Annotated in this window: 48 protein-coding genes and 4 tRNA genes (1 of these 52 running past the window's edge); 22 read left to right on the forward strand and 30 right to left on the reverse strand. The window is 62.3% G+C overall.

Annotation, left to right across the window (positions count from 1 at the left end; translation table 11 throughout):
* Positions 1–30: 30 nt before the first annotated feature.
* The 5 genes from ACQRBR_RS10400 to ACQRBR_RS10420 all read right to left on the reverse strand — a co-directional run bounded on the left by ACQRBR_RS10400 (position 31) and on the right by ACQRBR_RS10420 (position 5,762).
* Positions 31–495 carry a type III secretion system chaperone gene (locus ACQRBR_RS10400; protein WP_427812937.1) on the reverse strand — a complete coding sequence of 155 codons (465 nt, stop codon included), beginning with the start codon at positions 493–495 and terminating at the stop codon, positions 31–33.
* Between the two features lie 23 nt (positions 496–518).
* The gene (locus ACQRBR_RS10405; protein ID WP_427812938.1) at positions 519–2,279 is read right to left on the reverse strand and encodes a hypothetical protein; all 1,761 of its coding nucleotides are present in this window, start codon (positions 2,277–2,279) and stop codon (positions 519–521) included.
* A 323-nt stretch (positions 2,280–2,602) separates the two neighbouring features.
* Positions 2,603–3,793: an MFS transporter gene (locus tag ACQRBR_RS10410; protein WP_427812939.1), complete on the reverse strand. Its 1,191-nt coding sequence runs from the start codon at positions 3,791–3,793 to the stop codon at positions 2,603–2,605.
* A 335-nt stretch (positions 3,794–4,128) separates the two neighbouring features.
* Positions 4,129–4,968: a hypothetical protein gene (locus ACQRBR_RS10415; RefSeq protein WP_427812940.1), complete on the reverse strand. Its 840-nt coding sequence runs from the start codon at positions 4,966–4,968 to the stop codon at positions 4,129–4,131.
* The gene (locus ACQRBR_RS10420; protein WP_168936105.1) at positions 4,965–5,762 is read right to left on the reverse strand and encodes a sirohydrochlorin cobaltochelatase; all 798 of its coding nucleotides are present in this window, start codon (positions 5,760–5,762) and stop codon (positions 4,965–4,967) included. The genes ACQRBR_RS10415 and ACQRBR_RS10420 overlap by 4 nt, the downstream gene beginning before the upstream one ends.
* Before the next feature lie 106 nt (positions 5,763–5,868).
* Between ACQRBR_RS10420 and ACQRBR_RS10425 the strand changes: the two genes are divergently transcribed.
* The gene (locus tag ACQRBR_RS10425) at positions 5,869–6,729 is read left to right on the forward strand and encodes an SDR family oxidoreductase (RefSeq protein WP_289616286.1); all 861 of its coding nucleotides are present in this window, start codon (positions 5,869–5,871) and stop codon (positions 6,727–6,729) included.
* 545 nt (positions 6,730–7,274) lie between these two features.
* On the opposite strand, the gene ACQRBR_RS10430 is transcribed toward ACQRBR_RS10425, so the two are convergent.
* Together ACQRBR_RS10430 and ACQRBR_RS10435 are read right to left on the reverse strand one after the other, a co-directional pair.
* The gene (locus ACQRBR_RS10430; RefSeq protein ID WP_427812941.1) at positions 7,275–7,868 is read right to left on the reverse strand and encodes a hypothetical protein; all 594 of its coding nucleotides are present in this window, start codon (positions 7,866–7,868) and stop codon (positions 7,275–7,277) included.
* On the reverse strand, positions 7,868–8,686 hold the full coding sequence (locus tag ACQRBR_RS10435) for an HD domain-containing protein (RefSeq protein ID WP_427812942.1): 819 nt from the start codon (positions 8,684–8,686) through the stop codon (positions 7,868–7,870). Before ACQRBR_RS10435 ends, ACQRBR_RS10430 begins: the two co-directional genes overlap by 1 nt.
* A 261-nt stretch (positions 8,687–8,947) precedes the next feature.
* Here ACQRBR_RS10435 and ACQRBR_RS10440 point away from each other — a divergent pair, with 261 nt between their 5' ends.
* Positions 8,948–10,345 carry a hypothetical protein gene (locus ACQRBR_RS10440; RefSeq protein ID WP_427812943.1) on the forward strand — a complete coding sequence of 466 codons (1,398 nt, stop codon included), beginning with the start codon at positions 8,948–8,950 and terminating at the stop codon, positions 10,343–10,345.
* A gap of 24 nt (positions 10,346–10,369) precedes the next feature.
* On the opposite strand, the gene ACQRBR_RS10445 is transcribed toward ACQRBR_RS10440, so the two are convergent.
* The 3 genes from ACQRBR_RS10445 to purM all read right to left on the reverse strand — a co-directional run bounded on the left by ACQRBR_RS10445 (position 10,370) and on the right by purM (position 12,581).
* Positions 10,370–10,840, reverse strand: a complete 471-nt coding sequence (locus tag ACQRBR_RS10445; RefSeq protein ID WP_427812944.1) for a YccF domain-containing protein — start codon at positions 10,838–10,840, stop codon at positions 10,370–10,372.
* A 248-nt stretch (positions 10,841–11,088) separates the two neighbouring features.
* Positions 11,089–11,448, reverse strand: coding sequence for a hypothetical protein (locus ACQRBR_RS10450; RefSeq protein ID WP_427812945.1), 360 nt, complete (start codon positions 11,446–11,448; stop codon positions 11,089–11,091).
* Between the two features lie 71 nt (positions 11,449–11,519).
* A complete protein-coding gene (gene purM / locus ACQRBR_RS10455) occupies positions 11,520–12,581 on the reverse strand; it encodes a phosphoribosylformylglycinamidine cyclo-ligase (protein WP_006008254.1) in 1,062 nt (353 codons plus the stop codon).
* A 284-nt stretch (positions 12,582–12,865) separates the two neighbouring features.
* On the opposite strand from purM, the gene amrS reads away from it, so the two are divergent.
* Entirely contained in the window at positions 12,866–13,876 is a 1,011-nt protein-coding gene (amrS, locus tag ACQRBR_RS10460; RefSeq protein WP_427812946.1) for an AmmeMemoRadiSam system radical SAM enzyme, read from the forward strand.
* Entirely contained in the window at positions 13,873–14,376 is a 504-nt protein-coding gene (locus ACQRBR_RS10465) for a cob(I)yrinic acid a,c-diamide adenosyltransferase (protein WP_300644436.1), read from the forward strand. Before amrS ends, ACQRBR_RS10465 begins: the two co-directional genes overlap by 4 nt.
* 145 nt (positions 14,377–14,521) lie before the next feature.
* On the opposite strand, the gene ACQRBR_RS10470 is transcribed toward ACQRBR_RS10465, so the two are convergent.
* Together ACQRBR_RS10470 and murA are read right to left on the reverse strand one after the other, a co-directional pair.
* Positions 14,522–15,277: a BON domain-containing protein gene (locus ACQRBR_RS10470; protein ID WP_321127737.1), complete on the reverse strand. Its 756-nt coding sequence runs from the start codon at positions 15,275–15,277 to the stop codon at positions 14,522–14,524.
* Positions 15,278–15,299: 22 nt separating this feature from the next.
* On the reverse strand, positions 15,300–16,550 hold the full coding sequence (gene murA / locus ACQRBR_RS10475; protein ID WP_303879250.1) for a UDP-N-acetylglucosamine 1-carboxyvinyltransferase: 1,251 nt from the start codon (positions 16,548–16,550) through the stop codon (positions 15,300–15,302).
* Between the two features lie 219 nt (positions 16,551–16,769).
* Between murA and ACQRBR_RS10480 the strand changes: the two genes are divergently transcribed.
* Both ACQRBR_RS10480 and ACQRBR_RS10485 read left to right on the forward strand, forming a co-directional pair.
* Positions 16,770–16,845 (forward strand) — tRNA-His (locus ACQRBR_RS10480).
* Positions 16,846–17,254: 409 nt separating this feature from the next.
* Positions 17,255–17,331: transfer RNA gene (locus ACQRBR_RS10485), tRNA-Pro, on the forward strand.
* Between the two features lie 303 nt (positions 17,332–17,634).
* Here ACQRBR_RS10485 and uvrC read toward each other — a convergent pair.
* Positions 17,635–19,500 (reverse strand): excinuclease ABC subunit UvrC, encoded by a 1,866-nt coding sequence (uvrC, locus tag ACQRBR_RS10490; protein ID WP_427812947.1) that lies wholly within the window; start codon positions 19,498–19,500, stop codon positions 17,635–17,637.
* 94 nt (positions 19,501–19,594) lie between these two features.
* On the reverse strand, positions 19,595–20,716 hold the full coding sequence (locus tag ACQRBR_RS10495) for a radical SAM protein (RefSeq protein ID WP_278882137.1): 1,122 nt from the start codon (positions 20,714–20,716) through the stop codon (positions 19,595–19,597).
* 500 nt (positions 20,717–21,216) lie between these two features.
* On the opposite strand from ACQRBR_RS10495, the gene ACQRBR_RS10500 reads away from it, so the two are divergent.
* Together ACQRBR_RS10500 and ACQRBR_RS10505 are read left to right on the forward strand one after the other, a co-directional pair.
* Positions 21,217–21,954 carry a sulfite exporter TauE/SafE family protein gene (locus tag ACQRBR_RS10500; RefSeq protein ID WP_427812948.1) on the forward strand — a complete coding sequence of 246 codons (738 nt, stop codon included), beginning with the start codon at positions 21,217–21,219 and terminating at the stop codon, positions 21,952–21,954.
* A 143-nt stretch (positions 21,955–22,097) separates the two neighbouring features.
* A tRNA-Glu gene (locus ACQRBR_RS10505) sits at positions 22,098–22,174 on the forward strand.
* A 241-nt stretch (positions 22,175–22,415) separates the two neighbouring features.
* Here ACQRBR_RS10505 and ACQRBR_RS10510 read toward each other — a convergent pair.
* Positions 22,416–23,963, reverse strand: a complete 1,548-nt coding sequence (locus ACQRBR_RS10510) for an outer membrane homotrimeric porin (protein ID WP_427812949.1) — start codon at positions 23,961–23,963, stop codon at positions 22,416–22,418.
* Positions 23,964–24,072: 109 nt separating this feature from the next.
* Between ACQRBR_RS10510 and nikA the strand changes: the two genes are divergently transcribed.
* From nikA to ACQRBR_RS10540, 6 genes are all read left to right on the forward strand, one after another.
* Positions 24,073–25,659 (forward strand): nickel ABC transporter substrate-binding protein, encoded by a 1,587-nt coding sequence (nikA, locus tag ACQRBR_RS10515; protein ID WP_427812950.1) that lies wholly within the window; start codon positions 24,073–24,075, stop codon positions 25,657–25,659.
* Between the two features lie 66 nt (positions 25,660–25,725).
* Complete coding sequence (gene opp1B / locus ACQRBR_RS10520; RefSeq protein ID WP_427812951.1) at positions 25,726–26,661, forward strand: nickel/cobalt ABC transporter permease; 936 nt, start codon at positions 25,726–25,728, stop codon at positions 26,659–26,661.
* Complete coding sequence (opp1C, locus tag ACQRBR_RS10525; protein WP_303878845.1) at positions 26,658–27,503, forward strand: nickel/cobalt ABC transporter permease; 846 nt, start codon at positions 26,658–26,660, stop codon at positions 27,501–27,503. Before opp1B ends, opp1C begins: the two co-directional genes overlap by 4 nt.
* A complete protein-coding gene (locus tag ACQRBR_RS10530; RefSeq protein WP_427812952.1) occupies positions 27,500–28,312 on the forward strand; it encodes an ATP-binding cassette domain-containing protein in 813 nt (270 codons plus the stop codon). The genes opp1C and ACQRBR_RS10530 overlap by 4 nt, the downstream gene beginning before the upstream one ends.
* Positions 28,312–29,136: an ABC transporter ATP-binding protein gene (locus ACQRBR_RS10535; protein ID WP_427812953.1), complete on the forward strand. Its 825-nt coding sequence runs from the start codon at positions 28,312–28,314 to the stop codon at positions 29,134–29,136. Before ACQRBR_RS10530 ends, ACQRBR_RS10535 begins: the two co-directional genes overlap by 1 nt.
* Before the next feature lie 203 nt (positions 29,137–29,339).
* On the forward strand, positions 29,340–30,119 hold the full coding sequence (locus tag ACQRBR_RS10540) for a class I SAM-dependent methyltransferase (RefSeq protein WP_427812954.1): 780 nt from the start codon (positions 29,340–29,342) through the stop codon (positions 30,117–30,119).
* A 161-nt stretch (positions 30,120–30,280) separates the two neighbouring features.
* On the opposite strand, the gene ACQRBR_RS10545 is transcribed toward ACQRBR_RS10540, so the two are convergent.
* A complete protein-coding gene (locus ACQRBR_RS10545; protein ID WP_300705689.1) occupies positions 30,281–30,790 on the reverse strand; it encodes a MucR family transcriptional regulator in 510 nt (169 codons plus the stop codon).
* Between the two features lie 431 nt (positions 30,791–31,221).
* Between ACQRBR_RS10545 and ACQRBR_RS10550 the strand changes: the two genes are divergently transcribed.
* From ACQRBR_RS10550 to ACQRBR_RS10565, 4 genes are all read left to right on the forward strand, one after another.
* Positions 31,222–32,409 carry a mandelate racemase/muconate lactonizing enzyme family protein gene (locus ACQRBR_RS10550; protein WP_303878820.1) on the forward strand — a complete coding sequence of 396 codons (1,188 nt, stop codon included), beginning with the start codon at positions 31,222–31,224 and terminating at the stop codon, positions 32,407–32,409.
* Between the two features lie 57 nt (positions 32,410–32,466).
* Positions 32,467–33,765 (forward strand): MFS transporter, encoded by a 1,299-nt coding sequence (locus tag ACQRBR_RS10555; RefSeq protein ID WP_303878813.1) that lies wholly within the window; start codon positions 32,467–32,469, stop codon positions 33,763–33,765.
* Between the two features lie 118 nt (positions 33,766–33,883).
* The gene (locus tag ACQRBR_RS10560) at positions 33,884–35,131 is read left to right on the forward strand and encodes an MFS transporter (RefSeq protein WP_427812955.1); all 1,248 of its coding nucleotides are present in this window, start codon (positions 33,884–33,886) and stop codon (positions 35,129–35,131) included.
* Positions 35,132–35,186: 55 nt separating this feature from the next.
* Positions 35,187–35,846, forward strand: a complete 660-nt coding sequence (locus ACQRBR_RS10565) for a GntR family transcriptional regulator (RefSeq protein WP_303878809.1) — start codon at positions 35,187–35,189, stop codon at positions 35,844–35,846.
* Positions 35,847–36,153: 307 nt separating this feature from the next.
* Here the strand turns inward: ACQRBR_RS10565 and ACQRBR_RS10570 are convergent.
* From ACQRBR_RS10570 to ACQRBR_RS10580, 3 genes are all read right to left on the reverse strand, one after another.
* Positions 36,154–36,248 (reverse strand) — tRNA-Ser (locus tag ACQRBR_RS10570).
* 96 nt (positions 36,249–36,344) lie between these two features.
* On the reverse strand, positions 36,345–37,058 hold the full coding sequence (gene nadD / locus ACQRBR_RS10575; RefSeq protein ID WP_427812956.1) for a nicotinate (nicotinamide) nucleotide adenylyltransferase: 714 nt from the start codon (positions 37,056–37,058) through the stop codon (positions 36,345–36,347).
* Positions 37,059–37,060: 2 nt separating this feature from the next.
* Positions 37,061–38,320 carry a glutamate-5-semialdehyde dehydrogenase gene (locus ACQRBR_RS10580; protein ID WP_321128306.1) on the reverse strand — a complete coding sequence of 420 codons (1,260 nt, stop codon included), beginning with the start codon at positions 38,318–38,320 and terminating at the stop codon, positions 37,061–37,063.
* Between the two features lie 322 nt (positions 38,321–38,642).
* On the opposite strand from ACQRBR_RS10580, the gene ACQRBR_RS10585 reads away from it, so the two are divergent.
* Genes ACQRBR_RS10585 through ACQRBR_RS10595 form a run of 3 tightly spaced genes read left to right on the forward strand, consistent with a single transcriptional unit; the run spans position 38,643 to position 41,874 of the window.
* Entirely contained in the window at positions 38,643–39,350 is a 708-nt protein-coding gene (locus ACQRBR_RS10585; protein WP_427812957.1) for a tetratricopeptide repeat protein, read from the forward strand.
* Between the two features lie 49 nt (positions 39,351–39,399).
* Positions 39,400–41,253, forward strand: a complete 1,854-nt coding sequence (gene iorA, locus ACQRBR_RS10590; protein ID WP_204625424.1) for an indolepyruvate ferredoxin oxidoreductase subunit alpha — start codon at positions 39,400–39,402, stop codon at positions 41,251–41,253.
* A 12-nt stretch (positions 41,254–41,265) separates the two neighbouring features.
* Positions 41,266–41,874, forward strand: coding sequence for an indolepyruvate oxidoreductase subunit beta (locus ACQRBR_RS10595; protein ID WP_168935977.1), 609 nt, complete (start codon positions 41,266–41,268; stop codon positions 41,872–41,874).
* Between the two features lie 582 nt (positions 41,875–42,456).
* On the opposite strand, the gene ACQRBR_RS10600 is transcribed toward ACQRBR_RS10595, so the two are convergent.
* From ACQRBR_RS10600 to ACQRBR_RS10615, 4 genes are all read right to left on the reverse strand, one after another.
* Positions 42,457–43,128 (reverse strand): amino acid ABC transporter permease, encoded by a 672-nt coding sequence (locus ACQRBR_RS10600; RefSeq protein ID WP_303878752.1) that lies wholly within the window; start codon positions 43,126–43,128, stop codon positions 42,457–42,459.
* 1 nt (position 43,129) lies between these two features.
* Positions 43,130–43,879 carry an amino acid ABC transporter ATP-binding protein gene (locus ACQRBR_RS10605; protein ID WP_006008345.1) on the reverse strand — a complete coding sequence of 250 codons (750 nt, stop codon included), beginning with the start codon at positions 43,877–43,879 and terminating at the stop codon, positions 43,130–43,132.
* Positions 43,876–44,547, reverse strand: coding sequence for an amino acid ABC transporter permease (locus tag ACQRBR_RS10610; protein ID WP_412389819.1), 672 nt, complete (start codon positions 44,545–44,547; stop codon positions 43,876–43,878). The genes ACQRBR_RS10605 and ACQRBR_RS10610 overlap by 4 nt, the downstream gene beginning before the upstream one ends.
* Positions 44,548–44,777: 230 nt before the next feature.
* Positions 44,778–45,521, reverse strand: a complete 744-nt coding sequence (locus ACQRBR_RS10615; RefSeq protein WP_303878745.1) for an ABC transporter substrate-binding protein — start codon at positions 45,519–45,521, stop codon at positions 44,778–44,780.
* Between the two features lie 168 nt (positions 45,522–45,689).
* Here ACQRBR_RS10615 and wbaP point away from each other — a divergent pair, with 168 nt between their 5' ends.
* Complete coding sequence (wbaP, locus tag ACQRBR_RS10620; RefSeq protein WP_321030885.1) at positions 45,690–47,087, forward strand: undecaprenyl-phosphate galactose phosphotransferase WbaP; 1,398 nt, start codon at positions 45,690–45,692, stop codon at positions 47,085–47,087.
* Positions 47,088–47,278: 191 nt separating this feature from the next.
* On the opposite strand, the gene ACQRBR_RS10625 is transcribed toward wbaP, so the two are convergent.
* The 7 genes from ACQRBR_RS10625 to ACQRBR_RS10655 form a co-directional block, all read right to left on the reverse strand.
* Positions 47,279–48,373 (reverse strand): glycosyltransferase, encoded by a 1,095-nt coding sequence (locus ACQRBR_RS10625; RefSeq protein ID WP_427812958.1) that lies wholly within the window; start codon positions 48,371–48,373, stop codon positions 47,279–47,281.
* Position 48,374: 1 nt separating this feature from the next.
* Complete coding sequence (fabZ, locus tag ACQRBR_RS10630; RefSeq protein WP_006008351.1) at positions 48,375–48,839, reverse strand: 3-hydroxyacyl-ACP dehydratase FabZ; 465 nt, start codon at positions 48,837–48,839, stop codon at positions 48,375–48,377.
* A 135-nt stretch (positions 48,840–48,974) separates the two neighbouring features.
* Positions 48,975–49,511 (reverse strand): OmpH family outer membrane protein, encoded by a 537-nt coding sequence (locus tag ACQRBR_RS10635; protein WP_303878720.1) that lies wholly within the window; start codon positions 49,509–49,511, stop codon positions 48,975–48,977.
* Between the two features lie 106 nt (positions 49,512–49,617).
* Positions 49,618–51,498: an N-acetylmuramoyl-L-alanine amidase gene (locus ACQRBR_RS10640; protein WP_427812959.1), complete on the reverse strand. Its 1,881-nt coding sequence runs from the start codon at positions 51,496–51,498 to the stop codon at positions 49,618–49,620.
* A gap of 223 nt (positions 51,499–51,721) precedes the next feature.
* Positions 51,722–54,490 (reverse strand): outer membrane protein assembly factor BamA, encoded by a 2,769-nt coding sequence (bamA, locus tag ACQRBR_RS10645; RefSeq protein ID WP_303878715.1) that lies wholly within the window; start codon positions 54,488–54,490, stop codon positions 51,722–51,724.
* Positions 54,471–55,154, reverse strand: coding sequence for an ABC transporter ATP-binding protein (locus tag ACQRBR_RS10650; RefSeq protein WP_040369823.1), 684 nt, complete (start codon positions 55,152–55,154; stop codon positions 54,471–54,473). The genes bamA and ACQRBR_RS10650 overlap by 20 nt, the downstream gene beginning before the upstream one ends.
* Before the next feature lie 2 nt (positions 55,155–55,156).
* On the reverse strand, positions 55,157–56,321 hold the 3' portion of the coding sequence (locus ACQRBR_RS10655) for a lipoprotein-releasing ABC transporter permease subunit (RefSeq protein ID WP_040369957.1). The gene runs 62 nt beyond the window's last position; only the last 1,165 of its 1,227 coding nucleotides appear in the window; its start codon lies off the right edge, out of view; it ends in the stop codon at positions 55,157–55,159.

Raw genomic sequence — 56,321 nt, forward strand, 5'->3', positions numbered from 1 at the left:
CTATAGGTTATGAGAGTGAGGGAAGTTCGTCTAGATGCGCAGCATGCCGCCCATCAGGGCCGGATCCACGGCGGGCGCTTCCGGGGCGTCGGCAGCGGCATCGTCACAGGCCAGGCAGCGTTCCTGCCAGTGCTCGGCCACGTTGACGAAATTGCTCACCCAGGTGCCCACATTGGTATCGGTGAGCGCGGTCAGGGGCAGCGTGCCCTGCAGGGTCACGCCCGTATCTTCGCGGGCGGCCAGGGTGAAGCCCTGGGTCTGGTGGAAGAAGGTGTTGGCGTCCAGCAGCGCGGCGTAGAGTTCGTCACGTTTGTGCGCGGGCAGGGGGGCCACCACGGTGAAGATCATGACCTGATCCGTAGAAAGGCAGCGCAGGCTGACCTCGAAGTCATCGATACCCAACAGGCAGGAGGAATCGCCGTCGCGGGTCTCGATGCCGGGCAGGTCCAGTTCACGGGCCAGGGCGGCCAGCAGGGAAGAAAAAGCGGGGTTCATGGCAGGGGCTCCTTGTTAGGGGATCAGGCGTCCTGGGGCTGACGGGCCTGCATGCGGCAGGCCGTGAGCACGCCCTGGCCGTCCGGGGTGATGGTGTAGGTGAAGTCCGCATCCAGCGGCGACTGGGGCGGCGTGTGGTAACGCATGGTCACATCGCCGTTGGCTTCGCGGCGGATGTCGAGGTCCATGGGCGAGTGCTCGTCCTGCAGCACGCCGGTCCGGTTGCTGAGGGTGCGCACCAGGAAGACGCCGGACTGGCCCATGCTGAGGATGACCTGCCGTGCCTGCACGTCATTGTCGTCGCAGAGCAGCCGGGCCCGGATGGCCAGATTGTGCGACATGGTGGACGGCCGGCCATGCTCGAAGTCGTTCTTGTCCTCGTCGGTCATGTAGGCGATGTCCTGGATATGGACGGTGCCCTCTGCCTCCGCCGGGATGCCCACACCGCCGAAGCTGATGGTGGGCCGGTAACCGGGAAGGGCGTTTTGTGTGCCGCGGCGGTTCAGGTCTATGGCCATCTCCTTTTCCACATGGGCCATGTCGTCCAGGAGCGCCAGAGGCGTCAGCCTGGGCGGGAAGGCGAAGTCATTGAGGTCGAAGCGGGCTCCACCTTCGACGGCTTCCAGGGCCTTTTCCAGGCTCACACCGGCACTGAGCAGGAGCATGCCGGTGAAGGGGGCCGCGGGATCATCCGTGCGGGCCTGGAACATGCCCAGGAGCTTTTCATACATGGCGCTGTTGAAATCACGCTGGCTCTTGGCAGCCAGATCCTGCGGCATGGGCTCCTGGAAGCAGCCCTGCCACAGGGTCTCGCGGCTGAGGGGGCCCTGGGGCTGCTGGGCGCGCATCTCGTCCATGTGCCGCATGGCCACCATGATGAGGGCGATACCGCCGCCCAGGTTCAGCTGGGAAGCCAGGGAGGCCACCTCGCCCACAGACTGACGGGGGGCCAAGTTCATGACATCACGGAGCGTGGCGTCCCTCAGGCCCGGCTTGCCGCAGGCAAAGGCAAAGCATTGCAGGGAGGTCTGGTTGGCCGTGGAAAGATCGCGGAAGAAGTCCGCGGGCGTGCCCTGACGCCCCGCCGCGCTTTCTTCCACCAGCACGCGGTCCATGAGCTGCCCCAGCTGGGCCTTGAGTTCGCCGTCCACACCAAGATGGGTGGCGCAGGCATCCAGGGCGGCGTCGCGGGTCAGCTGCGGATCGATGCCGCAGAGCATGTAGTCCGCGGGCCGGGACTGGAGGGTCTGCATGGTCACGGCATCGGCCATGTCCTGATAGGAAAGCAGCTTCTGGCTGTTGGCCGCCATATCGTTGATGATCCGCTCGAAGGCCTGGCGCAGGGCCGGGGAGGGCTGGAGGTTGTTCTTCGCGTAAAAGTCCTGCAGCGCATGGTCCAGATTGCGGGTATCGCCCGCGCCGTTGTTGCCCAGCAGAAAACGGCGGGCCATCTCGGTGTTGGCCGGGCCCAGGGCCTGCGACATGTCCGATGCCTGGGCAAGGATGTCGCGGGCAACGCGGGCCTTGAGCGGCTTGCCCTGCTGGCGCATGGCGCTGAGCTGCGGGGCCAGGGCATCGGCGATGCCGTCACCGTACTTGTTGCGGATGGCGCCGAGGAAAGCTTCGGCAGTGGCGCGGTGGGTGGCCTTGGCGGTGAAGAAGGCGCTGACCCTGCCGGAAGTCTGGATGCCGCCTTCCGCGGTGGCGACAAGGCGGTCATGGGTGCCGGCTATGTCGGCCAGCCGGGTCAGAGAGGCAACGTTGACGCGATCGATATGGGGCATGGGATCCCTCCCGGGAAATGGTCGATAGGTACGGTACGGGATGTACGGGCAAATGCTGTCCTGGATAAAGCAAGCTTCATGCCAGTTCCTTCCAGCCTACAGGGGAAAGCCGAAAGTGTCCATTTTTCTTCGTCCAAAGGCGATTGGGCCCGGCAGGAGCAGGAGATGACGCTTCCGGACTGACAACGATGTTGTCAGCATGGAGAACGGTACGCGTCGTCATGGGACAAAAAGTGTCACGGCAGCCCCAAAGGACTGCCGTGATGCGGGCGGAAGGGATGTTTCGTCGAGGCTTTCCGGGGTCCCGGGCGACAGCGCGGCGATCAGCCTTCGTAGACCTTGTGGCTGTCCAGCCACAGCCAGCCCAGCAGGCAGGCCAGGCCCACCAGGATGGCCATGAGGGCCTGGGCCGCCACGGGGCCGGGCCAGACGGGCAGGGCGCAGAGCAGCATGGACAGGCTGCCGAACAGCAGGCCGCCGCTGTTGATGAGGGCCGTCAGGCTGCCGGTATCGTTGCGCATCTGGTTGAGCATGAGCACCGTGGCCGGGGGACGCAGGGCGCTGCCGCAAAAGCTGACGGGCGCGCAGAGCAGGGCGAAGATGAAGGGCCCCTGATCCCCCACCAGCAGCAGGCCCAGCCCGGCCACCACGACGATGCCCAGATAGGCCGAGAAGAAGAGACGCCGGGGCGCGGTGCGGAAAAAACGCTCATGCGCCAGCGGGCCCAGCATGCTCATGCCCGCATTGAAGGCGAAGAACAGGCTGTAGGCCTGGGGCGAGAGCCCGAACAGACCCTGGAAGATGTAGGATGAAAGGGCCAGATAGGCCATGAAGGGCATGCTGGTGGCGGAAAAAAGCAGCAGCAGGCAGCGGAATCCCCGGTGGCGCAGGACGACCAGCAGACGGCCCAGGGTACGGAAGGCATTGCCCTGTACCGGATGGTGCATGGTCTCGCGCAGCAGCAGCGTCCCGACGCCGGCCAGCAGGCCGCAGAGCAGCAGGCAGGCGAAGATGCCGCGCCAGTCGGTGACGGCCAGCAGGGCCCCGCCGATGACCGGGGCCAGCATGGGCGCCAGGATGGTGATGGTCTGGATCCAGGTGATGACTCTTTCCATGGCCCGGCCGCGCAGCACGTCCTTGACGATGGCCAGGGCCATGGCGCTGATGCCGCCGCTGCCGATGGCCTGTACGGCGCGCCAGAACAGCAGGGGCCAGATGGACTGGGCCAGGGCCAGGAACAGGCTGGAGACCACATAGAGCAGGGCGCCCGTGTAAAGCACGGGCTTGCGGCCGTATTTGTCGCTGAGCGGGCCCCAGAAGAGCATGGAGGCCCCGAAGAGCAGCAAAAAGCAGGAGATGCTCAGGCTGGAGAGGGCGTCCGTGGTCTGCAGGGCCTGCGTCATGTGCGGCAGGGCGGGCAGGTACATGTCGGTGGAAAGGGGCGCGAAAGCGCTCAGGAAGGCCAGATAGGCAACCAGCCAGCGGTTGCCGGGAGCAAAAACTTTTTTGGGCATACGGGAACTCCATGCCCTCGCGTGAACGAAGGCGTGGTTCCGTGCTAACCAAGTTCCGCCCGATGTGCAATGAAATCCGTTTTCGTCCACGAACGGGACAAGGGCTTTTTTCGCACAGGGTTGGCAGACAGCTCCGGGGAGGGCCTGCCGTGCTGCGCACGTCACGGCAGGCGGCGGGCGCGCTGCGGCTCAACCGTATACGCGGCACAGCCCGCACCCCGGCATCGCGCGAGGCCGTGTGGTGGCAGGGCCCGCTTTTCGTCCGGCAACGGGCAACAAAAAAGGACGGACCCCGGCTTGCGGACCCGTCCTTGTAAAATGCGGTGAGAGCGTGCCTAGCGCAGGGCGGACACGATGTCCGCAGCCGAAGGCGAGGCCAGCACCTTGCCGTCGGCGATGACGGCCGGGATGCGCTTCACGCCGTAATAACGGGAGATCTGCACGGCCTGGTACATGTTCACGTTGCCGGCATTGTAGCAGTAGCGGGCCACGTCCAGTTCCTGGCTGGAAGGTACGGCCGGACGCAGCTTGCCCATATAGGCGTAGTGGATGGGCAGGTCGGTGGACTTGACGGTGGCATCGTACTCGTTGGTGAAGGGCACGCTGCGCCCCTGCTTCTTCTGGGCGGCCTTGATGCGGTTCCATTCGCTGAGGGCGTGGCTCATGTAGTCCATGGCCTGGCCCTTACGTTCATAGCTGATCCAGATGCCCATGCCCATGAGGTCGGTACCGTAGTTTTCCGAATTTTTGGCAAAAACGGCGATCTTGGCGTCAGCGGGAGAAAGCTTGGCCGAGGCATCGCGCACGGCCTGCCAGACGCGGGCGCTGTCGGGCGAGGCAAAGTCCAGCAGCACGATGATCTCGTGCGGGGCCGTCTTGTTGCCGAAGAACACGGGGTAGATCTCTTCGCGCCAGTGGGGGCGGTAGGCGGCCTCGTCCTCGATGCTCTGGCGGTCGGCGCCCATGGCCTGCACCATGGCCATGCCTTCAGCGGAAAGAGTACGGGTGTTGGGCAGGCTCTTGTTCATCCAGGGGTTGAAGGCATTGGCTTTGGCAGCGGGGGCCGCCTGTGCCGCAGGCGTCAGGTCGGCGCTGCCGTTGCCCCCCATCAGACCACAGGCAGAGATCAGGCCGCAGACCAGCAGGGCCAGCGGCAGGCGCAGGACATTCTTCACTTTTCCTCATCCTTTTTGACAGTTGGCAAGGCAGCCACGGCATCTTCCAGATGCCGCAGCCAGATATCGGCAAAAGCGCGGTATTCGGCCGTGCCCCGCACCACGGGCGCGCAGGTGTGCCCGGCGGCCTCGATGCGGGAACGCCAGGAATCCGGCGCGTCCCCGGCCATGTCTTCCAGAGTATGGCGCCCCACCACGGAGAGCAGGGGCATGAGCCAGACACGGCGGGACGTGAGGCGCGGCAGCAGGGCCTCCAGCTCCAGGGCACCGCTCATGGTGCCCACATGCACGCGGGCGTCCAGGGCCTGCACGGCCCCGGCAAGGGCCGCATACGCGGTCACGGCCTGCTTGCGGCTGCCGTGGCCCATGAGCACCACGTCCTCGTCGGCCCGGCGTTCTTCGGGCAGGTGGGCCAGCACGGCCTGCGCGGCGGCCCGGATGTCCTCGTCACAGGCCAGCAGGGGCGTCCCTATGCTCACATGCAGGCCGTCCAGACGCCCGGCCTCGTCCGCATCGGCGCGCACGTCGGTATGTTCGCTGCCGGGGATGATCTGCAGGGGCTGCACGGCCACATGGGTGAAATTTTCCAGGCACAGGCGGCGCAGGGCCTTGAGCACGGAATCGTTTTTTTGCCGGGCACGCGTCAGACGGGTGCGCAGCAGCTCCGAAGAAAGGGCCCAGCGCACGCAAATGCCGGGAAAACGTTCGCGCACCCAGGCGTCGAACTGGCGCAGCGAGCCACGCCCCTGGGGGCTGCTCGTACCGTAGGCGACCAACAGGATAGCGGTTTTCATCTCTGCTGGTGTACGACACTTGACGCACGCTGGCAAGACGGAGCGCCTCACGGTTGACCGTGGGCAGAGGGGAGGCTACAGTGCGCTATACTTTGGAGGATTGTTCGTGAAAGCATTGGTTCTGGAGGGCTGCACCGGACTGCTGGGGCAGGCCCTGCGCCATGTCCTGCTGGGGCGCGGCTGGTCGGTGGAATCGCTGGAACGCTCGGACGGTGACATCCTGGATGCGGACTTCCTGCAGGCCCGTCTGGACAGTTGCGCGCCGGACGTGGTGTTCAGCTCCCTTGGCTGGAACACGGTGGACGATGCCGAGGACCATCCCGACGAAGTCCTGCTCTACAACCGCACCCTGCCGCACACTCTGGCCTGCCTGCTCAAGACCCGGGGGGAAGGCCATCTGGTGCACTTCAGTTCCGGGCTGGTCTTTTCGGGCCAGCACGGCAGCCCCTGGCGCGAAGAAGACGCCACGGCTCCCCTCAATGTCTACGGCAAGACCCGTCTGGCCGGGGAACAGGCCGTCTTGCAGACCCTGCCCGAACGGGCCTGCGTGGTGCGCACGGGCTGGCTGTTCGGCCCCGGCAAACGCAATTTCGTGGACGACATCCTCAATGCCTGCCACAGGCGCGACAGCATCACCATCGTGGACGACCGTACGGGCTCGCCCACCTATTCGCTGGATCTGGCCCTGTGGAGCATCATGCTGGCCGAACGTCAGGCCACCGGCCTGTGGCATGCCGTCAACAGCGGTCAGGCCACATGGTGCGAGTTGGCCTGCGAAGCCGTGGGCCTGGCCGGCAACGAATGCCGTGTGGAGCCCATCCCCTCGTCGCAATGGCCGCAAAAAGCGCCGCGTCCGCCCTATACGGTACTGGACTGCGGCAAGCTTTCCGAGTATCTGGGGATGCATCCGCGCCCCTGGACGCAGGCCCTGCGGGAGCATTTTTTCTGCGATCCGTTCGATGCCTAGAGGTATCCGGCACGGGGACAGGTCGTTCATCGACACGTTCCCGGGCACGGAGGCGCGGAGAAGAGCTCCAGGCGAGAGGCGCTCCTGTGGGCCGTCGACGGCAGTGGGGCATAGATCTTGAGTGGCGCTTCACGGCATGCGGGAGCACGGCCTTCCTGTGATGGATCAGGGACGCAAAGCCCTCCATAGCGCGGAGGGATGACATATTTCCGGACTTGCATGGTTTGGACCTGAAAGGCCACCTTCGGGCGGCCTTTCTCACAGACAGGGGACTGCGGCGCTCTGTTTTTTGTTGGTGGTCAACGCTAGGCCTGCACTGAGCCCGTCAGCCGGAGATGGTCGAGCGATGAGCCTGCATGGCGGGCAGGAAGAGCGGCAGAGCTGTTCCGGCGATGGAGGCGACGGAAGTTGTATACGACTTTTTTCACCGCAGGTATCGGCGATGACGTCCGGCTTTCCGCCAAGGAGGAGAGGAACAGCAGCTTTTCGGTGGGGCGACTTGCTCCATCCAACAAATCTCAGGGGCGCTTTGGACGCGGCGTCGTTTACAGGCGGACAGGCGCCACCTGTATCAGGGCGGCGGCCCCGGCCAGCAGGGTGCGGCGTTGTGCCGCTGACAGCCCGGCATCATGCAGGCAGCCTTCCAGCCCGCCGCGCCGCAGCCAGATACGGGCGGGCGTCGCGGGCCCCCAGGGCAGGAAGCCGGGCAGGAAGCGTCGCAGCAGGGCCGCAGGCAGGCCCAGGTTGCGTTCGGCCAGGATGAAGTCCGCCAGCCAGAGCTGCCGTGCCGCCAGGGCACAGGCCCGCAGCAGGCTCACGGCATCGGGCCAGGGCAGGGAAAACAGCACATAGCCCAGGCGCAGCCCTTCCAGCGAGCCCACAGGCAGATCCGGCAGGACGGCAAAGGGCGCCTGCGCCGTCGTTCCGGGAAGGTCGGGCAGGACATTGCAGGGCAGGGCACGGCTCACGTCCGGCCAGGGCACCCGACGACACAGGGCGGCGTACAGGCCGGGAACCGGCGGGGCCGGGCGCAAGGTGTGCAGGCGGGTCACGTCGGCAGCGGGCAGAAGGTCGCGCAGCAGGGGCGCATTGCCGGTCGCCTCCGGGGAGAAGCGGGGAGAGCTAGGACAGGCAGGCATCAGACCTCCGTGGTCGGGACAGCATCCAGACAGCGCAGCAGATGATCACGGGCCGCGGCATAGGCCGGTGTGGCGGGCAGGTCCGTCAGCAGGCGGCGCGCGTGGCCCTCAGCCACGAAGCGGGCCCGGCTGGCCGGGAAGTGCATGTCGTAGAACCATGTCCCCAGCAGCACCCGGAAATCGTTGACACTCTTCAGGTCGGCATAGGCCGCCACCCGTCCGGCCAGGGCATCGTCCAGCACTTTGTCGCTGTGGAGGGCGGGATCATCGGGCAGGCTCAGGACAACGGTGGGGCAGTAGGGCCGCGGGCCGGAAAGGTGCTCGTCCATGACACGCAGGATGTCCAGCTTGTCGGCATCACGCACGGCATGGCAGATGCGGGCCATCCCGTCCGGCAGACCCGCGGGCAGGGCAAAGCGGTTGTGCAGGCCCACGGCGGCGAGCACCAGTTTGCGGACGGCGGGCGTTTCGTCCTTCAGGCGCTGTTCGCGCTTGAGGATGCGCACGCCCCACTGGCCGTGGTTGCAGGACTCCCGGTCGCGGAAGGTATGCCAGCGCAGGTACTGCTCGAAGCGGGCGACGTCATGGTACAGGGCCGCCAGCAGACAGGCGCGGTCCAGCGGCGGTGCGAAGCGGCCGCCCGTGACGATGGCACGGGCATGGGCCAGCACCTGCATGGTGTGGTGCAGTTTGAGATCCATGGGCGAAGGATCGCCGCCGTCGCGACGACATTCCTTTTCGCGCTCACGGGCCGCGTAGGCGGCGAACCAGGCTTCATGACAGCTGATGTCCGGCAGGACGGGGGATGCGGTGTTCATGTCTCTGGATGTACGCCCCGGCCGGAAGGGAGGCAAGAGGCTAAAAGATCATACTAGATAAACAGGCAATGCTGATTATCTGATGATATACTAATGATAATATGATATAATATGTGTTTTTATGTCTATTGTGTATAGTTAATTGATGTGAAAATTAATATATTATTATTTTTACCAATGTAAAATGATTTAGGGCTGTTATTGATAGGGATAATTCGCTTAAATAATTGGAGGTTGTATATGTTTTCTAGGTTAATCAACATGGAAACAAATAAGATAGACATAAAATATATTGAAAATGTATTTTATGTTGTTTTATTGTCTATTGCTTGTGTGTTATTATATAACATATTGTCATCATTTTGCGAAGTAAAATCATTTCGTCATGATGAACTAAGATATATAGATTCATATTTTTATAAGCTTGTTACAGAAGGAAGGTGGCTTAATTATTTATTCTTCTCCGCTTTAAAAATATCAAATATAAAAATAATGGCGATTATAAATGTTATATCTTTTTTTATATTTTCCTATATATGTTTTCTAAATATATTCGAAAAAAAATTCGCTGTGTTATGTGCAATGGTTTCTCTTTTTATCCCACCCATACATTTATTAAATGAGTGGGCCCAGACCAGCATGATATCATTTCTGTTATTAGCTATTGCTGCAATAGTATACAGAAAAATATCTATGCCTCTATTCTTTTTTATTTTTGCCATATTGTTTAATGGATGTCTAAGTCATTTTTATTTTTTATTGCCTCTATTATTTATTGGTGATGGGAAAGATATTTTTCGTGCAATTTGCTATTGGTGTATTTTCTTTATTGTGGGATTTGTTTTTGCAGAATTTATGGTTTTTATTTTGTCAAATAGATTTATAACAATTGCTGATTGGCGTAATCCTAATTATATAAAAGGTATTTCTGATTTTATATGTAATGTAGAAAAAGTAGTAGATTCATTTATTGTAATCGTAAAAAAAATTGGTGTATTTCTATGGGGAGCTTTTGGAATAGCGTGCATTCTATATTTATCTACTTGGATACAGGTAAAGAGTAAAGAGAAAATTTTTCAAGTGTTATTGATTTGTATGGTTGCAATAAGTATTTTTGCTTTAAGCTTGTCAGCTGGACTGAGAGTTGACCTACGTTCTGCAGCCTGTCTTTTTATGGCATTTTTATTTTTTGTGTCTATTTCATTTAGATATAATAAATTTCTACTTTTATTATTTATATTAGGATTTATTATTCAATTTTATGTGCATAATATGAATAATATAAATTATATTAAAACAATTCCTGATATATGGATTTCTGAGCTGAAAAAAATTTCTCCTGACCCTAGAACACTCTCAGGTGTAATACTTCTTTCATCGCAGGAAGAATTTAAAAAGCATGAGAGAAAATTATTAAGAGATAATCTGTTGAAGTATGATTCAACTGAACATTTAGGGGAGTTGATGCGATGGGCTCCTGCAGCTTATGAGTTCGGATTTCGACATATACATCATGCACAATGGAAAAAAGATTATTTAAAAGATATAAAAATGGATATTGAATATGATAATTTTTTATTTAATAAGGGACTTGTATATGAATATATAATTATTAATAACTATCTTGTCCTTAGAGTGATTGATAGTTCTCCAAAGTAATATGCAGCTGTAAAAAAATCTCTCCTATTTTTTATGAGAAAAATCCTTAGCCTGACGCCAGGCGGCGGCCTGCTCGGCGGCTTCGGCCACACGGGCGTCCACAATGGTCTTGCCGATGGGGCACAGGGCCAGAGCAGCCAGTTTGACGTGCTGCCAGGCGAAGGGGATGCCGATGATGGTCACGGCGCAGGCCAGGGCCGAGAGCAGATGCCCGCAGGCGATCCAGATACCGCAGAGCAGCAGCCAGACGATATTGCCCACGGTGCCCAGCGGGCCGGTGCCGATGTCGCCTTCACCGGTGAGGACGTCACGGGAGACCGGCATGCGGCCGAAGGGCATGAAGGCGAAACCGGCCATGACGAAGCAGGCCCGGCCCCAGGGGATGCCGATGATGCTGATGAAGCAGAACACGCCCGCGATGCACCAGAGCAGGCCGGTACCCAGACCGAAGGGGAAGAACCAGAGGACATTGCCGAGACAACCCAGAGCTTGCATGGGGGACTCCTGAAAAGACGTGGATGGAGCATCCATGCTACACGGGGGCGGGGTGGCTGTCCATGTGCCGGGGGAGGGATGGGCGAAGCGTGCGGGGGACATGTCGCATGGCAGGGGCACCTTCCGCTTTTTATCGAGGGAGAAGGCCCTCACGCAGGATGGCCGTCGGACAGGAGGACAGGCAGGATCAGGCAATGATCCCGGTCGTCTCCGTCATGGAAGGAGAGCGGGCCGGAAAAGGCGCAAGGCTACAGTTCCGGCAGGAAAAAATGGAAGGAGGCCAGCATGGCGGCCAGCAGACAGAGCTGGATCAGGACCACCAGCCAGCAGGTCTTGCGGAAGGCGGCCAGACGGCCACGGGCACGCACGCACAGGATGCGGGCCTCGTCCCGCACCTGACGGAGGGCCGTCCGTTCCTGTTCCGGAAGGGCGACGGACGCGGCGTCGAGAGCCGCTCCCAGCGCATCGAGCCGGGCCCGGAGCGCTGCCTGTTCCCGCTCCAGTTCCCGCAGTGGTGATGACGGACGGCGGGAGGCCGTGCGCGTGGCCTTTGCGGGGCCCTTGGCCTTGCGGGGCAGGAACCGCCCCAGCCATGCTTTGCCGTTCATGAAAGTCCTTTGCTAAGAAAAAAGGGGGAAGGCGCAGGCCTTCCCCCTTGAGGATCGGATGCAGGACGAGGCTAGGCCTTGTCGAAGTTGACGACCACCTGTTCGCCGTCGCCGTTGCGGCGGGCGATGGTACCGATGGACCAGGCGGACATGCCGAAGGCCTGGATGCGGTTGATGGTCTCTTCCACCTGCTCTTCGGGCAGCACCAGCACGTAACCGATACCGCCGTTGAAGATCTGCAGGATCTCGGGCCAGGAAAGTTCGCCCACTTCGTGCAGCCACTTGAAGACCGGGGGCATTTCCCAGCTGCCGAAGTCGATGTGGGCTTCCACCTGATTGGGCAGCACGCGCGGGATGTTGTCGTAGAAGCCGCCGCCGGTGATGTGGGCCATGCCGCGCACGTCCAGGTCGCGCAGCAGGGAGCGGACCACTTCCACATAGATCTGGGTGGGGGCCAGCAGCACGTCACGCACGGTGGCGCCGTCGGCACCCGGGAAGGGATCGTCCGGGCCCAGGCCGCTCTTGTCCAGGATCTTGCGGGCCAGCGAGAAACCGTTGGAGTGCAGGCCGGTGGAGGCCAGACCCACGATCTTGTCGCCCACACGGATGCCGGAACCGTCCACCAGCTTGGCGTTGTCCACGATGCCCACGCAGAAGCCGGCCAGGTCGTATTCGCCATCGCCGTACATGTCGGGCATTTCGGCGGTCTCGCCGCCCAGCAGGGCACAGGCGGACTGGCGGCAGCCTTCGGCCACGCCGCTGATGACCGTATGGGCGGTATCCACATCCAGCTTGCCGGTGGCGAAGTAGTCAAGGAAGAACAGGGGGGTGGCCCCCTGGACCAGGATGTCGTTGACGCTCATGGCCACGAGGTCGATGCCCACGGTATCGTGCTTGTTGAAGGCAAAGGCCAGTTTGAGCTTGGTGCCCACGCCGTCGGTGGACGAAACAAGCACGGGGTCGCTCATGTTGCCGATTTCAGGTCTGAACAGGCCCCCGAATCCCCCGATGTCGGAGATGACCCCCTTGGTATGCGTGCGCTGCACCAGATGCTTGATGCGCGCCACGAGATCATTGCCGGCCTGGATATCGACGCCGGCTTCGGTATATGCTTTTGCGCGATCTGTGGACATGAGTATCCTCCTTGGTGGGAGACACCCTAGCAAAAAATTTGCCGAATCCCAAGCAGCTTTTTGGAGGAAATCCCGGCAGGGGGAGATTTTCGGTCACCTTTTTTCTCGTGGCAGCGGAGATTTTCCCCTGATATACCGGAGTGGCGGGCTTCCTGTTTTCTCCGGGCGGCAGGGACGGGTCCGTACGTGGAGGATGACGGTCCGGTGCAGGTGGTGAGAGGACAGGCGGAGAGGAAGCGTGGTACCGGCCGTCAGACCGGCACAGGCTGCCAAGGAGGGCGCTTATGGAAAGCATGTTGTGGACACGGCTGACGGACGGCAGGCTGCGCTGCGGGCTCTGCGCCCATGCCTGCGTGCTCTCACCGGGGCAGCGGGGACGCTGCGGTGTGCGCTGCAACCACGAGGGGCATCCGCGCTCGCTGGTGGACGGGCTGGTGACGGGCGTGCAGGCCGACCCGGTGGAAAAAAAGCCCCTGTATCATTTCCTGCCCGGCAGCCGGACCTTTTCCGTGGGCAGTGCCGGATGCAATTTTTCCTGCCGCTTCTGCCAGAACCATCATATCTCCCGTGACCCGCTGGAGCAGGAGCGCATCCGCGGGCACGAAGCCACGCCCGAAGTGCTGGTGGAGGCGGCCCTGCGCACATCCTGCCGCAGCCTGGCCTTCACCTACAATGAACCCACGGTCTTCGTGGAACTGCTGGCGGCCACGGCCGCGCTGGGGCAGGAGCGGGGCCTGCCGTCCATCCTGGTGAGCAACGGGTTCATGAGCCCCGGCTGTCTGGAGCTGCTGGGGCCCCTGGTGCGGGCGGCCAATATCGACCTGAAGGCCTTCAGCGAGGATTTCTATCATCACTATTGCGGTGCCCGCCTGCGGCCCGTGCTGGACAATCTGGTGCGGATGCGCGCGCTGGGCTGGTGGCTGGAGGTGACGACCCTCATCCTGGAAGGTCTCAATGACGGGGAGGCGGAACTGCGGGCGCTGGCACGCTTCATCCGCGACGAGCTGGGCGCGGACACGCCCTGGCATGTGACGGCCTTTCATCCCGCCTACCGCATGACGGATCATCCGGCCACAAGGGCGGAGACCTTGCGGCGCTGCCGGGACATCGGTCTGGAAGAGGGACTGCGCTTTGTGTATACGGGCAATGTCTTTTGCGCGGGCGGCGGCGACACGCTCTGCCCGCAGTGTGGTGCCCCCTGCCTGGAACGGCAGGGATGGCAGGTTATCATGAGGACGGACACAGGCGTCTGTCCGCGATGCGGCAGCAAGCTGCCGGGAGTATGGGAATTATGATCATCGTCTATACGGGCAACGGCAAGGGCAAGACCAGCGCCTGCATCGGGCAGGCCATGCGGGCCCTGGGCCGGGATTTTGCCGTGGGTTTCGGCCAGTTCATGAAGCAGCCGGGCTGTGCCGGGGAACAGACCGTCCTCGCGCGCCTGCTGGGAGATGATTTTCTGGCCGGCGGCAAGGGCTTTTTGCGGCGCGAGGAAGATCGCCCCGCCCACAGGGAAGCGGCCCTGGCCACACTGGACTGGGCCCGGCAGCGTCTGGAACGTCTGGACCTGCTGGTGCTGGACGAAACGCTCTATGCTTTGAAAGCGGGCATCCTGGAACGGAGCGAAGTGGAAGGGCTCATGGACGCAGCGCGTCGTGCCCGGTGCCATCTGGTACTTTCCGGCCGGGATGCGCCGGACTGGCTGGTGGAAGCCGCTGATCTGGTCACGGAGATGGGCGAGATCAAGCATCCCTGGCGGGCGGGCATCAAAGCCGCGCCGGGCATCGAGTTCTAGGGCGGGACGTTTTGTCGTCATCGGCCGTCCCGTGCCGTGCACATTAAAAAAGGAAAGGGCCCGTTCCATCAGTGGAGCGGGCCCTTCGTATGAAGGAAGATCGTTTATGTCGGGGCGTGGCCCCGAAGATCCTGGGGAGTTTGGGTTATACGGCCCCGGCGGCCTCGTCGCCCACCGGCGGCGGAGGCGGTGCCGTGGGCGGGGTCAGCTTGTGCGAGGAGTTGGCCGGCGGCATGGTGGGCACGTTCTGGGCCGCGGGCTGGGCAACCGGTTCCGTGGACGGAGCTGCGGCGGGTGTGGCCGCGGGTTGTGTGCCCTGGCCCGCGCCGGGTACCACCTGGCCCTTGGGCACGGGCATGTCGGCCTGCTTCTGGGGCAGCATCAGATAGCTGATGACCTGCTTGACGCCTTCCACCTGGCGCGCGGCACGGATGGCCAGCTTGCGTTCGGCCTCATCCTTGACCACGCCCAGCAGGACCACGCGCCCGGCGTTGACTTCCGTATCGATGCGGGTGGAGCTCAGGCCCGAGGTGCCGATGAGTTCCGTGCGCAGCTTGGTAGCCAGGACAAAGTCGCCGGTGTCGCTCTTGGCCGGCGTGAACCAGTGGGAGGTGACGGAGCGCACGCCCTTGTGGCGGCGCGCAAGGCGGATGGCCTGGGAGCGCATCTTCTCGGGAGCTTCGCCCACCAGGAAGACGTGGCCGTAATAGCAGTAGACCTTGATGCCCCAGCCCTGGGAAAGATTGGCGTCCATGAGGTCGGACTTGATGCCCAGGGAGATCTCCTTGTCATCGCTGATGGTGCCGCTCAGGCGCTGGTCGTCGTACACGCCGTACAGCATGCCGCAGCCGCTGTTGAGCATGAGGCAGCAGAGAAGCAGCAGGGGGACGATGTAACGCATGTATCCTCCTTGCGCCGGAGCGCTATTCCTTTTCACGCCGGATACGGGCACCCACGGCGTTGAGCTTGTTTTCGATGCGTTCATAGCCGCGGTCCAGATGATAGATGCGCTGGACATGGGTCGTGCCGCGGGCAGCCAGACCGGCCAGCACCAGCGAGGCGCTGGCACGCAGGTCCGAGGCCATGACCGGAGCGCCGGTCAGACGGCTGACGCCGCGCACCATGGCCGTATGGCCGGAGATCTTGATGTCCGCACCCATGCGCACCAGCTCCAGCACATGCATGAAGCGGTTTTCGAAGATGCTCTCCTCCACCATGCTGGAGCCTTCGGCCAGGCACATCAGGGCCATGATCTGGGCCTGCATGTCGGTGGGGAAGCCGGGGTAGGGGCGGGTCTTCACGTCCGCGCCGCGCAGCACGCCCTGGTAGCGGGCCAGCACACCTTCGGGACGCTGCTCGATGGCCAGGCCCATGCTTTCCAGCTTGGCGATGACGGATTCCAGTTCGGTGAAGGGGCAGTTTTTGAGCAGCAGCTCGCCGCCGGTGATGCCCGCCGCCACCAAGAAGGTGCCGGCCTCGATGCGGTCGGCCATGATGGCATATTCCGTGCCGCGCAGGCTGCTGACGCCCTTGATGTGGATGGTGCTGCTGCCGTGGCCTTCGATCTGCGCGCCGCAGGAGATGAGGAAGTTGGCCAGATCCACCACTTCGGGCTCGCGGGCCGCGTTTTCCAGCGTGGTCTCGCCATCGGCCAGCACGGCGGCCATAAGCAGGTTTTCCGTGCCGCCCACGGTGGGCATGTCAAAGGTGATGTGGGCGCCGCGCAGCTTGTCGCAATGGCCCATGATGTAGCCTTCTTCCAGCTCGAAGGTGGCGCCCATGAGCTCCAGGCCCTTCAGGTGCTGGTCCACGGGACGGGCGCCGATGGCGCAGCCGCCGGGCAGGGCCACGCGGGCCTGGCCGATACGGGCCAGCAGCGGGCCCAGACAGAGCACCGAGGCGCGCATGGTGCGCACCAGATCATACGGAGCCTCGGGCAGCAGACTGCCGGGCTTCAGCTCCACGCGATGATCGTCATAGCTGCAGGAGCAGCCCAGCACGTTCAGGAGCTTGATGGTGGTATGGATGTCGCGCAGGTCGGGCACATTGGTGTAGACCATGGGCGCGTCCAGCAGGATGCCGGCAAAAAGAATGGGCAGGGCGGCATTCTTGGAGCCGCTGATATCTATGGTCCCTTTGAGCGGCGTACCGCCTTCGATAATAAGCTTGTCCATCAGGATCCTCGTGCGGCCTGCAGGCTCCGGCCTGCGGCGCATGCTGGGGGTTGCGGCAGCGGTCCCGTCCCCGTGCGGGACTGGTCCGTGCTCCGGCAAAACATGGTGTTTGGAGCCGGTATCGGATGCTAGTTTTTTTTCTAAAAAAAATCCAGAAAGAGAAATGTAAATTTTTGCTTGCATATTTTTCGGGATGTGCGTATACACGTCTTCGTTACGGCGGAAGTAGCTCAGTTGGTAGAGCACCTGGTTGTGGCCCAGGTGGCCGTGGGTTCAAGTCCCATCTTTCGCCCCATAAGGAAATCCCCCCGCTTTCGAGCGGGGTTTTTCTTTTTCTGCCGCCTGGTTGCGGTCTGACAAACCCTCAGCGGCACTGTGCCGGGAGCCCGGGCCGGGAGTCTGAGAGGACAAGTCCCGCTTCTTTTGGCTGCACGGAAAAAGACATGCCGCGTTCGCAGGGGAGGGCCTCCGGGAGATCCTTTCCCGGCAGGGAGGGAAGGGGCTGGTCCGTCCCGCGTGTTCCCTCTCGTCCTTATCTATAGGTGGAGCCCTGTCCGCGGTCGTCATCTGCCTGGCGAGTGAAAGAGGCCCGTGGCCCTGTCCCGCAGGAGGCGGCTTTTCCCTCAGGGCAGGCAACGCCCTTGGGCTCCAGGACGGGCCGCCCTTGCCAAAGCAGGGCCTTTTGCGTACAAAACATCCCATCACGGAGCGTGGCGCAGCATGGTAGCGCACCTGCTTTGGGAGCAGGGGGTCGCTGGTTCGAATCCAGTCGCTCCGACCATCAAAAAATCAAGAGGTCATACCACGATGTGGTGTGACCTCTTTTTGTTTGGGACCGATGCCGCCACCAGTTCCATCAGTGAGCATTGCAAACGGTGAAAGACATGAGAGCGCGGGCAGCGGTACCTCTCATATTTTCACTATGTTCGGGTAGTCCTTGTTTGGAGGAAAAGGCAGTCCTGCTCCTCCCTCATACCCTGTCTGCGTTTTTGTCGGGAGGGCCAGTTTTTTCCTTCCCGCCATCCTGCAAGCCGTGGCAGAGCGGGAAGACGGGGAGAGAGCGGGGAGGCGTGCTCCCGTTTCCTCAGCCCTCCAGACCTTTCAGTTTTTCGTGCAGTAGGGCGGCCCTGGAAGCCCCGATGCCCGGCAGGCGGCGCAGATCGTCCACACTGGCGGCCCGCATGGCCTCCAGACTGCCGAAGGTCTCCCAGAGCAGGCGTGCCGTGGCCGGGCCGATGCCGGGCAGGCGCATGAGCTCGCCGGAAAGGGCGGCCTGACCGCGCGCCTTGCGGTGACGGCCGATGGCGAAACGATGCGTGGCGTCACGCACGTTCTGCAAAAAGAGCAGCTCCGCGCAGCCTTCGCGCAGGGGCAGGGGATTGCTGCGGCCGGGCAGGAAGATGCGGTCGGCCACATTGCCCGCGCGCCGGTCGGCATGGCCCGCCTCGTCCCGGGCCTTAGCGATGGCCGCCAGCGGGAAGAAGTCCGGCTTGCCCGCATCGTTCAGGGCACGTTCCACCACGGCCAGCTGGCCGCGGCCCCCGTCGATGAGCATCAGATCGGGCCAGGGGGGGCCGCTTTCCAGACGCCGGGCCACCCAGGCATAGAGCGTGCCGTAATCGTCGCCGCCGTCGGGCATGGCATAGGCCCGGTACTGGTCAGGGCTGGGGCGGCCGTCCTCATAGACCACCATGCCCACGCGGGTCTGGCGGCCGCCGGTATGGGAGACGTCCACACATTCGATGCGCCGGGGCGCTCCCGGCAGGTGCAGGGCCCGCGCCAGCCGTTCCGGCAGGGGCGTCTCCTCCAGCTTTTCGCGCCGCCGGGCCTCTTCGCGGGCATTGGACTGGGCCACGTCCACCAGACGGTTGTCGGCCGGATTCTGCGGCGCCACCAGTCGTACCGGGCCGCCGCGCCGTTCGGAAAGGGCCTGTTCCAGCAGGATGCGCTCGTCGGGGGCCTCGTCCGTGCCGCCGTCTTCCCCGTCAGTCTCCTGCACGGCTGCGGGCAGCCAGGGCAGCAGGATGCGCGGCGGCGGGGTGAGCTGTTCATAATACTGGCCCACGAAGGAGAAGAGCAGCTCCGGCGCGTCGTCGAAGGTCAGGCCAGGCCAGTAGAAAGCCCGGCCGTCGGTCATGGCGCCGCCGCGTACGAAGACCAGCCCCAGGGCCAGGCCCCGTTCCGCCTGGAACAGACCCAGCACGTCCATGTCGCCGCCGCCGGGCAGGACCGTGGCCTGTCGTTCCACGGTCTTTTCCACGGCGCGGATCTGGTCGCGCAGCACGGCGGCCTGTTCGAATTCCAGCGCTTCCGCAGCGGCTTCCATGCGGCTGTGCAATTCCTTGAGCAGGGGATCGGCCTTGCCCTGCAAAAGGTCGCAGACGCGGCGCACGCCTTCGAAATAAGCCTCGGCCGTGACCAGGCCCATGCAGGGGGCCGGACATTGGCCCATATGATGGTAAAGGCAGGGGCGCACACGGTTCTTCATGGCCCGGTCGGAGCAGCGGCGCAGGGGGAAGGCCCGGTGCAGCAGCTTCCAGGTCTCGCGGGCGGCCAGCGAGGAGGTGAAGGGTCCAAAATAGCGGGCCCCGTCGCGCCGGGCCTTGCGCACCACCTCCAGCCGGGGGAAGGGGTGCTTGATGTTCACGCGGAAGAGCACGTACTGCTTGTCGTCACGCAGCACGATATTGTAATGCGGCCGGTATTTCTTGATGAGGCTGGCTTCCAGCAGCAGGGCTTCCTTTTCCGTGGTGGTGGTCAGAAATTCGATGCTCTGCGCGTGGGCCAGCATGGCTTTGGTCTTGGCGGGCAGGCCTTCGGGGCGAAAATAGGAGAGCACGCGGCGGCGCAGGATGCGCGCCTTGCCCACATAGATGACCTGGCCTTTGCCGTCCCGGTACAGATAGACACCGGGCGAGAGGGGGATGGAAGAGGAATCGGGTTTCTGCATGGCCCCATGCTACAGGCGGGCGCGGAGCAGGGCAAGCTATGGCAGGATGCGGGGAGCAGGGGGCTTCCCTCCCGCTCCCCATAAAGATATCGCCCTACGGGCAGCTGATGACGCCCTCGGACCAGAGGCAGCCGCCACAGGTGGGGGCATCGTTGCCGAAGCAGTCGGTGAGGCCCTGTTCCCAGTTTTCGCACAGGCTGCACCGGTAGCAGGGCGAGAACTCGAAATTGCGTACCCGGCGGCGAAAGTCGGCATAGTCCGGGGCGTTCCAGATCTCATCCAGGCCCTGTTCCGCCAGATCGCCGAAAAAGTGGCTGCGGGTCTCGCGCTGCTTCTGGCGCCAGTAAAGGGTGGCATTGCGCAGCAGGGACATGCAGGGGCTGACATGGCCGTCGAACTTGACGAAGGCCATGCCCTCGTCGATGAAGCGGCAGTGCCGGGCCGCCCGGCTGACGCGCTGCCCGGAAAGGTAGACGCTGCACATGGAGGTGGAGAGCAGGCTGCGCAGGCCCTCCTGGGCCGCAGGGTCCTGCCAGTCCATGAGCGGCAGGTGGATGCGCGGCGAACTTTCCATGGGCGCGGGATCGCCCAGGCCCCAGTCCACCACGTTGTTATAGAGCACTTCCGAGGCCGTATGCTCGTCCGTGGGGATGACGTTGGAGATGTTGACCTCGTTCACCTTGTAATAGGTGGAAAAATAGGGCAGCAGGGCCAGCTCGTGGGCATTGCTCTTCATGACCACGAAGGCCACGCCCAGACGCACGGTCCTGTCCAGACGGGCGCGCTGGCGGTTGAACTCCACGATATGTTCCTTGACCAGCGCCAGCTGGCTGTTGCGGCGGATCTGCGCATAGCGGCCGTCGTCCAGGGCGTCGATGGACAGCCAGAGCATATCCAGACCGGCATCCAGCAGCTCGGCCGTGCGCCGGGCATCCAGCAGGGTCCCGTTGCTCAGCAGCTCCACGCGCTTGCCCAGCGAGGAGGCCGTGCGCACCATCTCCACGATGTCCGGGTGGGCCAGGGGCTCGCCCATGCCGCCGAAAAAGACGGTCTCCACGCTGTCGGGCATGGTCGTCATGGCCTTGTGGAAGGTCTCCGGCCGCATGTCGCCGATGACCTCGTTCTTCCAGCTGTTGCGGAAACACATCTTGCAGCGCAGATTGCAGCGCGCTGTGGGTTCTATATAGAGCTTTTTCAGACAGTCATCGGACGGCATGGACTTCTCCTGCTGTGCGCGGGCCGGGAAGGCGGGCGCCGGTTGGGCGACGGTCTTTCCGACATAGCACAGTCCGGGCAAAAGGTCGATGCTGCACGCTCCGGGACGGGGATGTTGTTCCTTTTGGCACATGCGGCGGCAGGGGGGCGAGGTGGATGCCATGGGCGGGGCTCCGCAGCCGTGGTCACAGGCGGACTGCGGGAACTCGCCGGACACCGCAGCACGCGCCCCCTTGGGGGACAACGGCTGTTGTCGTCCTTTCCGGCAGGGGGCATCCCGCCTCCTTTGTGCGCATCGGGAGGCCTGCGGGGCGGCAGCGTGGCCTCCCGTCAGCTATTGCGCCTTGCTATGGGCAGGGCCAGGAAGGGAGGAATGGACATCATCCCTTCGGGATGGCAGGAGAAAGTCCATTCTTGTCTTGCCGCCGGGGGCAAAGCCCTGTAAGAGCCATGACGGCGGCGGGGGCACGGCCCCATGCCGGGGCGAGAAAGGAGGATGCCATGCCCGATGCACTTGATATCTTTGTTTTTGTCTGCTGGTTCGCCGGTGGTTTCGTCTCCGGTGTCAGCGGCATCGGCGGCACCATGTTCGCCTTTCCCTTCCTGGCGCTGGCCATCCCCATGCATGCGCTCATCCCTCTGAGTTGCCTGGTTTGCTTTTTCAAGGATGCCTGCATGATCGCCATGCATGTGCGCTTTTGCCGCTTCGATGCCATGCCCTGGCTGCTGCTGGGCGCGGTGCCCGGCTCTTTCGCGGGCGTCTATCTGTTGCAGATCTGTTCCGGCGCCGTCCTGCAGGGCATCGTGGGCATCCTGCTGCTGTTCTTCGTGTACTGGCAGCTCTATGTGCATGGGGGGCGCGGCGGCGGGGCCCGCTTGCAGCCGGTGGGCGTGGCCTGCGGCTTCGGCGCCGGTCTGCTGGGCACGGGCATCGCCCTGGACGGGCCGCCCATGGCCGCCTTTGGCCTGGCCGTGGGCTGGGAGCCGCGCGTCTTTCTGGGCACGGTGAGCGTTTTCTTTATGCTGCGCGGCGTCATCACTCTGGTGCTGCAATGGTGGCACGGCTTCTTCACGCCCGAGGTGCTGGGCATGGCCATGTACGGGACCCCCGGCGTGATGCTGGGCAGCCTGGCGGCCTTCCCTGTGGTCAAGCGCATCAACGTGCTTTTGTTCCGCCGTGTCCTGCTGGGCATCATCGCCATCTGCGGCGTGGTCTGCCTGGTGCGCTCCATCTGGTAGGTGGCGGACAGCAGGGAAGGGCAGGCCGGATGATCGGGCGGGTTGCGACGGCTATTTCCGACCCTTTCAAAAAAATTTTGCAGATTCCAAAATTTTTGCTTGACCTCCGGCAGCATTTCCCATACATAGAACGAGTTCGACGCGTCCCCATCGTCTAGCCGGCCCAGGACAACGGCCTTTCACGCCGTCGACAGGGGTTCAAATCCCCTTGGGGACGCCAACAAGAAATCAAGGCACCTGCAGTGATGCAGGTGCCTTTTTTATTTCAGGCCCTTGCGGGAGACCGCGAGGGCTTTTTTGTTTGGGGTATGCTTTGCGCGAGCGTCCACGGGGAATTGGGCTGCCTCAGGCAAGGTCGTGTGTCCTGTGGCGGAAATCTGTTTTTTCGAACAGAACAGCCGCCGCATCCGGGAATCCCGGACGGACGGCGGCTGCGGGAAACAGGCCTTGAGGCCCGCAGGCTAGAATTTATAGATAAAGCTCACGTTCATGTTCCAGGCATCCTCGGTGCTGTTGGCGGCGTAGCGGCGTCCTCCGGCGTGGTAGCCGCCCCAGACATCCGGGCTGTTGTCCAGCCACAGGGCGATGTAATTGGCCTCCACCAGCAGTTTCAGGTTTTCGTGGAGGGCATAGGTGCTCATGATGCCCACTTCCATGGCCCGGTCCCTGTCGGTCAGGTAGAGTCCGTAGTAATTGGCGGTATTGAAGTCCGTCCCGTTGGGGCGGACGATGTCCGGGCCGCCGGCCCCCTTGATGTGGCGGGCCATGCCGGCGCTGTTGGTGCCCTGATAATAGTTGAGATGGATCGTGTGGCGCAGGTCTTCGAAAAAACTGATGTCGCACACGCGCAGGCCCAGGCCCCAGGTGCCCACCAGCGTGGAGCCCAGCAGGGTGTCCCGGCCCAGGGTCCAGGTGCCCAAGGTGCCGAAGCCGGCCACGCTGCTGGTGCTCTCGTTGTTGGCCTCGATGGTGGGCATGCGCTCGGAGCCGTTGGCGGGATCTCCGTCATCGCCGCTGCTGTACCAGCCGTAGATGCCTGGAGTGCCCCAGTCCAGCGCGTATTCGGCCAGGGCCGAGGCATACCAGCCGTGGCGGTCGAGAGCGGTATCCCCTGTGGACATGCTGCCCCAGGCCGCGCTCCAGGCCAGACGCAGCGGCCGGGCCGCCGTGATCTCGCCGGTGAGGCCCGCCCAGAAGGCCGTGGCGTAGGCCAGGCTGTTTTCACGGCCATCGAAGCGATAGGCGGATGGGGACAGGCCGATGCCGTAGCTCCCTTCGCTGTTGCGGCTGTAGAACCGTCCGTTGCCGTAGCGGAACGCGTTCTTGCCGATCGTTCCCAGCAGCGCCCAGGGGGTGAGACGTATATCCTCGGACGTCACCGGCAGCAAAAGGCCGAAGAAGTCCGCATTGTCCAGCCAGCCGCTTTGGCCGCCATCGGGGGCGGCCCAGTTGTCATTGAAGGCCCGCGCCCAGAAGGCCGTCAGGGACAGATGTTCCGTGAGCGGGGCGGCGACGCTGATCCCGGCCACGTCGGCATCGAAGACCTGTGAGGCATCGGTGACGAAATCGGGCAGGAAGATGCGTTGCAGGCCCATGCGTGCCTTGATCCTCGTGCCGGGAAGGTTCCAGTCCAGATAGCTGTGCTTGATCTTGGCGATCTGGCCGTCAGCCCCCAGGGCCCCGCCGCTGCGGGCACGGCCCCAGGTGGCTCCGCCTATCTCGAAATAGACGCTGCCGGAAAGGGCATCGGACACTGCGGCATCCAGTTGCAGGCGTACGCGGTTCTTGGCCTCGAAGCGGTCCTCACCCCAGCGGCCCCAGCCTTGGGCGTTTTTCCCCTCCCTGTCTTTGCGAACGAAGCTGCCGCCATCCCCGTATTCGAGCATGGCGATCCAGACACCTTTGACACGAAAATCCACGGCATGGGCTCCGGGTGCGGTCATGAGGCCCCCCAGCAGGGCCCCGGCCAGCAGGGCAGCGGCTGCGCCATACGGCTTGTTTTTCTTCATCTGTCCTCCTCTGAAATGTGTGGCATGTTTTTAAAAAGCGTGCTACGATTTTCTGGTAGCACGCTTTTTAAAAACATGCCACTATTGTGGGGAGGTTCCTGTGGAAAAAATGAGGATAGGCAAACTGCTGGTATGCTGGTTGCTGCTCTGCGGCCTGAGCCTGCTGGCCGGCTGCCGGGAGCAGGAGAAGGGACAGGCCGGTGCGCCGCGCGAGGAGCTGGTCTATGCCAGCACCAAGGACATCCGGGACATCAATCCGCACCTGTACGGCGGCGAGATGGCGGCCCAGGGCATGGTCTTCGAGCCCCTGGTCATCAACACGGCGGAAGGTGTCCGGCCCTGGCTGGCCGAAAGCTGGGAGATCTCGCCCGACGGCCGCGTCTATACCTTCCATCTGCGCCGTGGTGTGACCTTCAGCGACGGGACGCCCTTCGATGCCGAGGCCGTCCGCCTGAACATGGATGCCATCATCGCCAATCGCCTGCGCCACGCCTGGCTGGACATGATCAACGAGATCGAACGCCACGAAGTCGTGGACAGCCACACCTGGCGTCTGGTACTCAAGCACCCCTATTATCCGACCCTCATCGAGCTGGGACTGTTGCGGCCTTTCCGTTTCATCTCGCCGTCCTGCTTCATCGACGGCCAGACGCGCAACGGCGTGCGCGGCCTTGTGGGCACGGGCCCGTGGATCCTGAAGGAACACAAGGAGAACCAGTACGCCCTGTTCACGGCCAATCCCTCTTACTGGGGAGAGAAGCCCCGTTTGCAGGCCGTGCGCTGGAAGGTGATGCCCGACCATCAGGCCATCCTGCTGGCCCTGCACAAGGGGGACGTGGATCTGGTGTTCGGGGCCGATGGCGACATGCTCAACCTGGACAATTTCGACGCCATCCGCCGTGAGGGGCGCTATGCGGCGGCCATCAGCCAGCCCATCGCCTCGCGGGCCATACTGCTCAATGCCCACCAGCCGTTCACCCGGGAGCGGGATGTGCGCCTGGCCCTGCAGTACGCGGTGGACAGGGAAGGCATCGCCGCCACCATCCTCAACGGTTCCGAGACCGTGGCCCCCAGCCTGCTGGCCCCCACGGTGGCCTATTGTGACCTGCCGCTGGAGGCGCGCGGCTATGACCCGGACAAGGCCGCACGTCTGCTGGACGGGGCGGGCTGGCTCATGGCGGCCGACGGCTGGCGCTACAAGGACGGACGGAGGGCCGGCGTGCGCCTGTATTACAATTCGCAGAATGCGCAGGAGCGCAGCATCGGCGAGTACATGCAGGCGGACCTGAAAAAGATCGGGGTGGAAATGAAGATCGTGGGCGAGGAGAAGCAGGCCTTTCTGGATCGCCAGAAGAGCGGCGACTTTGAATTGCAGTATTCCCTGTCCTGGGGCACGCCTTACGACCCGCAGTCCTATATTTCCTCGTGGCGTATCCCGGCGCACGGGGACTATCAGGCCCAGCTGGGTCTGGAGCGCAAGGAATGGCTGGACGTGGCCATCACTCGGTTGATGACCGAGACGGACGAGGAGCGCCGCAAGGCCCTGTATGCGGAGATCCTCGGTTATGTGCATGACGAGGGCGTCTACATCCCGCTGACCTATTCCCGTACCAAGGCCGTCCACGTGCGGGAGCTCAAGGGCGTTTCGTTCGGCGTGTCGCAGTACGAGATCCCCTTCGAGAAGATGTATTTTTGATGCACCGCGTTCCCGGTGTCCGTCAGGCATGGCCTGGAGGCACCGGGACAAAGATGAAGGATGGACATGAAGCATTGCCTGTTGCGCCGCCTGCTGGGGCTCGTGCCGCTCTTGCTGGGGATATCGTTCCTGTCGTTCGTCCTCATCCAGCTCAGCCCCGGGGACCCGGCGGAAGTGGCCATACGGGTCAACGACCAGACCCCCACGCCGGAACTGCTGGCCGAGGTGCGCGCGCAGTTAGGGCTGGACAGGCCCTTTCCGGAACGCTACCTACGCTGGCTTGCGGATGTGCTTCGGGGCGACCTGGGCACGAGTTATGTGAACGGTCGGCCCGTGGCCGGGGAGCTGGCCCGGGCCCTGCCGCCCACGCTGATGCTGGCGGGGACGGCCGCGGTCATCATGCTGGCGTGCAGCCTGGCCGTGGCCTTGGTCTGTGTCCGTCATGAGGGCAGGGTGGTGGACCGTCTGTTGCGGGCCCTGCTTTTCCTGGGCACCTCCGTACCGGCCTTCTGGGCGGGGCTGCTGCTGATCTGGCTGTTCTCCGTCCATCTGGACTGGCTGCCCACCGGCGGCCTTGAGGGGCCGTCCTCGCTGGTGCTCCCGGCCATGACGCTGGCCCTGCCCTATCTGGCCGCCTATGCCCGGCTGTTGCGCAACAGCATGGTGCAGACCGCGCAGGAAGACTTCGTCCTCTACGCCCGGGCCTGCGGCCGCAGTCGGGGGGCCATCCTGCGCATGGTGCTCCGCAATTCCCTGCAGGCCAGCCTCACGGCCCTGGGCATGAGCCTGCCTAAGCTGGTGGCAGGCAGCTTTGTGGTGGAGTGCATTTTTGCCTGGCCCGGTCTGGGGCGCCTGTGCGTCACGGCCATCTTCAACCGGGATCTTCCCGTCATCCAGGCTTATGTCCTGCTGATGGCCGTGCTGTTCGTGGCCGGCAACCTGTGCATGGACATTTGTGCGGGCCTGCTGGACCCGCGTCTGCGCGAACGGGGGCTGCGATGAGGTGTGTACGGGCATTGCTGCATGACAGGGCTGGCCTGGCCTGCCTGCTGTTCCTGGGCATCGTGCTGCTGGCGGCCCTGCTGGCCCCGTGGCTGACGCCCTGGGATCCGCTGGCCGTGGACGGCAGCCGCAAGCTGGCCCCCTGCGGGCCCGAACACTGGCTGGGCACGGACAGGCTGGGGCGCGACATCTTTTCCCGCCTGCTCTACGGGGCCCGGGCCACGCTGGGCGTCTCGCTGCTGGCCATGGGGGCCACAGTCTCGCTGGGGGCCCTGCTGGGCATGCTGGCGGGCCTTGTGCGCGGGCGGGTGGAGTCCTGCCTCATGCGGCTGTGCGACGTGATGCTCTCCTTCCCCGGCGAGGTCATGGTGCTGGCCATCGTGGGCATGCTGGGGCCGGGGCTGGAAAATGTGGTGCTGGCCTGCGTGGTGGCCAAGTGGCCCTGGTACGCGCGCATGATGCGGACCATCACCCTTCGGTATGCGGACAGGGACTTCGTGCGTTTCGCGCGTGTGGCGGGCTACGGCACGGGCCACATCATCAGGCGTCACCTGCTGCCCTGCGCTGCCGGGGAGATCAGCGTCCTGGCCACGCTGGACACCGGCGCGGTGATCCTGATGGTCTCGGCCCTGTCCTTTCTGGGGCTCGGCGTGCAGCCGCCCACACCGGAATGGGGCATGATGCTGGGCGAGGCGCGCGAGGTGATGGTCCTGTACCCGTGGCAGATGCTGCCGCCCGGGCTGGCCATCCTGCTGGTGGTGGCGGCCTGCAACTATCTGGGCGACAGCCTGCGTGATGCCCTGGACCCCAGGCACGCCCTGCACAAGGAGCCTGTGCTGTGAATCATGGACATCCCGCGCCGCTGCTGGAACTGCGGCATGTCTCCGTCACGGAGGGCCTGTCCGGCAGGCCGCTGGTGCAGGACGTGAGCTTTTCGCTGCAACGCGGGCACTGTCTGGGCATCGTGGGCGAGAGCGGCAGCGGCAAAAGCCTGCTCTGCCGGGCCCTGCTGGGCCTGCTGCCGTCCGGTCTGGTCCGGAGCGGGCAGCTGCATTTCGACGGCCGCGACCTGGGCCGTCTCGAGCCCGTAGGCTGGCGGGAGCTGCACGGCACGGGCATGGCCGTCATCCTGCAGCAGGCCATGACGGCCTTCGATCCTCTCAGACCTTTGGGAAAACAGCTGGAGGGGACCATGCGGGACAGGGGGCGGATGTCCGCAGCCCGGGCCCGGGAGGCTGTTTGCGAGGCCCTGCAGCGGGTGGATCTGCCGGAGACTGTCCTGAGCAGCTACCCGCACCAGTTGTCCGGCGGCATGCTGCAACGCTGCATGATCGCCCTGACGCTGGCCCTGCGGCCCGCGCTGGTGGTGGCCGATGAGCCTACCACCGCTCTGGATGCCTGCCATCAGCAGCAGGTGCTGCGCTGTCTGGCCGACGTGGCCCGTGATGCCTCACTGATCTTCGTCTCGCACGATCTTGGCGCCGTACAGCAGCTGGCCGACGAGGTGCTGGTCATGCAGGCGGGGCGCTGCGTCGAGTACGGGCAGGCGGCACAGCTTTTCGATGCGCCGGGCCATGCCTGCACCCGGCATCTGGTCCGTACCCGGCTGGCCCTGTGGCGGGGCTTCCGGCAGGCTCTGGGAGACAGGTGATGAGCGGCAGCGACATCTTCCTTTCCGTCCGGGATATTTGGAAGACCTACGCCGTCCCCCATGGAGGGGGCTCCCGGCCCGTGCTGCAGGGGCTGGACTTTTGTCTGGAGCGGGGCGAGATGGCGGGCCTGGTGGGCGAGAGCGGCAGCGGCAAGAGCACGCTGGCGCGTCTGCTGCTGGGGCTGGAGCGGCCCGACCGTGGTACCGTGCTGCTGGAAGGCCGACCCTTGCGGCAATGGCGGGCCGGGGGCGGGAGGCTCTCCGTGGTCTTTCAGGACTATGTGACCTCGGTCAATCCGGGATTTACGCTGGCGGAGGCCGTGGACGAGGGGCTGGGGCCGGGCTGTCGTCTTTCCCGCCGGGAGCGGCGGCGGGAAGTGGACAGGCTGCTGGAGCGCGTGGGGCTTTCGCCTTCATTGTCCGGTCGCCTGCCGCATGAGCTCAGCGGCGGCCAGGTGCAGCGGGCCTGCATCGCGCGGGCGCTGGCCGCGCGACCGTCCTTTCTGGTGCTGGACGAGGCCGTGAGCTCGCTGGATGTCCCGGTGCAGGTGCAGGTACTGGAATTACTGCGGGACATCCGCAACGACATGACCTGCCTTTTCATCACCCATGATCTTCAGGCCGCGACGCTGGTCTGTGACAGTCTGCTGGTCTTGGATCAGGGCCGCTGTGCGGAGCATCTGCCGGTGTCGCAGCTGGGGAGCGCCCGCAGCCCGCGCTTGCGGCGGATGCTGGAAACAGTCGTCCCGTTCCGCTCCGCATGGGACGGGAGCTGTGACGAAGCTGCCGGGATAGGAAGAGCCACCGGGGCGACGAAGGTCTGAACGACGGGAGCGCATGCCTCCGCCGTAACGCATCCTGCGGGCATGGCGGCAGGGAGACCGCAGATTTGCGGCACGGCACCGGCAGGGAACGACCGGCCACATCCCGTCCATGAGACGGGCAAGATTTCGTGATCGTGCCGCAGGGGAAAAGACGGCCCAGAGGCAAGGGCTGCCGATACCCGCACGACACCGTAAAGGAGCACATGATGGAGCAGACTGCCGGCATCCCCGGGGATGCTGTTAAGGCCCGGCCCGGGCTCGACGGGCGCATCCGGCGTTACTGGACCCGGCGTTCCGATGCTTTCGGGCAGGTACGCCGTGAGGAATTGCAGAGTGACAAATCCTCCCTGTGGCGGGCGGAGATCCTGCCCTGGCTGCCGCGCAGGGAAGACGGGACCGCCCTGCGTATACTGGATCTGGGCACGGGCGCGGGATTTTTTGCCATCCTGCTGGCACAGGCGGGCTGCGAGGTCACGGGCGTCGATCTGAGCGAGGGGATGCTCGCCCAGGCCGCCGCACTGGCCGATGAGGCAGGCTGCTCGGTGGACTGGCGCTGCATGAGTGCCACCGAGCTGGATTTCGGGGATGCGTCCTTTGACGGCGTCCTGGCCCGCAACCTGACCTGGACGCTGACGGATCCCGAGGCGGCCTATGCGGAGTGGCTGCGGGTGCTGCGGCCCGGCGGTGTTCTGCTCAATTTTGATGCCGATTACGGGGCAGTGGACTTTACCCGGCTTGCCGATGAAAAGGGGCAACATGCCCATGCCGACGTGGATAGTGCCCTTTTGCAGGAAGGGGAGGACATCCGCCGGGCCCTGCCCCTGAGCCGCCGGGAACGGCCGCAGTGGGACATGGAGGCCCTGGCACGGGCAGGCTTTGTCCGTTGCAGCTGTGATACCGGGCTCAGCGGACGGATCTTCGTCCGGCGGGACGCCACCTACAATCCGGTGCCCATGTTCGCTCTGCGCGCGTATCGCCCCTGATGCTCTGCCCTGTGGTGGGGCTCGGAGCTTTGTCGCGACTGTCGGCATGTCGGAATAAACAAAGAAGGGGATGCCCACGGGCATCCCCTTCTTTGTTTATTTTCATTACGGGACGGACCATGCCCGCTCCCGGGAGCGGAGCAGGCCATGCCATGATGGCGTTAGGCGTTTTCGGCCCGGCGTTTTTCCTTGCGGGCCTGCTGGGCCCTCTGGACATTGCGGCGCATCTTGGCTTCGAAATTCCGGGACATCAGCTTCTGTTCGGAAGGATAGCCGCAGAGGTATTTGTACTCTTCCACATTGATGCCGTGGCTGGACAGGTGGCGGGAGGTCAGGGAACAGGCCTCCTTGCCGCACAGGCAGCAGGTGATGGTGTTGTCGGTGATGGCTTCCGCAGGATTGAAGACCAGATCGGCCTTGGTGAAGATTTTTTTGGGGGCCGGGGCGGGCTTCTTTTCCTCTTCGACGGGAAGAGGTTCGTCCACGGGGGGCAGAGCGGCAGGCGCGGCCTCTTCGACCTTCACAGGCTGCTCGGCCTGCGCGTTGATCCGGCGCTCGATGGCCATATTAAGGATCTTTGCCTTTTCGTACTGCTCCATGATGAATTCGATGGGCTGGTCGCTATATTTGTTGAAGATAGCATTAAAAATATCTTTGTCTTCAAGAGCCATAAAAGTCCCTCCTTTTATTCATATGCCAAGGGCGAACGTATATGAGTAATATCTGTCTGGCAAGCTTTAATGATCGTTTTTATGGTTATAAATTATTTGATAAAAGTATTAACAGGTATGATAATTATTTTATTTGCTAATATGGCATATTTATGGCGGCATCTGTGATCAGAGCATGGTTGCAGAAAAACTTCGTCGCTTTCTGTCCCTGGGAAGAAGGGGTGATTGGTTTGCCGGGCACAAAATTTTTTCAAATATAATAAATGCCGGGGCCAGGCTGCTTAGTGCCTGTTGTCAAAGGATTTTTGCCTGATATAATAGATAATATACTGTAATATTTTACTTTTTTTGTTGAACTGCTCCACGGGGGACGCTAAAGGAAAAAATACGCGGAACTTTTACCGCAGAAGACATCTGCGTAAGGAGCAGCCATGAAAATCACAAGTGTTGAAGTGTTCGATTGCCAGATCAACAAGCATTATCCTGACATGGTCATGTTCGAACCTATCCTGATCCGTATCAATACGGATGAAGGGATCAGCGGTATCGGCGAAGTCGGTCTTGCCTATGGCTATGCTGCCCAGGCTGGTGCGGGCATCGTGCGTGACCTGGCCCGCTGCATCATCGGCATGAACCCGCTGAATGTGGAACAGATCTGGGAAAAGTTGTTCCGTGATACGTTCTGGGGATGTGGCGGGGGCCCTGTGATCTATGGCGGCATCAGTGCCATTGATATCGCCTGCTGGGATATCCGTGGCAAGGCCGCCAACCTGCCCCTGTACATGCTGCTTGGCGGCAAGACCAATCCGACATTGCGCTGCTATGCCAGCCAGATCCAGTTCGACTGGGATCTGAAGCATGCCTACATGAAGGATCCTGAAGACTACGCACGCGCTGCCCGCAAGGCCATGGCCGACGGTTATACTGCCGTCAAGGTCGACCCCCTTATGGTGGATGAACATGCCAAGCGGAATCCCAAGCACACCGGCTACGGCATCCTGCCGCAGTTCGATCTGAACATGGCCGTGGATCGCGTGACGGCCATCCGTGAAACCAGCCCCGACCTCGACATCATCATCGAACTGCATTCCTTCCTCAGCTGCAACGCCGCCATCCAGCTTGCTGAAAAGCTGCGTCCGCTGCGCATCTTCTACTATGAGGAGCCCATGCACTCCATGCATGTGGAAAACATGGAGCTGATCGCCCGTACCATCAACATCCCTGTGGCCACAGGCGAACGCGTCTACACGCGCTGGGGCTACCGTCCGTTCCTGGAAAAACGCGCACTGGCCGTGGTGCAGCCGGATATCTGCCTTGCCGGCGGTATCACGGAGACCAAAAAAATCTGCGACCTTGCCAACATCTATGACGCGACGGTGCAGATCCACGTCTGCGGCGGTCCTGTCTCCAAGGCTGCGGCGCTGCATATGGAAACGGCTATCCCCAACTTCCTGATCCATGAACATCACTCTTATGCCCTCAAGCAGTGCATCCGGGAGCTGTGCACGCAGGATTACCAACCCGTCAGAGGCCAGTATCAGGCGCCGGAGCTGCCGGGTCTGGGACAGGAGCTCAATGATGAGGTAGTCAAGCAGTATCTGGTCGCTACCGTGAAGTAGACCGACCTTTTCCCGTCTGCCGCACGTGTTGCGGCAGACGGCCATACGGAGGAAATCATGGTGGTGCAAGGATCTGTAGCCGCGGTGTCGGAAAAGCCGACCCACAAGCGTTTTACCCTGCTGGCTATTTTGCTGCTGACCATTACGGTGGCGTATATCGACCGAGTCAATATCACCGTGCTCATGGCAGACCCGGCCTTTCTTAATGACCTGGGTCTGACGAACAATCCGGCCAAAACAGGCTTGCTGATGTCGTGCTTCCTGGTGGCTTACGGTATCGGCAATGTATGTCTGAGCGGCCTGGGCGATATCCTGGGCCCCAAAAAATCCATGATCATGGCCATCATCATCTGGTTCGTGGCCATGCTGGTGGGCGGCTTTGCTACCATACTGGGCGTGATGCTGCTGTCCCGCTTCTTGCTGGGACTTGGGGAAGGTCTGCATTTTCCCATGATGAACACTTACTGCCGGGCCTGGTTCCCGGTTCAGGAAAAAGCAAAGGCCAGTGCCATCTGGTTCATCGGTACCAGTGTGGCCCCTGCTATCGGCATGCCCGTCTTTGCCTGGATCGTGGCGACACACAGCTGGCACTGGACGTTCTTTTTTGCCGCTTTCATCGGGCTGATCCCTTTGTTCTTCCTGGGAATGACTGCTGATACGCCGCGCCAGCACAAGACCATCAATCAGGCGGAGATCGACTATATCGAACAGGGACAGGTCGCCGGTACGGAGGCTGCGCCGGCAGAGCCGGAAGGTTCGGCGGTCAAGCGTATCCTGGCGAACCTCAAGGTCCTTTCCAAGATCAAGCTCTATTGGTGCGTCGTCGTCTACTACTGCGTGCACAATGTCGTGTACTGGGGCCTTTTGACGTGGCTTCCTGCCTACTTGAAGACGGAACGTGGTTTCTCCTGGTCCGAGATGGGCTTCCTGGCCTCCATGCCCTTTATCCTGGCCATCGTCTGCAAGCTGATCGCCGGTTGGGCATCTGACAAGCTTGGTCGCCGTGCGCCCTTCATCATCCTGGCGACCGTGGGCGTAGCTGCGTCCCTGTATTTCGCGTCGACACTGACCAACAACTATGCCTCGGCCATCTGCATCTGTCTTGGTATGGCCGCCATCACTCCGGGGGCTCCCCTTGCTCTGACCATGCTCCAGGAGCTCATCCCCAAGGATGTGATTTCCATCGGTACCGGTGTCATGAATGGTCTGAGCATGCTGTGCGCAGCCATCAGCCCCGTATTCTTGGGGTATCTGATGAGCGTTCTGGGAAGTTTTGCCGCTGCGCTGACCTTCCTGATCGCCGTGGCCCTGGTGGGAACAGTTTCCGCCGTCATCCTGACCATGAACAAGTATTGACAGAAAAACATTTCAGGCAGCCGCCCTGTGCGGCTGCCTGTCCTGAAGACAGCCGCAAAGATGCAGCTGTCGGCAGGCGCCCTTCCTTTGTTCCGCTGTTTGCCAACCGGTGATCGATATGAAAAATTTTTTCCACAGCGCACAGCAGTACCGCTGGCTTGTCTGGGGCCTGCTGGCCGCAGCTTACATGATCAGCTTTTTCCACAGGATGTCTGTATCCGTCGTCAAGGATGACTTGATGACACAGTACGGCCTCAGCGTCGTGGAGTTCGGCAGCCTGGCATCCATGTATTTTTATGCCTACTGCCTGGCCCAGATCCCTTCAGGCCTGTTGGCAGACAAACTGGGGGTCCGGCGGACAGCCACGGCATGCATCACACTTACGGGGCTGGGGACACTGCTTTTCGGCTGTGCCGAGGGGGCGACCATGCTTTTTGCCGGCCGCTTCATCGTCGGCCTGGGGGTAGCTTCGAGTTTTGTATGTGTCATGAAGTGCCAGTCGCAATGGTTCCGTGAGCGGGAATTCGGTACGCTTGCCGGGTTGTGCCTGTTCGTCGGCACTATCGGTAGCGTCAGTGCCCAGGCTCCCCTGGGGGCCTTGGTGAGCGCGGTCTCTCTCTCCGGGGCATTTTATAGTATCGGCGCTGCCACGCTGCTGCTGGCTCTCGCCTGCGTCCTGTTCGTGCGCGATACACCGCAAGATCTTGGCTTTGCTCCCATTGTAGAAAAAACATCACCTGCTGGCGGCAGTTCTGTGTCGCTGGCCAGGATAATCAGGGATCCCGGCCTGTTGGCCCTTGATATCTTTTATTTTTTCATGGGCAGCCAACTTCTTGGTTTTGCCGGATCCTGGAGCATCGCCTATCTGAGGGACACTTATGCATTGCCGTTGCAGCAGGCTTCGACCTTGGCTTCCGTACAGCTTGTTGCCTTCATGGTGGGCAGTCTTGTGATCGGCTATCTTTCGGACAGGAGCGGACGCCGCAAACCTTACATCGTCTGGCCGTTCGTGATCGTGGCCCTGACCTGGGGGATCCTTGCCGTTGGACAGGATGCTTTGGGGCTTTCATGCGGGATCGTCCTTCTTGGTGTAGCCGGCTTTTTTTCCGGGGCTTTTTCCGTTATGATGACTCTATGTAAAGAATTGACGCCTGGGCCCGCTACCGGGACTGCCATTGCCGTGCTGAATACATTCGGATTCGGAGGGATTGCGCTCTCCACCCCTCTGTATGGGTATTTTTTGTCCATTGCTGAAGGTACCGGCAACCATGCCTATGCCGTTATATTCATGGCCGTCGTAACAGGACTTGGATGCCTCACCAGCTTTTTCCTTAGAGAAAGCGGAGGGCGGCAGGCAATGATGTAAAAGAGGTTCTTCAACCTCTGCCGGTCAGGCCTCATGTCCCAGTGAGGAGATGAAGATGGGAAATGTGCCGTCCGCCGCAGATATCGTTTACCGCAAGATCAAGAAGCAGATTTTTTCCAAAAAACTGCTTCTTGGTCAAAAGATCGTTGACACCGACTTTGTAGAAGAGTTTCGCGTATCGAAAACTCCGGTACGCGAGGCTTTTCTTCGTTTGAAAAGCGAGGGATTACTGGAGATCCATCCTCGCAGCGGTACATTTGTGTTCAAATTTTCGCGTAATGACCTCAGCTCTCTGGTACAGGCACGTATCTGTATCGAAGAAGGGGCATTGCGCTGTGCCTATCTTGCAAATCCTGTCCATCTGTGCTCGGCATTTGAAAAAAGTATTTGTGACAGCAGACGCCGTCTTGCTGAGGGAGAGCTGGATTCATATCTGGAACTCGATAAAGAATTCCATAATGTCATTTTTCGTTATTCAAAAAATGCTTATCTTGAATCGTATTATAATATAATGTTTGATAAGATAAATATCTTAAGATCTTATCTTTCCCTGAACCAAGACTTTATTTATAATTCTGTTGAAGGGCATAGCAAGATTGCAGAATATGTTGCAAATGATGAAATAGATGCTGCATGTCGCCGCCTGCGTGAGCATATCGCCAATGCCTTCAATGATGACTTCCTCGATTTTCTCAACGCTGTCGTAAAACGCTGAGATATCATATGTAGACTATACCATTCCGGATGCTGTATCGCTCCGGATGCTTCGGGCGGTATTCGGAAAAGGTCCTTGGGTCCTCTTGATAAATGCCGGATACAAGAAATCCCGCAGGCTGCTCCCTGCGGGATTTCTTGCATGGGGGATAGCATGTCCGCCTTATGGGAAAGGGAAAACAGCAGCCCAAGGTTTCCCCTCTTTTTGAGGTTGCCCTGCTTATCGACGGGCTTGAACCTTAAAAACAGAAAAAGTCCGCTCAGCTCAAGGCTTTGCGGACTTTCTTTGATTTCTGTGGACTATGATGTGGCGGAGAGGGTGGGATTCGAACCCACGTACCGGCTATTAACCGATAACTCGATTTCGAGTCGAGCGCGTTACGGCCAACTTCGCTACCTCTCCGCTCTTTGGAGCTGTGCATACACAGCAAGGCCGAAGGCATTATTTAGTCTGTTTCGGCGAAAAAAGCAATAAGTTTTCTTGCCGTCCCGGGCGGCATCAGGCCTCATCCGTCCTGGTCTCGGGCAGCCAGTGCGCAAGCACAGTCTCCCTGTGGGCATCCAGCAGGTCCAGTACGGGCTTGGGCACCAGAAAATCCACGTTCAGGCCGTGCAGCCAGCGGTGGCGGATGCGCGAGGCACTGACCGAGATCCACGGCAGGGGCACGAAGTGGACCTGCCCGCCGCCGGGCAGGCGCATGCGGCGGCTCCCAGGCAGGACAGGCTCGCACGGCCGGGCACCGGGCCACATGCTTTCCGTGGCGGCAAGGAAGTTCTTTTCCGAGCCTTCACCGCGCGGCACCACCACCAGCTGGCAGAGTTCGGGCAGTTCCAGGCCCCGGTGCCAGTGGGGCAGCAGGGCATAGTCCGGGTTGCCGAGGATGAAGAACAGGGGCCGTTCCGGTGTCTCTTCACGACAGGCCTGCAAGGTGTCCCAGGTATAGGAAAGACCGGGGCGCCCGGCTTCCATGCGATTGCACGAAAGGCCCGGCAGACCGTCCAGACAGGCTTCCACCATGGCGGCCCGCAGGTCAAAGGGCAGCAGGCCGCTCACCACTTTGTGCGGCGGTGTGGCGCAGGGCATCAGCTCCACGCTGTCGGCCAGGGGGCGCAAGGTCTCCGCCATTTCGATGGCCAGACGCAGATGCCCCACATGCGGCGGGTTGAAACTGCCGCCGAACAGGGCCCGGCCCGCTGCGCGCTTCCCGTCCATGTCTATTGCCGCACCTGCCCCTGACCGAAGACCACGAACTTGGTGGTGGTCAGTTCCTGCACGCCCATGGGGCCGTAAGCATGGAGCTTGGAGGTGGAGATGCCGATCTCCGCGCCAAGACCCAGCTGGCCGCCATCGTTGAAGCGGGTGGAGGCATTGACCGCCACCATGGAGGCATCGGCCTCACGCAGGAAGCGCATGGCGTGCTCGTGATCGTTGGTGCAGATGATCTCCGTGTGATTGGAACCGTAGCGGGCGATGTGCGCCAGGGCCGCGTCCATGTCGTCCACCACGCGGACGGCCAGGATCAGGGCGTGGAATTCCTGTCCCAGATCGTCAGGGCTTTGGGCCTTGGCCGTGGGCCCCAGCAAGGGCAGGGAGGCGGGACAGGCGCGAAACTCCACACCGGCCTCGCCCAGGCGCCGGCCCACACGGGGCAGGAAGGCCGCGGCGCAGTCCTTGTGCACCAGCAGGCATTCCAGGGCGTTGCAGACACCGGGACGCTGCACCTTGCCGTTGAAAACGATGTCCAGGGCCTTGTCCAGGTCCGCGTCCGCGTCCACGAAGGCATGGCAGACGCCCTTGTAATGCTTGAGCACCGGCATGGTGGCGGCTTCGGTCACGGCACGCACCAGACCTTCGCCACCGCGCGGGATCATGACGTCGATGTATTGATCGAGCTTGCACAGCTCGGTGACCGCGGCGTGATCCGTGGTCGTCACCAGCTGGGCCGCATCGGCGGGCAGACCGGCCTCTTCCAGGGCCTGGCGCAGCAGGGCGGCCAGGGCGGTGTTGGAGTGCAGGGCCTCGCTGCCGCCGCGCAGGATCACGGCATTGCCCGCTTTCAGGCAGAGGATGGCCGCGTCGATGGTCACGTTGGGGCGGGCCTCGTAGATCATGGCGATGACGCCTAGCGGCACGCGCATACGGCCCACCAGCAGACCGTTGGGGCGCTGCCACTGGCTGTCCATGGCGCCCACGGGGTCGGGCAGGCCGGCCACATGCAGGCAGGCGGCGCGCATGTCGGCCAGTACGGAGGGATGCAGGGTCAGGCGGTCCATGCGGGGGGCGTCCAGGCCTCGGGCGCGGGCCGCGTCCAGATCCTGCGCGTTGGCGGTGCGCAGCTCGGCTTCCCGCTCTTCGAGCAGGGCGGCCAGACGGGTGAGGGCGGCGTTTTTGGCCGCGGGGCTGGCCTTGGCCAGCAGGCGGGCGGCTTCCTTGGCCTTTTGGCCGAGCAGGGTCATTTCTTGTGCCAAAGTCATACGGGCTCCTTGGGTTGGCTCGTCTCTCTATACGCTGCCGCAGGAACGAGGGCAAGGGGACGGCCCCCTGTACGGGATGCCGTTGGGCGTCCGGATATCCTTCTGTTTTTCGGGGGGGAAAGGTTCCGGTGCGGAAGGCGGATATGCCTCCGGTTTCCGGCAAACGTCCTCCCGGGAAGAGGAGCGTCCGGCCCCGGGATTCCCTACTGTCGGCAGGGGGTTTTTCTTTGACAGAAGGCCGCTCCCTATCCTACATAAATAGACCGCACCGTGACAGCTTCGGCGACCGCGGGCGAAGCTTTTGCAAGGAGCACTGAAAGAAATGAATCCTGTCAGACCTCAGAATACCCCTGAATCTCCTACCCTGCTCAATGACCTCAAGGCTGAGGTGAGCGCGGAAAGCGCACCGCTGCTGCAGTTCATCGTGCGCAACAGCGGGCTGATCGTGGGCGTGGTGGTCGTCCTTCTGGTGGCCCTGGTAGGCACCGCCGTGTGGCGCTGGCATCAGGGCGGCCTGCAGGCCGAGACCCAGACAGAACTGGCGCGTATCGGCATCACCATGAAGGGCGGGGATCGCCTCAAGGCGCTGGACGACCTGGCAGCCAAAGCTCCCGAGAACATGCGTTACAGCATCTATCTGATGCAGGCCGAGTTCGCCATGCAGGATCAGGATTACAGCCGTGCCGAGCAGGCCTATGCCACGGCGGCCAAGCTGGACGCCGACGGTGCCATGGGCCTGATGGCCGCTCTGGGCCAGGCCGGCGCGCTGATCAAGCTGGATCGTCCCGCTGATGCCGTGACCCTGCTGCAGGGCCTGGAGAGCCGCGCCACCGAGGACGGCCGTGCCACCCTGCGCATGCTGCTGGGCGAAGCCGCCGAAGCGGCGGGCAAGACCGATGTGGCCGTTGCCGCCTATGAAGCCCTGGCCGCCTCGCAGCCTGGTCTGGACGGTGAGTTTTACCGCTCGCGCGCGGAAGCGCTGGGCGGTGGCAAGACCGCGCCCGTGAAGGACGGCGCGGAGAACAAGTAGTAAGAACGTTGGCGGCCCCTCTGCCGACGCGCACGGGCCGGGAGGACACATGAGCAAACATCCTCTGCTGCACGGGGCGCGTGGCGAGCGCCACGTTTTGCTGGGCAATGAAGCCATCGTACGCGGCGCGCTTGAAGCCGGCGTGAACATGGTCACCTGCTATCCTGGCACGCCTTCTTCCGAAGTGCCGGATACCTTTTACAAACTGGGGGGCGAGGGCCGCTACAAGATCGAGTACGCGGTCAACGAAAAGGTCGCCTTCGAAGTGGCCGCCGGTGCGGCCCTGGGCGGTGCCCAGGCCCTGGTGACCATGAAGCACGTGGGCCTCAACGTGGCGGCCGACCCGCTGTTCACCTCGGTCTATACCGGCCTGCCCGGCGGGCTGGTGGTGCTCTCCGCCGATGACCCCGGCTGCCACTCCAGCCAGAACGAGCAGGACAACCGCTACTATGCGCGCTTTGCCTCCCTGCCCTGTTTCGAGCCTGTGTCCGCCCAGGAAGCCAAGGACATGACCCGCGAGGCCTTCCGCCTGGCCCGCGAACTCCAGCAGCCCGTGCTGCTGCGTACCACCACCCGCGTCAGCCACATGCGCGGCAATGTGGAATTCGACGATCTGCCGGCGGGCCCCGCGCCCATCGTGGACTTCCAGCGCAATCCCGGTCGCTTCGTACCCGTGCCCGCCGTGGCCCGCGGCCGTCACCGCTCCCTGCTGGAGATCATGGAAAAGGCCCGCGCCTTTGCCGAGTCCAGCCGCTTCAGCCGTGAATACGGCCCCGAAGGTTGCCGTCTGGGCATCATCGCCAGCGGTGTGGCCCGCAACTATCTGGCCGACGCCCTGGCCTCCGGCGGCTGGGAAGAGCGCGTGCGCGTGCTCGAGCTGGGCATGACCTGGCCCCTGCCCGAAGGCCGTATCGAAGCCTTCCTGCAGTCCTGCGACCGCGTGCTGGTGCTGGAAGAAGGCGAGCCCCTGCTGGAAGGCAGCGTGCGCGCCCTGGCCCAGAAGTGCGGCTGCAAGGCCCGCATCGAAGGCAAGGACGAGACCCTCACCGTGCTGGGCGAATATTCCACCACCCTGGTCCTGCGCCGCGTGGCCGATTATCTGGACTGCCCCTGCCCGGTCAAGGCCTCTTCGCCCGTGGTCCGCGAGCTGCCCGTGCGTCCGCCGAACCTTTGCGCCGGCTGCTCCCACCGCGCCGTCTACTACGCCGTCCGCCACACCTTTGGCGACGACGCCTACTATTCCAGCGACATCGGCTGCTACACCCTGGGCATGCTGCCGCCTCTGCGCATGGCCGACTTCCTGGTCTGCATGGGCTCCTCCGTATCCGCCGGCAGCGGTTTTGCCCGGGCTTCCGGCAAGCCGGTGGTGGCCTTCATCGGTGATTCCACCTTCTTCCATTCCGGCATGACCGGCCTGGCCAACGCCGTGTTCAACAAGCACGACATCCTGGTGGTCATCCTCGACAACGGCACCACCGCCATGACCGGCCATCAGCCCAATCCCGGCATGCTGCAGGACATCCTCGGTGAAGAGGCCATGCATCTGGATATCGAATCCGTGGTGCGCGGCCTGGGCGTCACCGAATGTGTGAAGGTCCGTTCCTACAACCTCAAGGCCCTGCATTCGGCCCTGGAAGATATGCGCGACAAGAAGGGCGTGCGCGTCATCATCGCGGAAGAACCCTGCGTGCTCTATGCCCGCCGCCGCCTCAAGAAGGCCGCCGCCCAGGTGGCCTATGTGGCCGAGCAGGGCGCCGATGCCCAGCGCTGTCTGGAAGAACTGGCCTGCCCCGCTTTCTATCGCAATGGCGAGGACGTGGCTGTGGATGAAAATCTCTGCACCGGCTGCATGGTCTGTCTGCAGGTGGCCCCCAAGGCCTTCAAGGCCAGAAAGCGCGCCTAGGTGAGGTGTATTATGCAACATAGCGACAAACAAAAGCGTCTTCGTATCTTCTTCACCGGCGTGGGCGGACAGGGCACCCTGACCGCCACCACCCTGTTGGCTCGCACCGCTCTGGATGCCGGGCAGGAAGTGGTGGCCGGCGAAGTCCACGGCATGGCCCAGCGCGGCGGTGTGGTGGAATCCGTGCTGCTGCTGGGCGGCTGGCGTTCGCCCAAGCTGGATCTTGGCGAGGCCGACATTCTGCTGGGCTTCGAGCCCTTGGAGACCCTGCGCGGTCTGCCGTATCTGCGCCCCGGCGGCGTCATCTTCTCCAGCCGTGATCCCATGCCGCCCCTGAGCGTGTCGCTGGGCATGGCTGCATATCCTTCCATGGAAGAGATCGAGCAGAAGTCCCGCGCCGTTGCCAGCCAGTGCCATTTCCTGGCCTGCCGCGAGCTGGGCATCCAGGCCGGTGCCGCCCAGGCGGGCAATACCGTGCTGCTGGCCGCTGTCTGTGCTTCGGGCCTGCTGCCCTTCGGCATCGACGCCCTCAAGGCCGCCATCGAAAAATACCTGCCCGCCAAGCTGCAGGCCTCCAACCTCAAGGCTTTGGAACTGGGGCAGGCCGCCCTGCACATGTAACAGCAGCATGGCTGTGCTGTTTTGTTGAGGGGCGGGGGACCCCCTCGCCTGGCGCGAGAGGTGTTCCCCCGCCCCTCAAACTCCCCACCCCTTCCCCAGCGCGCTTTAGCGGGGAGGGGGATTTTTTATGGTAATGGATCTGGATGTTGCGAGCCGTTTTCTCCGGGATCTTGGGGTTTGAGGTTGGGCACAGCAGCAATGCGGCCGTTGCTGATGCCGTGGCAGCTTCCCGAAGAGATTTTCCAAAGTACAAAGTTGCTGACCAAATGCCTTCCTGTTTCCGGATTGCGATACCTTTCTTGCAACGCAGGAAAGGGCGGCACGGATATTCGGGAAAAGGCACAAAAACTGTGTGGAAGGCGCGGCAGAGGAGGCTATGGAGAAAAGAGTTTTTCAGAGCCAGAGCAGGGACAAGGTGGCATGCGTACGAATAAGGAAAGGCGCTGTCCGCGTATGCGGGCAGCGCCTTTTGTTGCCTTGTAGATAAGCTTCCCTGCCTGTTGGCGCAGCTTTTTAAGTAAAACGCGCTGGGGGAAGGGATGGGAGTTTGAGGGGGGGCCCCTCCCCTCATGAAAAAGGAAACTAGCGGTTGCCGAAGCCGGGGATGCTGTAGCGCTTTTCCAGCCAGCGCAGGCACCAGGTGGCCAGGGAGACCAGGATGAGGTAGTAGAGGCCCACAGCCAGGAAGACTTCCGTATTGCGGAAGGTGTCCGAGGCCAGCACCTTGGCTTCGCACATGAGCTCGTTACAGGTCACGAGCATGGCAAGGGAACTGTACTTAATGAGGTAGATGATCTCGTTGCCGCAGCCGGGCAGGGCACGGCGGGCGGCTTGGGGGATGACGATCCAGAACACGGTCTGGAAGGTGGTCATGCCCAGGGCCTGGGCCGCCTTGATCTGTCCCTGACGGATGGAGAGCAGGGCCCCGCGGATGTACTCCGAATGATAGGCGGCGCTGCAAAGGATGAAGCTCAGCAGGGCGGCGCCGTAGGGCTCGAAATAGATGCCCATCTTGGGCAGGGCATAATAGATCATCATCAGCTGCACGGCCAGCGGCACGCCGCGGATGATGGCGGTGTACCAGTTGCCCAGCCGGCTGCTCCAGGGGCCGCCGAAGGCCCGCAGGCATCCCAGTGCCACGCCGCCCACGAAGCCCAGGATACTGGCCGGGATGATGAGGGCGATGGACACTTTCAGGCCCTGGTTGAGGGCCGGGATGACGTCCTGGGTGAAAAAGGGGATGTCGATGACCACGCTAGGCTCCCATATCCAGCAGGTGCGCGCAGAAGTCGCGGGTACGGGTGTTGCTGCCTTCGGCCAGCAGGGTCTCGGGCGCCCCCTGTTCGATGATGACACCGCGTTCCATGAACAGGATCTCGTGGGCCAGGGCACGGGCAAAGTCCATCTGGTGGGTGGCCATGATCATGGTCATGCCGCCCTTGGAAAGGTCACGGATGACGGAGAGCACTTCGCCCACCAGTTCCGGGTCCAGGGCGGAGGTAGGCTCGTCCAGCAGGATGACCTTGGGGTCCATGGCCAGGGCACGGGCCATGGCCACGCGCTGCTTCTGGCCGCCGGAAAGCTGGGCGGGGTAGAGCAGGGCACGGCGGGCAAGGCCCACACGGGCCAGCTCGTCCATGGCGCGTTCGCGGGCGGCCGCTGCGGACATGCCGCGCACCTTGCGCAGGGCGATGGCTACGTTTTCTTCGGCGGTCAGGTGGTCGAACAGGTTGAAGTCCTGGAAGATCATGCCCACCTGGGCCCGGAAGGCGCAGAGCTTGGACTTGTTAGAAAAGTCGAGCTTTTCGCCTTCAAGGATGATCTCGCCCTTATCCGGGGGGATAAGGCAGTTGATGCACTGCAAGAGCGTGCTCTTGCCCGCACCGGAGGGCCCGATGAGGACCTTGAGCTCACCGCGTTTCATGTTCAGGGAGCAATTGTCCAGGATGGACTTGCCGCCCAGGCTTTTGCTGATGCCTTTTACCTGCAAGACAACTTCGTTCATGCGTTCTTTACCCCATGCTGCGTGTTTTTGGCCATGCTGCCCACCGTGCCGGCGGAGTAGCCGGGGATCTGGACCTTGTTTTCCAGGCGGCGCAAGAGCTTGAGCACGATCAGCGTCAAAACGAAATAGATGACCCCGGCCAGGGCGAAAAACGCCAGATGTTCATGCGTACGCTGGGCCACGGCATTGACGCGGGCCATGATCTCCATGGTGCCCAGCAGGTAACAGACGGCGGAGTCTTTGAGGAGGATGGAAAATTCGTTGGCCCAGCCCGGGATGGAGAGGCGCAGGGCCTGCGGCAGGATGATGCAGGTGATGGCGGTCAGATCGCGCATACCCAGGGCACGTGCGGCCTTGAGCTGTCCCTGGGGCAGGCTCTCGATGGCGCCCCGGAAAATCTGGGACTGATAGGCCGTGCTGATGCAGCCCATGACGAGGCAGGAGAGCAGAAAGGGCTCGAGGATCCAGCCCATGGAAAGGAAAAGCCCCTGGGAAAGGAAAAGCAGCACCAGGATGGGGACGCCGCGGAAAAACCAGACATACAGTCCCACCAGACGGCGGGCCAGGGCGTTACCGTACACCTGCAGCACGGCCATGGGGACGCCCAGCACCAGCCCCATGCCCAGCGCCAGGGCCACCGAGCCCACGGTCACCAGCGTGCCGCCCATGATGAAGGGGAAGGCATCCACGATGGTATCGCCTACGATGGGACGCAGGACGACGGCCAGGCAGAGCCAGGCCTGCATGAGGATATCCCGCAGGAAATCCAGGATCGCGCTGAAGGGAAAGATATCGGACATGAGAAAAACGGGCTGTATGGACATGGCGAACCGCCGCGACAAGGGCGGCGGTTCACCTTGGAAAAGCGGCACAGGCCGCTGTATCAGTCAGTAAAAAGTTACTTGCTCAGGTACTTGGCCTGCAGTTCCTTCCAGTAGGGATCGGCCTGCAGCTTGCGGAAGCCTTCGTCGATGAGGGCGCGCAGTTCCTTGTCGCCCTTGCGGATGGCCACACCGAACTGGTCGGGTTCGCCATGCACACCGGCCTTCTTCACGGCCTTGCCGCGGGCGATGGCGTCACCGGCGGGCAGGGAGTCCATGAGGGCGGCTTCGATACGGCCGTTGATCAGGTCTTCCACGGCCAGCGGGCAGGATTCATAGAAGCGCAGTTCAAAGGGATAGCCCTTTTCCTTCTGTTCCTGCTTGATGGCTTCAGCTTCGGAGGTGCCGCGCTGCACGCCCAGCTTGATGGGCTTGGACAGGATGTCGGCAGGGGTCAGCTTGGAGTCGGCAGGCACCAGGAACACGCGGGAGACTTCCCAGTAGGGATCGGAAAAGTCCACCACCTTGCGGCGCTTTTCAGTGATGCTCATGCCGGAAGCGATCATGTCGATCTGCTTGTTGGCAAGGGCCAGCACGATACCGTCCCAGGCCACAGGCTTGTGGACGACCTTGAAGCCCATGGTCTTGGCGATCCAGTTCATGGCATCCACGTCAAAACCGGCAGGCTGGCCGGTCTTTTCATCGACATAGGCAAAAGGCGGATAGTTGGAGTCGATGCCGTTGACGTAGGTCTTTTGGGCAAAGGCCGGCACAGAGGCCAGCAGGCCGAACAGCAGGGCGCAAACAAAAAGTTTTTTCATGGTGCTTCCCTTGTAAAATGTGAGGGCCGGGTATAACCTGATGCCGTATCGCGCGGCAACAAAATTTTTTAGCAAAAGCCGCGCACGGGCGCAAGTGAGAAGGCGTCACAAAGCCGCTCTCCTGCCCGTCCCCGCCTTTTTTCTTCCTTACCGGAGACCAGAACCAAGATGGAATCTTCCCGTCTAGCTCAGCGCATGCTGCAGAGCCTGGGGGTGCCGCCCCGCGTCATCCTGCTGGTGTGTTGCGACTTCCTGACGCTTTTTGCCTGTACCCTTTTTGTCCTGTGTCTGCGTGCCCTGTGGGGGGGGCTGGACATCACCAGCTACGGCTGGATGCTTTCCATGCTCCTGCTGGCGCCGGTCATGGGTCTGGCACTGGGCCTTTACGGAGGCATTTCGTTGCCTGCCTATGTGGAGAGCCGCAAACTTTGCGTGCTGAGCACCCTGACCTTCGGCCTCATCCTTGCTTTGCTGTTCGCGGGCAAGGCCAGCGTGGCCTATTCGCGTATCGTGCTCGTGGGGGCCTGGCTCTTGAGCATCTTCCTTTTGCCGGTGACACGGCGTTTTTGCCGTCATTATTTCGGCAGGTTCCGCTGGTGGGGAACGCCCCTGGTGATCCTTGACCGCAGCAATACAGGCCGGGAACTGTGGCATTACCTCAAACGTCATCCCTGGCTGGGGCTTTCGCCGGTGGACATCTTCACCCTGCCGCCGGACATGGAAGAAGCCAGGCGCCAGCTGAAGGACGCGGAGCGCCGCCATCCCGGGGCCATCGCCCTGATGCTGCAACCTGCCGATGCCGATACGGCCCGTTTCGTCCATGAAGCCAGCCGGTATTTCGTCAAGATCCTGGTGGTGCCTGCTCAGAGCAGCGGTGTCCGGCAGCACTGGTTCCATGCCTGTGATCTGGGGACCATGACAGGGTTCCTGCTCATGCAGAACCTGCGCCGTCGCTGGCGGCAGCGCCTCAAACGGGCCCTGGACCTTGTGCTCTGCCTGCCTGTGGTCCTGCTGTGCGCCGTGCCCGGCCTGCTGCTGGGCCTGCTGATCCGCCTGGACAGCCGTGGGCCCGTGCTCTACCGGCAACGCCGTCTGGGCAAGGACGGCAAGGCTTTTGACGTGTTCAAGTTCCGCACCATGCGTCAGGATGCGGACGAAGTGCTGGCCCGCTATCTGGAGGAAAATCCCGACCTGCGTGAAGAGTGGGAAAAAGACCGCAAATTGAAGCATGACCCGCGCATCACCCGCGTGGGCCGCTTCCTGCGCAAAAGCAGTCTGGACGAACTGCCCCAGCTGCTCAATGTGGTGCGGGGCGAGATGAGCTTGGTGGGGCCGCGTCCCATCGTGGAAGACGAGATCGCTAAATACGGCGAAGTCTACGCGGATTACTGTCGGGTGCGTCCGGGCATCACGGGCCTGTGGCAGGTCTCCGGGCGGAACAATACGACCTATGAGGAACGGGTCAGCCTGGACCGTTATTATGTGACAAACTGGTGCATCTGGATGGATCTTTGGATCCTGGCCCGCACCTTCCCTGTAGTGCTCACCGGCTACGGCGCATACTAGTCGGGCAACAGGTCCAGAGGCGGGGCCTGCTGAGAGGTGAAAGGCCGGGCAAAAACACGCTCTGTGGAAGATAACCGTGCCTGCATCCCCACCGTTGTTTTCCGGGATGCCAGCGAATGGCCCCGGATTATGAGACAAAAGAAAAGGACAGCCATGAAGGCTGTCCTTTTTTGTTTACGGGCTGTCCGGTTTTACAGGCGGGCCATGGCCGCTTCCACCTCATGGCGGAAGCCGGTCAGGAAATTCTCGGTAGAGAACTTTTCCGCATGCGCGTGCAGGTGCTGGGGATCGAAATCCCCTTCACAATGTTCGAAACGCTGCAGGGCATCGGCCAGGCTCTCCGGCGTCTGCTCGCTGAAGAGCAGGCCGGTCTCGCCGTCCACCACGGTCTCGGTGGCACCACCGCGTCCGTAAGCGATGACCGGGACCCCGGCCGACATGGCTTCCACCGGGATGATGCCGAAGTCTTCCTCACCGGGGAAGAGCAGGGCCCGGCTGCGGGCCATGAGCTCGCGCACGGCGGCATCGTCCTGCCGGCCCACAAAGCGCACGTTGGGGCCAGCCTTGGCTTTGAGCTGCTGCATCATCTCGCCGTCACCGGCCACCACCAGCGGACGGCCGAGGCGGGTGCAGACCTCCACGGCCAGATCCACACGTTTGTATGAGGCCAGACGGCCGAAGCAGAGATAGTGTTCTCCGCCCGGCTCCGCGCGGGGCGTGAAGGCCTTCGTATCCACCGGCGGATGGACCACGGCGGCCTCGCGGCGCCAGTACTTGCGGATGCGTCGGGCCACATGGCGGGAGTTGGCCACGAAGTGGTCCACCCGCTGGGCGCTGAGGCAGTCCCACTGCCGCAGGGAGGGCAGCAGCAGGCGCATGGCCAGACGGGAGAGCCGCCCCGTGCTCCGCATGTAGACCGGCCAGTTGTCCCACAGATAGCGCATGGGCGTATGGCAGTAGCAGACGTGCAAGCAGTCGGGCCGGGTGATGACCCCTTTGGCGGGCCCGGATTCGCTGGAGATGACCAGATCGTAGTCCGTCAGGTCCAGCTGCTCCAGGGCATGCGGCATGAGAGGCAGGTACTTTTTGTACATCCTGCGGCTGGCGGGCAGGCTGTTGATGAAGGTGGTGCTGATCTTGTGCCGGCGGAATTCGGGCAGGAGCTTTTCCCTGTCCACCACGTGGGTGAAGATGTCCGCCTGCGGATAGAGACGGCACAGGGCCTCCAGCACCTTTTCACCGCCGGCCATGTTGACCAGCCAGTAATGCACCAGAGCGACTTTCATGCTAGGCCTTGGGGCGGTCACCGATGGCGGCAGTGATCTGGGCCTCGGCGGCCAGCTTGCCGTCCACATACGCGCGGGCGTCCATCTTGCAGAGCTTGAGCTTCATGCGGATATTATCGCAGTGCAGTTCCAGGCGGTCGCCGGGCACCACCTGGCGACGGAATTTGACGCCGTCCAGGCCGGTGAAGAAGAAAAGCTTGTCCGACAGGTCGCCTTCCATGCCGGAGACTGCCAGCAGGGCGCCGGTCTGGGCCAGGGCTTCAAGGATGAGCACGCCGGGCATGATGGGAGCACCGGGGAAATGGCCCTGGAAGAAGGGCTCGTTGATGGTCACGTTCTTGTAGGCCTTGATATGGGAGCCAGGCACGCATTCCAGCACGCGGTCCACCAGCAGGAAAGGATAGCGGTGGGGCAGGATGGAGAGGATACGCTGGATGTCCATGGTGATAGGCGTAGCGTCCGACATGGAAAACTCCTTTGATGGGTATGATGGCGCAGTTTAGCCCGATGCCTGGCGCAAGACAAGGCGGCCTGCTGCCGGCAGGCGGGCAAAAAAAAGCCCCCTGCGGACAGGGGGCTCGAGATCCGGCTGTGGAGGCGCTTACTTGCTGCTCTTGGCCTTTTCGTCTTTGTGCATCTTGTTGACTTCGGCCAGCACGTCCTGGGTCAGGTCCATGGTCTGGTCGGCGTAAAGGACGCCACCGGCGGTGATGTCCACCACAAAGTTGAAGCCCTTGCGCTGGGCCACGTTGTAGGTGGCATTGAAGACCAGGGTGACCATATCCTGACGCAGCTTCACTTCATCCTGTTCCACCTTGCGCAGGAAGTTGCGGGTCTTCTGGTCCAGTTCCTGCTTCTTGCGGATGAAGGCCAGCTTCTTTTCATCAGAAGCCTTGGGGCCCTTCAGCTCTTCAGCGGCTTTCTTCAGGGCCTCGCCCTGCTTTTCCAGAGCGGCACGCTCCTTGCCATACTTGCTTTCCATCTGCTTTTTGGCGGCCTGGGCAGGTTCGCTCTGGGTGGCGACAGCCTGCATGTCCACGACGCCGATCTTGGCGGCAGCAGGTTCAGCGGCATTGGCGGCAACGGCCCCCGCCATCATCAGGCAGACCGCAAGGGTCAGATACATCAGTTTGCGCATGGAAAAAACTCCCTTTGATCGAATGCTCCGCGGATCGAGGATGCCGCCAGGCAGTGATTGTGTAGGTTTTCTGGTAGCAAGAGGGAAACCTCTTGTTTACCGTTCATCACATAGCACCAGAGGCAGGGGGCGTCAAGGAATTCTGGGCCGTGCGGTTCTGCCGCACGCGGTCGCTGTAGCTCAGGATGCCCTCGGCCAGGCCTTCGGCCAGGATCATGCGGTAGCGGGCATCGAGCAGGTTGCGTGCCTCATGCGGGTTAGAGCAGTACCCCACCTCCACCAGGACGCAGGGCATGCGCGCACCCAGCAGGACGATGAAGGGCGCTGCCCGGGTGCCGTTGTCGCGCACGGTATAGCCGCGGCGCTTCAGACGGGCCAGGGACTGCTTCTGGATGTCGGTGGCCAGCCGGCGGCTCTCGTACTGGCGGGCGGTGAGCATGCCGTCGGACAGGATCTTCTGGACCTCGCCCAGGTTCCTGTCGTTGCGGGCATTTTCCTGGCTGGCCACACGCACGGCCCGGGGATCGCGGGAGATGTCCAGGTAATAGGTCTCGAAGCCGTTGATGCCGCGATCCTCATGGGCGTTGACGTGGATGGAGACGAACAGGTCGGCGCCGGCCTGGTTGGCTTTGCCGGTACGGTCCCGCAGGCTCACGGCCACGTCTTTGCGTCGGCTGTAGATGACCTCAAGGCCGTTGTCCTCCAGCAGGCGGCCCAGACGCAGGGCGATGTCCAGCGTGATGTTGCGCTCGATCACGTCGTTGTGGATGGTGCCCGGATCACGTCCGCCGTGCCCGGCGTCGATGAACACGCGCTGCACGGAAAGGCCCGGCTGCCCGGCCACCACATTGTTGACCCGGACGGCCTTGCCCTTGCCGGCGGAGGCATCCGCCAGACGGCTGCCCGCAGCGGCGGGGGCCATCTGTTGCCGCATGGCCGTGGCCTGGGGGCGCATGTCGCCACGGGGATATTCCTTTTCCAGGCGGGCCAGCAGGCGCACGGCCTCGGTGCGGTCTTTCAGCTCCTCGGCACTGATCTGCGCCGCCTGTAGCAGGGCATCGTCAGCCAGGGCGCTGCCGGGGAATTCTTCCGGAACACGCAGCAGCAGGGTACGGGCCGTGCGGTAGTCGGCGGCAAGGTGGGAACAGTCAGCCAGGGAACGGGCGCTGACTCCGGCACGGAACAGGGCCGCCGCGCTGACCGTGGCGTTGGGACGGCTCTGGTAGACCTGCATGAAATCTCCCTGCAGGTTTTCCCAGGGTTCGCGCCAGCAGGAACGACGCTTGTCGGCACGCAGGAGCTCCATGGTCTTCTTGGCATTCTCATAACGCTGCAGGGCCTGGCGGGCATCGTCTGTCGGGGGGGTGTCGGATATCTGACGGGCAGGCTGCGCAGAAGGCTGCGGGGTCTCCTTGTTCGGGGCCAGTTCCTGCCGCAGGCGACGAGCTTCGGCGTACATGTCGCCGCGCGGATACTCCCGGCAGAGCGTATCCAGCAGTTTTAGTGCGCCCCGGGTATCCTTGAGCCTGTCGGCTCGGATACGGGCGGCACGCAGCAGGGCATCATCGGCCAGGCGGCTGCTCTCGTGCTGCCGGGCCACTTCCTCGAAAGTCCCGGCGGCCTTGCGGGCGTCGGAGATGGCGAAGGAGCGGCGGGAAAGCTCTTCGTAGCATTCGGCAGCCTTGAAGAGGGCGGCAGGACGGTTGGCCCAGGTGGTGGCGTTCTGGTGGATGGCATGGAAGGACGCGGCTACTTCTTCCCAGGGGGCACGCTGCATGCCGCGCTTGTTGTCCTGGCGCAAGGCATCCATATCGTCCTTGGCGGCTTCATAGCGCTGCGCGGGGGACAGCGTGGCGCCATGGCTGATGGTATGGCAGAAGGCCGCCAGGAGGGAAAAGGCCAGGATGAATCCCAGAGGAGGCAGGATACGGGCCATCATGCCGGGGGACTGGGGACGGGGAGCGGGGGTGACTTTTTTCCTGGCCATGACACAGAACTCGCTGGATAGTGGCTGCTCCCGGGAGGGGAACTTTGCCGTAGCCTGTTCTTTGCAGGTTGCGTGCCATGAAGATGTTTTTTTATTAAAAAGTTTGTGTTTTCAGTAGACTACAATCTCTCCCCGTAGGCTCCTTCAAGGGGGTGTCTGTTTTTCGACATAAAAAAAAGCTCCCCGAAGGGAGCTTTTTTGACGCGAAGGAGATCAGCCCGGCCTAGAAGAACTGGCCCATGCTGAATTCCAGACGGCCCTGCTCGCGCTCGCCGTCGTAGTCCTTGGACAGAGGATAGCCATAGGCCAGGCGCAGGTCGCCCATGGGCGAACGCCAGCGCAGTTCCAGACCGGCGGAATAGACAATCTTGTCGTTGAAGTCGTCGGCCATGGTCTTGTGGTCGATGTTGAAACCGGCATCGAAGAAGGGCACCAGGGCCAGGCCCATGTCCTTCTGGAAGGTCCAGATGTATTCCACGTTCAGCACGCCCATGCGGTCACCACCGATCTGGTCGCCGCCGTACTTCTCGTCGCGGGGCGAGAGGTCGGAGTAGGAGTAACCGCGCACGGTATCCATGCCGCCCAGCCAGAAACGCTCGAACACGGGCACGCGGCTGCTGGTGTTCTGGAACACCCCGCCTACGCGGGCGCGCAGGTGGAAGGTGTTTTCGGGATTGATGGACCAGAAGCCCTGCCAGTCGGCCACGGCCTTGATGAAGTTGTCGGTACCGCCCAGGCCGCCGCCGCCGTATTCGGCCCACAGACGGGCGATGGTGCCCTTGGTGGGACGGGCGCGGTCGTCGGTGGTATCGCGCAGGATGCGGGCGGAGATGGCGCTGGTCCAGTTGGTGCCCTTGTAGTCGGAGATGTAGGGCGAAGCATCGGCATCCACGTCATAGAGGTCGTAACGTTCCAGGCGGTAGCCGATACCCACGGAGGTGTATTCACCGATGGGGTAAGCAAAGCGGATGGTGTCGCCGATGGTTTCCTTGGTGAAGTCGTCCCAGTAGTCGTAGATGTAGTAGATGTCGTTGCCGAAGGACAGGTCGGTGTCGTAGACGCGCGGGTTGGTGAAGGAGAACACGCCCGACGTACGGCGCCAGGAGAAGAAGCCCTGCAGCTGCACCTGATAGCCGCGGCCGAAGAGGTTGCGCTCCATGATGGAGGCCGTCACACCCACGTCGTAATAGGTGGAGTAACCGATACCGCCCATAAGGGCACCGGTGTTGTCTTCCTTGACCTTGATCTTGAGGTCCACTTCGTCAGGACGATCGGTGGGGATCAGTTCGCTGTCGATGGCGGAGAAGTAGCGCAGACGGTTCAGGCGTTCGGCGGAACGGCGCATCTTTTCGCCTTCGTACTGGTCGCCGTCGCCCAGGCGCATCTCGCGCAGGATAACGTTGTCACGGGTCTTGGTGTTGCCGTCGACCATCAGACGACGGATGAAGACCTTTTCCTTCTTGTTGACCATGTAGCCCACGTCCACCATGGGCTCGTCGCCTTCCACCTTCATGACGCGGGTGTCCACCTCGGCAAAGGCGTAACCGCGGTCGGTGTAGAAGTTGGTCAGGCGCTTGCTGTCTTCCTGCATGACGGTGATGGAGAAGTAGTCGTTGTCCTTCTTCCATTCGTCCATCTCGACCACGTCCAGCATGGCCTGTTCTTCGTCGATGATGTCACCGCCGAACTTGATGTCGTGGATCTTGTAGCGGGGGCCTTCATGGACCTTGAAGGTCACATAGATGCCGTCTTCCTTGTACTGCACGTCGGGGGCGGCCACCTGGATGTCCACAAAGCCCTGGTTCAGACCGTAGGCGGCGATGGCGTTGGTGTCACGCTCCAGGTGCTCTTCTTTAAGCACGCCGGTGCCCGTGAACCAGGAGAAGATGTTGCGGGGCTTGAGGGCCAGGTACTTGTCCATGTCGCCCTTGTCCAGCTGCTCCAGGCCCTCGATCTTCACTTCCTTGATGTAGAGCTTGTTGCCTTCTTCCACCTGGATGACCAGCACGGCGCCGCGACCGCCGGAACGGTTGTCCAGACGGTAGCTGGAGCGGGCCAGGTAGTAGCCTTCCTTGCGGTAGAGTTCGTTGATCTTCTGCAGGTCGTCGGCGATGAGCTGTTCATTGAGCACGTTGCCGGACTTGGTGCCCATGGCGGCGATCACGTCCTCGGCATCGATCTCGTGGGAACCTTCCACGATGATGTTCTCGATGCGGGGCTTTTCCGCCACGGTGAAGACCAGCACGTTGCCTTCCATGTGGGCCTGGACGTCACTGAAGTAGCCCAGTTCCCAGATGCGCTTGACCTCTTCGTTGATGTCATTGGCAGAGGGGGTATCGCCCTTGCGGATGGAGAGGCGCATGAGGACCACTTCGGGGTCCATGACCTGCAGGCCGCGCACCTGCACGTCGGCCAGAGCACCCTTGGCGGTGCCCATGGGCACGAAGTCGGCGCGACCGATGGGATCGGTGGGTTCGGTGCGGGGAGCGCTGCTGGTCGCAGGGGCGGCGGCAGCGGCACCGGCCAGCATGCCGGAAGCCTGGCCGGCCATGGCGGCGGCGCATTCATTGAGGCTCAGCAGGGAGGGGCGGTCGAAGTTGGCAGGCTTGGCCTGGCCTTCGTTCACCGGCACCAGCAGGGACTGCAGGGCAAAGCCTTCGCCGTTCTGCTTGAAGCTGCCGAACAGCACCAGGTCGGCGCCCGCTTTTTTGCCCAGCTCGCGGGCAGCGGCCATGTCGATGCTGCCGCCGCGGGAGGACAGCAGGCTGCGGGCCTTGTCCATGGGGATGACGGACAGACCGCGCTGCTGCATCTCCGTACCGATGATCTGCGGCACGTCCCGGGCCGCATTGGGCATCTCAGGGCCGGCAGTGACCTGGAAGGGCAATACCAGCACCGTGTTTCCCGCAGCCTGCAGCGGGGCGGCTCCCCACAGGCAGGCCAGCAGGGCGAAACAGAACAGGCCCAGCCAATTACGCAAATGTTTTTTCATACAGAGTCCCCGCTCTCAGTTCCAGACTACGATTCATGGTAGCGGCCAGCTCGCGGTTGTGGGTGACAATCACGAGGGTCATGCCCAGTTCGCGGTTCAGTTCGCGCATCAGGGTACTGACCTGCTCACCAGTATTTTCGTCAAGGTTGCCCGTGGGTTCGTCAGCCAGCAGTACCCGCGGGCGCAGCAAAACGGCACGAGCAATGGCTACCCGCTGCCGCTCCCCGCCGGACAGGGTAGAGACCTTGCTCTCCACACGATGAGCAAGACCCACGCGCTCCAGCATGGTACGGGCATCGGGCAGCACATCGGCACGACAGGCACCGCCTATCAGGGCCGGCATGGCCACGTTTTCCAGGGCCGAGAATTCCGGCAGGAGATGATGGAACTGAAACACGAAGCCCAGCGTCCTGTTGCGGAAGCGGGCCTTTTCATCAGGCTTCATCTCGGACATGTCCCGGCCGTCAAAAAAGATTTTTCCACTGCTTGGAGTATCAAGAGCCCCCATAAGATGCAAGAGGGTACTCTTGCCGGAGCCGGAGGTCCCCACGATGGCCAGCGACTCCCCTTCTTCCACGGAAAGGTTGATATCCTTGAAGATCTCCAGGTTCTCCGGGCCGGAGAACCGCTTGCCCACATGTTCGAATTTGTAGAGCTCGGCCATGATCACTCGTAGCGCAGGGCTTCCGCGGGCTCAAGGCGTGCGGCCTGCCGCGCCGGGTACAGGGTTGCCAGAAAACAGAGCAGCATGGCGCTGGCCCCGATGATGAGCACGTCCTGCCAGGTGATGATGATGGGCAGGTGATCCAGGGTGTAGACGTTCTCGGGCAGCTTGATGAAGCGGTAACGCTTCAGCGCCCAGCCCAGGCTCAGGCCCATGCCGTAACCCAGCAGGGTGCCCACGAAGCCGATGATGGTGCCCTGGAGCATGAAGATGCGGCGGATCATGGAACGGGTGGCGCCCATGGACATGAGGATGGCGATGTCGCGGGTCTTCTCCATGACCAGCATGACCAGGGAGGTCACGATGGAGAAGGAACCGATGAGCACCACCATGGTCAGCAGGATGAACATGCCGATCTTTTCCAGCTTGAGGGCCGCGAAAAGGTTGGCGTTCATCTCCATCCAGTGGCGCACATAGAAGGGGGAACCCAGGGTGTCCTGCACGCTCTGGGCGATGGCGTCGGCCTTGTAGACGTCGTCCACCATGATCTCGATGCCGGTGAGGAAGCCGTCGGGCAGACCGAGGATGTCGCGCGCGGCCTTGAGGTCCACGAAGGCCAGGGTGGCGTCGTATTCGAACATGCCTGTCTTGAAGATGCCCACCACCTCGAAGGGGCGGATGCGCGGCGAATAGCCGGTGGCGCCCTTTTCCCCGGAGGGGGAGAGCAGGTTGACGCGGCTGCCCAGGCCGATGCCCAGACGTTTGGCCAGCTCCTCGCCGATGACGATGCCCGGCGTGCCCTCGCGCTTCAGATCGGCCACGGAGCCGCGACGGATTTCGCGCAGCATGCTCAGGACCTTGGGCGCGCTTTCGGGATCGATGCCGCGCAGCACCAGGCCTTTGACGCCGCCGGCGGCGGAGAGCATGACTTCCGTATAGATGAAGGGCGTGGCGCCGCGCACATGTTCCACGGCCTCCACGCGCTGCACCAGGTCGGGGTGCTGCTGGAAGGCCGCGGGCACGTAAGACATGACGATGCCGTGGGCATTGGCGCCGATGATCTTGTCACGCATGTCGGTGGTCAGGCCGTTGTAGACGCCCAGGACCACCACCAGGGCGCCGACGCCGAGGGCGACGCCCAGGATGGACATGATGGAGATGATGTAG

This window comes from Desulfovibrio sp. SGI.133, from assembly GCF_050313955.1.
In the GTDB taxonomy this organism is placed as follows: Bacteria; Desulfobacterota; Desulfovibrionia; order Desulfovibrionales; family Desulfovibrionaceae; genus Desulfovibrio.

Excerpts from the sequence above, each read along its gene's own strand:
- ACQRBR_RS10640 (WP_427812959.1), bottom strand. The coding sequence starts at position 51,498 with ATGGCCAGGAAAAAAGTCACCCCCGCTCCCCGTCCCCAGTCCCCCGGC.
- ACQRBR_RS10650 (WP_040369823.1), bottom strand. The coding sequence starts at position 55,154 with ATGGCCGAGCTCTACAAATTCGAACATGTGGGCAAGCGGTTCTCCGGC.
- ACQRBR_RS10450 (WP_427812945.1), bottom strand. The coding sequence starts at position 11,448 with ATGAACGGCAAAGCATGGCTGGGGCGGTTCCTGCCCCGCAAGGCCAAG.
- iorA (WP_204625424.1), top strand. The coding sequence starts at position 39,400 with ATGAGCAAACATCCTCTGCTGCACGGGGCGCGTGGCGAGCGCCACGTT.
- ACQRBR_RS10495 (WP_278882137.1), bottom strand. The coding sequence starts at position 20,716 with ATGCCGTCCGATGACTGTCTGAAAAAGCTCTATATAGAACCCACAGCG.
- wbaP (WP_321030885.1), top strand. The coding sequence starts at position 45,690 with ATGGAATCTTCCCGTCTAGCTCAGCGCATGCTGCAGAGCCTGGGGGTG.
- fabZ (WP_006008351.1), bottom strand. The coding sequence starts at position 48,839 with ATGTCGGACGCTACGCCTATCACCATGGACATCCAGCGTATCCTCTCC.
- nikA (WP_427812950.1), top strand. The coding sequence starts at position 24,073 with ATGAGGATAGGCAAACTGCTGGTATGCTGGTTGCTGCTCTGCGGCCTG.
- ACQRBR_RS10610 (WP_412389819.1), bottom strand. The coding sequence starts at position 44,547 with ATGGGCGGCACGCTGGTGACCGTGGGCTCGGTGGCCCTGGCGCTGGGC.
- ACQRBR_RS10560 (WP_427812955.1), top strand. The coding sequence starts at position 33,884 with ATGAAAAATTTTTTCCACAGCGCACAGCAGTACCGCTGGCTTGTCTGG.
- ACQRBR_RS10470 (WP_321127737.1), bottom strand. The coding sequence starts at position 15,277 with ATGCGTTACATCGTCCCCCTGCTGCTTCTCTGCTGCCTCATGCTCAAC.
- ACQRBR_RS10580 (WP_321128306.1), bottom strand. The coding sequence starts at position 38,320 with ATGACTTTGGCACAAGAAATGACCCTGCTCGGCCAAAAGGCCAAGGAA.
- ACQRBR_RS10500 (WP_427812948.1), top strand. The coding sequence starts at position 21,217 with ATGCCCGATGCACTTGATATCTTTGTTTTTGTCTGCTGGTTCGCCGGT.
- opp1C (WP_303878845.1), top strand. The coding sequence starts at position 26,658 with ATGAGGTGTGTACGGGCATTGCTGCATGACAGGGCTGGCCTGGCCTGC.
- murA (WP_303879250.1), bottom strand. The coding sequence starts at position 16,550 with ATGGACAAGCTTATTATCGAAGGCGGTACGCCGCTCAAAGGGACCATA.
- ACQRBR_RS10565 (WP_303878809.1), top strand. The coding sequence starts at position 35,187 with ATGGGAAATGTGCCGTCCGCCGCAGATATCGTTTACCGCAAGATCAAG.
- ACQRBR_RS10435 (WP_427812942.1), bottom strand. The coding sequence starts at position 8,686 with ATGAACACCGCATCCCCCGTCCTGCCGGACATCAGCTGTCATGAAGCC.
- ACQRBR_RS10625 (WP_427812958.1), bottom strand. The coding sequence starts at position 48,373 with ATGAAAGTCGCTCTGGTGCATTACTGGCTGGTCAACATGGCCGGCGGT.
- ACQRBR_RS10510 (WP_427812949.1), bottom strand. The coding sequence starts at position 23,963 with ATGAAGAAAAACAAGCCGTATGGCGCAGCCGCTGCCCTGCTGGCCGGG.
- amrS (WP_427812946.1), top strand. The coding sequence starts at position 12,866 with ATGGAAAGCATGTTGTGGACACGGCTGACGGACGGCAGGCTGCGCTGC.
- ACQRBR_RS10465 (WP_300644436.1), top strand. The coding sequence starts at position 13,873 with ATGATCATCGTCTATACGGGCAACGGCAAGGGCAAGACCAGCGCCTGC.
- bamA (WP_303878715.1), bottom strand. The coding sequence starts at position 54,490 with ATGAAAAAACATTTGCGTAATTGGCTGGGCCTGTTCTGTTTCGCCCTG.
- ACQRBR_RS10420 (WP_168936105.1), bottom strand. The coding sequence starts at position 5,762 with ATGAAAACCGCTATCCTGTTGGTCGCCTACGGTACGAGCAGCCCCCAG.
- ACQRBR_RS10615 (WP_303878745.1), bottom strand. The coding sequence starts at position 45,521 with ATGAAAAAACTTTTTGTTTGCGCCCTGCTGTTCGGCCTGCTGGCCTCT.
- ACQRBR_RS10540 (WP_427812954.1), top strand. The coding sequence starts at position 29,340 with ATGATGGAGCAGACTGCCGGCATCCCCGGGGATGCTGTTAAGGCCCGG.
- purM (WP_006008254.1), bottom strand. The coding sequence starts at position 12,581 with ATGTCCACAGATCGCGCAAAAGCATATACCGAAGCCGGCGTCGATATC.
- ACQRBR_RS10405 (WP_427812938.1), bottom strand. The coding sequence starts at position 2,279 with ATGCCCCATATCGATCGCGTCAACGTTGCCTCTCTGACCCGGCTGGCC.
- opp1B (WP_427812951.1), top strand. The coding sequence starts at position 25,726 with ATGAAGCATTGCCTGTTGCGCCGCCTGCTGGGGCTCGTGCCGCTCTTG.
- ACQRBR_RS10585 (WP_427812957.1), top strand. The coding sequence starts at position 38,643 with ATGAATCCTGTCAGACCTCAGAATACCCCTGAATCTCCTACCCTGCTC.
- ACQRBR_RS10605 (WP_006008345.1), bottom strand. The coding sequence starts at position 43,879 with ATGAACGAAGTTGTCTTGCAGGTAAAAGGCATCAGCAAAAGCCTGGGC.
- ACQRBR_RS10535 (WP_427812953.1), top strand. The coding sequence starts at position 28,312 with ATGAGCGGCAGCGACATCTTCCTTTCCGTCCGGGATATTTGGAAGACC.
- ACQRBR_RS10440 (WP_427812943.1), top strand. The coding sequence starts at position 8,948 with ATGGAAACAAATAAGATAGACATAAAATATATTGAAAATGTATTTTAT.
- nadD (WP_427812956.1), bottom strand. The coding sequence starts at position 37,058 with ATGGACGGGAAGCGCGCAGCGGGCCGGGCCCTGTTCGGCGGCAGTTTC.
- ACQRBR_RS10555 (WP_303878813.1), top strand. The coding sequence starts at position 32,467 with ATGGTGGTGCAAGGATCTGTAGCCGCGGTGTCGGAAAAGCCGACCCAC.
- uvrC (WP_427812947.1), bottom strand. The coding sequence starts at position 19,500 with ATGCAGAAACCCGATTCCTCTTCCATCCCCCTCTCGCCCGGTGTCTAT.
- ACQRBR_RS10545 (WP_300705689.1), bottom strand. The coding sequence starts at position 30,790 with ATGGCTCTTGAAGACAAAGATATTTTTAATGCTATCTTCAACAAATAT.
- ACQRBR_RS10430 (WP_427812941.1), bottom strand. The coding sequence starts at position 7,868 with ATGCCTGCCTGTCCTAGCTCTCCCCGCTTCTCCCCGGAGGCGACCGGC.
- ACQRBR_RS10400 (WP_427812937.1), bottom strand. The coding sequence starts at position 495 with ATGAACCCCGCTTTTTCTTCCCTGCTGGCCGCCCTGGCCCGTGAACTG.
- ACQRBR_RS10445 (WP_427812944.1), bottom strand. The coding sequence starts at position 10,840 with ATGCAAGCTCTGGGTTGTCTCGGCAATGTCCTCTGGTTCTTCCCCTTC.
- ACQRBR_RS10410 (WP_427812939.1), bottom strand. The coding sequence starts at position 3,793 with ATGCCCAAAAAAGTTTTTGCTCCCGGCAACCGCTGGCTGGTTGCCTAT.
- ACQRBR_RS10550 (WP_303878820.1), top strand. The coding sequence starts at position 31,222 with ATGAAAATCACAAGTGTTGAAGTGTTCGATTGCCAGATCAACAAGCAT.
- ACQRBR_RS10635 (WP_303878720.1), bottom strand. The coding sequence starts at position 49,511 with ATGCGCAAACTGATGTATCTGACCCTTGCGGTCTGCCTGATGATGGCG.
- ACQRBR_RS10595 (WP_168935977.1), top strand. The coding sequence starts at position 41,266 with ATGCAACATAGCGACAAACAAAAGCGTCTTCGTATCTTCTTCACCGGC.